Genomic DNA, 57,671 nt, shown 5'->3' on the forward strand with positions numbered 1-57,671 from the left:
GTGTTCATAGCTTAATGAAGTAACAGTAGGTTTAACGTCAGATTCTTTTTCGTCATCCTTAGTAAAATCAAACAAGCTTGCAACATTTGCCTGGTATAAGTCTGCACCTAAGGTCCAATATAATGCAGCAGAATTTCCGTGCCAATTAATGCCTTCGCCTGCACGTACCGACAATTGTTTAACAGGGAAGTTTTTAGCATTTGGCCCTGTATCAATAACCGAACCACGTTCAGCAAACGGCGTAACAAAAACCTTGAACCGTTCTGCAAAGGCTAAATGCTTTCCACTTGGCGCAACGCGATATTCAGTTGCAAACTTGCCTTGGTATAACGCTTGTTCGTGTTGACCATCTAAGTCTATTTTAAATAATTGCGTTTTCTTGCCACCACGGGTTAAGTAAATTCGGTCACTTCTCGCCCCAAAGTGCGGCGCTGAGCCTGACTCTGTAATTAATGTTGGCTTCCCACCTTTTGCCGGTACTTGATATACGCCGGTTTTTAATCCCCATTTAGGATCTAATATTCCGCCGCCTCGTACTTTTCGATAAACAACTGTTTTATTATCAGGCGAAAAGCTCGGTTCAATATACTTACCTGGTTCCTTAATCAGTGATTTCCCTTTTCCACCGCGGCTTGAGGTCACCATAACCTGACCAAGTGATTTATCATCCCACGTTGTGTAAACAATCTTTTTACCGTCGCGGGAAAAACTCGGATTTAATTCACGATAATCGCGTTGTTTTGTCAAACGTTTCGCTTTACCGCTCGCTTTGCCATCACGCATTTTTTGGGTATATAAATAGCCCATTGACTCAAATACAATTTGTTTGCCATTAGGTGACACTTCAACATCTCGGATCATTTTCGTATTAAAGGTTTCTTGATCTAAGTCTTGCTGAAAACGTAACGCGGTTTGAATTTTCTTTTGAGTGTTAACCTGAAACGGTATCACTTCCACTTGACCATTCTCAGTATTTAGCCGATTGATTTTACCACCAGACCAAAACACTAAGGTTTTGTTATCAGGCAGCCATGCCATATCAGGGTATACACCATGAATCGCCCAGGTTTCTTGCATATCACGATCAAGGTTTTCATATGCGAGTGTTTTTTCACCGCTATTTAAGTCATAAATATAAAGTTTAGATTGAAAATCATCTCGGCTGATAAAGGCTAACGAGTTACCATCAGGTGACGGTACAGGTCTAATAGCGCCACCTTTACCAGCAATAATGGTTTTAATTTTTCCTGTGGCGAGTTCAAAACGCTTAATACGATAAATACCTGACTCTGAATCTTTACTGTATTCAAAGTATTTACCCGGTGTTGAGTCTTGTGAAAAGTAGACATAACGGCCATCAGGCGAAAACGCTGGTTCACCTAAATCTTTTTGCTCATTGGGGCGTTTGGTTAGCATTACACCGCTACCGCCTGATTTATGATAAAGCCATACTTCACCAGCCCCTAATGAACGACTGCCGGTATAGTGCTTACGGCCAACCAAGTAGTTTCCGTCAGGCGACCATGCAGGGCTGTTAAGCAATCGAAACGATTCTTTTGTGACGGGTTTCGCATCACTACCGTCTGCTTTCATTATCCATAAATTATCACCACCATCTTGATCAGAAGTAAACGCGATATATTTACCGTCAGGGCTAAAAGTCGGCTGCATTTGCCATGCGATATCTGTCATTAACGCCGTTGCTTTACCGCCAGTAATCGGCATTGTATAAATATCACCTAACAAATCGAAAACAATCGTTTTTCCGTCGGGGCTTACATCAACATTCATCCAAGTTCCTTGGCTTACATTGATATTAGCCATAGTAAACTCACCTTGGGGTTCGTTGACTGACCATTTTTTATCTTTATCGGTTGAAGGCTTTTCGTCAGCAATACTGCTTGCACTGGTCATAGATAATGCAAGAGCAAGTGCCGCTGTCGACAACATGTGTAGTGGCTTTTGAGGCATTTGAATATCCTATAGGGTTATCATTATAATTTTTATCACTAAGCAGAGGCGATTTAACACACAGCTGCCCTTAGCGTTTAACAGTTATAGTAAACACTAAAGCACAGTTGTATACAAAATTTCAATATAGTTGAGATAGACGAGAATAATTTTACGGTAAACGCCTAATACAAATAGATATAAGAATTACTTATTTTTGGTAGCCCCAACGAGGCATGATGGTTTGAGGTATATTTAAATGGTCAAGTAACCTACCAACCATAAAATCAACTAAATCGTTAATTGATTGAGGGTTATGATAAAAGCCAGGGGCTGCCGGCATAATAGTAACGCCCATTTGCGAAAGCGTCAGCATATTCTGCAAGTGTATAGTCGAAAATGGTGTTTCTCTCGGTACTAAAATCAACTGACCACGCTCTTTGATCACCACATCAGCGGCTCGCTCAATTAAATTATCACTCATACCTTGGCTAATGGCGGCTAATGTGCCAGTGGAACATGGACAAACTATCATGGTTTTAGGCGCCGCAGAGCCAGAAGCAACAGGAGAAAACCATTGCTCTTTACCAAACACCGTAATTTGCTCTGCTTTTGCATCAAAATGTGACGTTAACAATGATGTGGCAGCGTCTGGTGCCGCAGGCAGTTTCAAAGAAACTTCCGTATCAAGCACCACTCGGGCAGCACTCGATACCAACAAATAAATTTGATAATTCGACGCAACAAGACATTCAATGAGCCTTAACGCATACGGTGAGCCGGAAGCGCCAGTGATCGCTAAGGTGATTTTTCCTGTAAAGTTGCTCATCATTACCTCAATTATTTAGTTGCTAATGCAGTTAACAACTGCTCATGAATGCCACCGAAACCACCATTACTCATAACCACAATGGTATCACCAGCTTGCGCATGATCAATGATTGCAGTGGTAAAACGCGGTAAGTCATTATCAACAATACACGGCTGTTGGCAATCTTGAATAAGCTTATCGACCGACCATGTTATTTTATCTCCTTGATAAACAAATGATAGATCAGCTTCTGAGAGTGATTTAGCCAAGGTATCTTTATGTACACCTGACTTCATCGTGTTCGATCTTGGCTCTAACACGGCAAGAATACGCCCTTCTCCTACATTTGCTCGAACAGCACTTAATGTTTTTTCAATCGCTGTAGGATGGTGAGCAAAGTCATCAAATACTTTTATCTGATTTATCTCACCGCGTAACTCTAACCGACGTTTTGTATTAACAAATTCCGAGAGGGCTTCTATCGCAACTTTACTTGGTACACCCGCATGGCGCGCAGCAGCGATCGCCATTAAGCCATTATCAATATTAAAGTCGCCAATTAACGACCAATTAACCGTACCTTGAATGTCGTCTTTAAAACGGACAACAAATTGACTACCGTCGGACGTGAGCTTTTCAGCATGCCAGCCTTGGTGGTGATTAACATCATCAACGCTAAATTCTGTTGGTGTCCAACACCCCATTGAAAGGGTTTCTTCAATGGCACCGTCATTTGCTGGAGCAAGTACCAAACCATTACTTGGTACCATGCGTATTAAGTGATGAAATTGTTTTTGTATATCACTTAAGTCATTAAAAATATCAGCATGATCAAACTCAAGATTGTTGATCACTAACGTTCGTGGCCGATAATGGACAAATTTAGAGCGTTTATCGAAAAAAGCCGTATCGTATTCATCAGCTTCGATAACAAAAAAAGGTGAATTGCCTAATCGAGCAGAGCAACTAAAGTTTTGCAACACACCGCCAACTAAAAAACCAGGGGTTAGTTTGGCGTATTCTAATATCCACGTAAGCATTGAGCTTGTTGTTGTTTTGCCATGCGTACCTGAAACTGCCAATACCCAACGATCTTTAAGCACGTGCTCTAACAACCATTGCGGCCCAGATATATAGGGAATATTTCGATCAAGAATGTGTTCAACCATCTCATTTCCACGAGACATGGCATTACCCACTATCACTAAATCCGGTTCGTCATTTAAATGTTCAACGTGATAACCTTGATTTAATTCAATACCTAATGCAGCCAATTGTGTACTCATTGGAGGGTAAACATTTGCATCACAACCCGTTACACGGTGACCGAGCTGCTTTGCAATTGCTGCGATACCGCCCATAAAAGTACCACAAATGCCAAGTATATGAAGATGCATACAATTCCTATCTATCGGGGAGCCCCAGTAATGGTCAGCAATATACCCGATATCACCCATAAACTCACCATTAAATGACCCTTTGTCGATATATACGAATAATTCCTTAATAATTCATTTAATTACAATTGCACTTACGCACTCTGTTTGCCAAAATCATAACAAAGAAACCTAAAGGAATTATTGTGCCTAACCTAAAAGTTCAGTCGTTACATATCTACCCAATAAAATCAGCATCGGGTATTAGTTTATCGCATGCTTGGGTTGATAGTTATGGGTTAAGCTTTGATCGTCGTTTTGTTTTAACAACATTAGAGGGTCAATTTATCACCGCTAGAACACAACCGACACTATGCTTAATTAACGTCAATATAACTCCCGAAGGGTTAGTGTTAACTGCGCCAGACATGCCAGTACTCGAAGTGATAGTCGCGAAGTTTAGTGAACAATATCATAACGTAACGGTATGGAATGACGACATCGAAGCGCTATATTGCCATCAACACTACGATAAATGGTTTAGTCAATATTTAGGCATACCCTGCCAGTTGCACTTCTTTGCTGAGCGTTCAACTCGCTTTGTTAAAAACAGAAACAATCAAGTGGCCTTTGCTGATGGTTACCCATTACTTATTTCCACACAGGCAACACTAGATGATCTCAACCAGCGCTTAACGGGGCATCAGGTCAGTATGAGCCAGTTTAGACCAAATATTGTCGTAAAAAATAGTGAGACATTTGCCGAAGACACATGGAAACATATCCGTATTGGTGAAGTTGAATTTGAAATCACTAAGCCATGTAGCCGTTGCATATTTACCACAGTTGACCCAAGTACAGGTGAAAAACACAGCAAGCAGGAACCGTTAAATACCTTAAAGCAATACCGCCAAATGGAAAATGGTGACGTTATTTTCGGCCAAAACATGGTGGCACTTAATAAAGGCGTTATTCGCCAAGGTGACAACATAACGATAATTAAACAGCAAGATGCGCCAATATACTGCAAGCCATCAAAAGCGATGAAACCTAATACTCAAAACCCCCCTGAACAAGTAGCACAAACGAAGCCCACAAAAGCAATTCCTAAAAAAGTAAATTTACGTTTTGATTCTTGGGATACCTTCCACAAAGGAAACACCCAAGAACCAATTTTAGATCAAGGAGAAGCCGCAGGGTTGATATTACCGTACTCTTGTCGCGGCGGTATGTGTGGCCGATGCAAAATCAAGCTTGAAAGTGGTGAGGTAAAGCAATTAGCTGACGATGGCTTAACCGATGAAGAAAAACAACAAGGTTATATATTAGCATGCAGCGCTATTCCACAATCAGACCTGGTTTTAAATTCACATTAATATGACACTACTTCTTAATTGCGACCTAGGTGAAAAAGTACATCACAATGATGCGTTGTTGATGCCATACATAGATCAGGCAAATATAGCCTGTGGTTTGCATGCATCTGATCCGCAAACTATCGATCACACCATAAAGCTCGCCATAAAAAACAAGGTTTATATTGGTGCTCACCCCAGTTACCCAGATAAAGAAAACTTTGGCAGGAAAACCATGGTGTTACCCAAAAATTCACTTGAAGCGGTATTGCATTATCAATTAGCCGCATTTGCGCAATTATGTAAAATTAACGATGGTCAACTACGCTATGTAAAACCACATGGCGCTTTGTACAATGATATGATGAAAGATCTCGATATTTTTACTGTGATTTGCCAAGTAATAAACAACTTGTTTACCGATGTTTCACTCATGATACAGGCGCTACCTGAGATGAGTAAATTTCAACAAGTTGCGGCAAAATACAATATCAGCTTAATAACAGAAGCTTTTGCTGACAGAAACTATCAAGATAGCGGTCTGTTAGTCCCTCGCACACAAGCTAACGCAACAATACATGATGCAACTCACATTCAGCAAAATATTGCGCAATTACTAAAAACAGGGAAGCTATTGTCAGTGTCAGGTCAAGCGTTACCGATAACTGTAGATAGTTTGTGTATTCATGGTGATAACCAACACGCGGTTACCCTCGTCAAACAAATAAGACGGCTTCTAAATGAACACTGCTGAGCAAGTTGAAATTTCGGCCATCGCTGAAGATGCGGTACTTGTTGAATGGCAAGAAGCTATTTCGCCAACCATTCAACAGGCAATTCATCAATTAAAAACGGCTTTAAACGCTTCATTGTCGTATAAAGTGATTGAGATGGTGTCAAGTTACAGTAGCTTGCTCATTTATTATCGCTTTGATTTACTCACCTACTCACAATTACTTGAGACCATCATTGAGCACACTGCCAATTCCACGCTGTCACGAGACGATACCAGCAATATGCCGGAACTTAATATTCCAGTGTATTACCACGGTGCCGATTTAAACGATGTAGCGAGTCAATTGTCGTTAAGTGTTAAAGACGTTATTGAACACCATAGTTTCAATACCTACATTGCTTACGCACATGGTTTTACACCAGGGTTTTGCTATTTAGCATCATTAGTAAAGCAACTGCAATTACCAAGGCGAGCAACACCCCGCACTAACGTACCCAAAGGTGCTGTAGCAATTGCTGGACAACAAACAGCTGTATATCCAAATACGAGCCCTGGAGGGTGGCATATCATCGGCTACACACCTATGGCAATGTATACAACTCAAAAGCAATTATTTGTGCCAACGATTAATTTAGGCCAAGTGGTTCGTTTTACCGCGATTTCGAAAGAGAAATTTACCGCTTTGGGCGGTAATCTTGATGAGGTTGATTGTCTATGATCACTGTTGCAGAATGTACGAAAAACATTTCTATACAAGATTTAGGTCGTCCATCAGCTCAGCATCTAGGTTTTAGTGCATCTGGTGCTGCAGATGAATATAGCTTTTTGCTTGCCAATTTACTGCTCGAAAATCAAGCTAACACACCAGTTTTTGAAATATTTTTAGGTAATGTTACTTTTAAATTCAATCAGCCATGCACCCTTATTTTAACAGGAGCAGATTGCCATTCACGACTAAATAATCGTAGCGTATTAAATAACCAGCTATTAAACATAGCAAAAGGTGATGTATTACAATTACGAACACCCCGTAACATGCTATATACCTACCTTAGTGTACAAGGTGGATTCGATTGCAGCAGCTGGCTAGGAAGTGCAAGTTACACACCTAACGAACGTAACATAAAAGGCCACATTCAGCCCATTTATAAAGGGCAAGTATTTACTTTATCAGCAAATAAAGCCACGGAAAGTAAACATGAAAAAGTTATCAGTAGCAAGCCAAACCAAGATAGAAACCTTTTTCATCAATCACAAGAAGATACATTAACACTTAGGTTTATTCCAAGTAATTTGTTTAATGCATGGACACAAACACATCAAAATGAATTTTTAACTCAAATATTTCAAATCTCAACGAACAGCGACAAAATGGGTTATCGGCTTACAGGTGAGCCACTTGAAGGATCCTCAAAAACAGAATTATCAAAGCCAGTGACATTAGGCACCATTCAATTACCCCCTGATGGCCAACCGATCATTTTAATGAAAGCACGACAAACAATCGGCGGTTACCCGCTACTTGGTGTGGTGATACATACCGATGTCATGCGTTTAAGTCAAAAACGTCCAGGCGAACAGGTAAATTTTAACATTACATCAATGAGTCAAGCACAAGCACAATTGCTATCATTTAGAAGACGTATGGGGTTAACGTGACACTAAGCGCGCTTGAACTATATCAAACCTACAAATGAATACCTCAGGCACAAAATAGTTAATGAATTATCAACGCTATCACTTTAGAATAGCCGCGGTTTTTCTTGCTTGTTCCGATAAGGTTTCTTTGTGATATTAATGATCGACAATTACGATTCTTTTACCTTTAATCTCGTACATTATTTTGAATCGCTCGAGCAGCGGGTATTAGTCTTTCGTCATGATGAAATCACCATTGAAGCCATTAAGCAGCTTTCACCCCAGTATATTGTAATATCACCTGGCCCCTGTGATCCCGACAAAGCTGGTATCTCACTTGACGTTGTTAAACACTTTGCAGGCAAAATTCCAATTTTAGGTGTTTGCTTGGGACATCAGTGTATTGCACAACATTTTGGTGCAAAAATAATCAAAGCACGCCACGTTATGCACGGCAAAACGAGCCAAGTGCATCATCGAGGAAATTCTCTTTTTACAACATTAAACCAACCATTGAATGTCACTAGATACCATTCACTAATCGTCGATAAGCACAGCCTACCAGCAACGCTAGTAATAACAGCATGGACAGAGAACGAGCAAGGCGAAGTTGATGAAATAATGGCACTAACGCATAAAGAACTCGCTCTTACCAGTGTACAATTTCACCCGGAATCAGTGTTAACGGAGCAAGGCCATCAATTATTAAAAAACTTTCTTTCTCAACAACCTCTATAATTGTGTTTAAACCCATAAAATTAAACGTTATGCTACTGGTGCCGATAGCAAGATGTCACGCTTAAAAATAGATACCCATGAAAATATTTGAAGATAACGAACTCCTTTCACCGATATACCAAAAAGCAATTGCACTAACTATAGGGAAGGAATATGTCGAGCGTGAGCATAATGCAACTTCGGTTATTGCCAAACAGAACAGTGAACAACAAAATCGAAGAAGAGAGTTATTAGCCGTAGAAGAACAAGCAAATAAAAATAGGCTCATTGAAGAGCACGGTAAAAGTCATTTTAAACATCAAATGATGAGCAAATTCTTTACCCGAGTGAATACGCAGGTAAACAGTGCCTTCGATCAAAAAGAAAGCCTATATACCAATTTATTACAGATAGAAGATGCGGCTCCTGCCATCATGGAAATTTTAGCCGTAAAAGCTGCATCGGTGAAACGGATATCTCCTCTTGTAACATCACTGCCTTGGCTTGCTGATGAACTTATCAAACTCGTCAATAAACCACAGTACAGAAAGCGCGCAGATGTTCAAGTGAGCGATGCTAATTTAGCCTTAACGTACATCGGTTTAGAAAACCTAAAACTAGTCATGCCCACGTTTATGTTAAAACATTGGTTACCGACAAGTACCTCCCCTTTTGGTGCAATGAAAAGAAAACTATGGAACGATTCACTCACCATCGCTCTTGCTGCACAAACACTCGCAAAGTTCCATAAGTTAGACGCTTTTACTGCCTTTTCTGCAGCCATGTTTAGTAACATAGGTTTACTTGCTGTTACGCGAAGTTATATTCAAACCTACAATGATTTACACAAAGAAGAAGTAAAAAAAGCGTTTGATAATAAAGATAAACGTTTACATGATGTATTAGTTGAATTTGATTTATCACCTGAATTAATGCATCAACAACTGACCACAAGAAGTGCGGCAGTTAGTGCTGATCTAGTGGAATTAATGCGCTTTGACCGTTTAATGATCACTGAACCTATTTTTGATCTTGCCTATACCAATGACTTACAGACAATGACACCCATCGCACAACTTATTGTTAAAGCCAAGGCCTATGTGATGTACCGAAATTTAGCAGGCGATGAAATGATCTCTACAGAACAAGCGAAAACATTACTCACTAGCGTACAGTTGACTAAAGCAGAAATAGCACTATTGAAAAAGTCAGATATTGATCATATTAAGCTGACATTTGATCACACCTAAAGGCAACTTCTTTTAACGTTACAGACCCTAATTTTCGCAGCTCATCTATAAATTCTTACTGTCCATGTTTAATACAGCAATTAACTTTACAGGTGTCATGTTTCTTTAAGGTTATCTTGCCGCTTTAAGCACACCAGAAGAGTTATACAAAATGCTATAACATTGCGGTCAAATGCGACAAAAACCTAAAAAAATGTCGACAACAGTGCGATAAAATTAGCATTTTTTTTGAGTATTTATGAAATGTAAACTTCTATTAACGTATCAAGAAATGCTCAAATACACTCAAGCTCTATCAAATTTATAGAATCCATTTATCAATTATAGTTATGCAATATAATTGAATAAAAAACATAAACCCCTTGAATTACAAGGCCTTCAAGCACATTCAAGCAAGACAACTATCTTTTTATCTGTCATAATGCCGCTGGTATGTTTACCTTTGACGTATCTATTTCGCACAATATTTACGCTCAGCATAGCAAGTATTTTCGTGTACAAAGTTTATACTGCAAAGTTAAACACACAAACGTAATTTAACGACTAAAATAGCATTAGCTGATATTAGTATTAAACCTATAAGATAGCATTCCGAATTTAAGGAGTAGACAATGAGTAATCACCAACCGGTTAGCCGTGAATTATTTGATGAAGTTATGGTACCTAATTATTCTCCATCAGCAGTAATTCCTGTACGAGGCGAAGGTTCTCGCGTTTGGGATCAACAAGGCAAAGAATATATCGATTTTGCCGGCGGCATCGCAGTTAACTGTTTAGGACATTGTCATCCAGCACTAGTAGGCGCTTTAAAAGAACAAGGTGAAAAACTTTGGCACCTTTCAAACGTAATGACCAACGAGCCTGCTCTACGCCTCGCTAAAAAACTTGTCGACAATACATTTGCTGAAAAAGTATATTTCGCAAATTCTGGCGCAGAATCTAACGAAGCAGCTTTAAAACTTGCGCGCCGTTGGGCACTTGAAGTGCATGGCGATCACAAAACACAAATTATCGCGTTTAAGCAAGGCTTTCATGGCCGAACATTTTTTACCGTAACCGTTGGCGGTCAAGCTGCATACTCAGACGGTTTTGGCCCAAAACCAGGTGATGTAGTACATGCTGAATATAACAACTTAGAAAGTGTTAAAGCACTAATTTCAGAAAAAACCTGTGCTATCGTGATGGAACCTTTGCAGGGTGAAGGCGGCATTATTTCACCAACAGACGAATTTGTGAAAGGTGTACGTGAATTATGTAATCAACACAATGCATTATTAGTGTTTGATGAAGTGCAAACCGGTGTTGGCAGAACAGGCGACTTATACGCATATATGGGCCTTGGCGTAACACCTGATATTTTAACCACAGCCAAAGCACTTGGCGGTGGCTTTCCAATTGGTGCAATGCTTACTACTACTGAAATAGCAAAGCACTTAAAAATAGGTACACACGGTAGTACATATGGCGGTAACCCGTTAGCATGTGCTGTTGCTGAAGCAGCGTTCGATACTGTGAAAGATTCAGCAGTACTTGCTGGCGTAAGTCAAAAAGCCGCTATCTATAACGAAGGCTTAAATGCCATCAATGATAAATACCATGTATTCAAAGAAATTCGCGGAAAAGGTTTGTTAATTGGTGGTGTATTGTCAGATAACTACCAAGGTAAAGCAAAGGATTTTCTTATTGCTGCGATGGAAGAAGGCGTAATGACTCTTGTCGCGGGCGCCAGTGTCGTTCGTTTCGCACCTTCATTAGTGATTCCTGATGAAGATATCCAAGAAGGCTTAGCTCGATTTGAGCGTGCTGTAGCAAAAGTCGTTAACGCATAGCTTTATGAGCCTCTTATCAGAGGCTCTATTTATCTTGAGAAGTAGATATGATCATTATTCGCCCTATTCGACATAACGACTACGATGCACTGCATAAAATTGCCGTAGAGTCAGGTCATGGTTTTACCTCATTACCTGTCAATGAAGAACTACTTTCACAGCGTATCGCGCATTCTGAAGCTTCTTTCCACCGTGAAGTGTCATCCCCTGGCAATGAAGGCTACCTTTTTGTCATGGAAGATACCGACACTGGAGAAGTTGTCGGCACAAGTGGTATTGAAGCAGCTGTTGGTCTAGATGATGCTTTTTATCATTATCATGTTGGTAAAGTGGTTCATAGCTCTAGAGAGCTGAATGTATATAACACGGTTGACACCTTATCGCTTTGTAATGACTACACGGGGGCAACTGAAATATGCACCCTATTCTTATCAGAAAGTCATCGAAAAAATAGCAATGGCCGTTTTTTGTCGCGAATGCGATTTCTGTTTATCGCAGAACACTTAGAGCGCTTTTCAGATACCGTTATCGCTGAAATGCGCGGCGTTTCTGATGATGAAGGCCGTTCCCCTTTTTGGAATTGGTTAGAAGAGCACTTCTTTTCAATGGATTTCCCAACCGCTGATTATTTAACAGGCATTGGGAAGAAAGAGTTTATTGCTGAATTAATGCCTAAATATCCTATTTATGTCAATTTACTCAGTAAAGAAGCGCAACAAGTTATCGATAAAGTACACGATAAAACAGTACCAGCATTAAGATTACTTGAAGCAGAAGGTTTTAGCCGACGTGGCTACGTTGATATTTTCGATGCCGGTCCTACCGTTGAAGCTAAAACGAGAGATATACGTTCAGTTAATGAAAGTCTGCGCTGCCAAGTTATCGTTGGTGATGTTGATAGCAATGATAACTATATTTTATGTAACAACAAAATTGCTGATTTTAGGGCTGTACAAGCACCGATATTAATGCGTGAAACCGCTCATCAAGCAGTAATTACTCCACAAGTAGCTGAAAGCTTACATGTTTCGGATGGTGACTGGATCAGAGTGATAAAAAATTAACAGCACCATTCGCATTCAACAAAATACACGCAACAGTCGTGATGAGGAAAAACAATGACGCACCCAATACAATTTATCAATGGCCAATGGCTAGAAGGACAAGGCTCAGCCTTTAACTCTGTTAACCCTGCAAACAACACTGAAATATGGCAAGGGAATGCGGCAAGTGAGCAACAAGTTGAACAAGCTATCAAAGCAGCACGCAATGCATTTACTCCATGGTCCTCTCAATCGGTAGAGTCACGTATTGCCTTAACTGAAAAATTTGCTCAGTTATTGACTGATAACAAAGAAACATTAGCAACAACTATCGCACAAGAAACAGGAAAGCCACTTTGGGAAACCAGAACCGAAGTGGGTGCAATGGTCGGTAAAATTGCCATTTCAGTTAAAGCGTATCATGACAGAACAGGGACCGTTGAAAACCCAATGCCTGGTGCAAAAGCATTTATTCGTCATAAGCCTCATGGCGTAGTTGCAGTTTTCGGTCCTTATAATTTCCCTGGTCATTTACCAAATGGCCATATCGTGCCTGCATTAATTGCTGGAAATACTATTGTATTTAAGCCTAGTGAATTAACGCCATTAACGGCAGAGGTCACGTTAAAGTTATGGCAAGAAGCCGGGCTTCCCGAAGGTGTACTTAATATGGTACAAGGTGAAGTTTCAACAGGTAAGGCACTGGCGAACCATCCACAAATTGATGGCCTATTTTTTACCGGCAGCTCAACAACAGGTAAATTATTGCATGAGCAATTTGGTGGTCTTCCTGGCAAAATTTTAGCATTAGAGATGGGCGGTAATAACCCGCTAATCATTAAAGATGTTAAAAACACTGATGCCGTAGTACATGACATTTTACAGTCTGCTTTTATTAGCGCAGGTCAACGCTGTACTTGTGCACGTCGTCTATTTATTCAATCAGGTGAACAAGGCGATACAATACTTGCCAAACTGATTGAGTCAACAAAAGCCATTAGTGTTGGTTATTATGATGATGAACAGCAACCATTTATTGGTTCAATGATTTCTGAAAAAGCCGCATTAGGATTAGTAAGCGCTCAAGATAAACTCATCAAACTTGGTGCTAAATCATTAGTTGAATTAACCCATAAAAAGGCAGGTACTGGGTTTGTAACACCAGGTATTTTAGATGTTACTGGTATAGATATTCCAGATGAAGAACATTTTGGTCCCTTATTAAAAGTGTATCGTTATACTGACTTTGACGCTGCCATTGATGAAGGAAATAACACCGCATTTGGTTTATCGGCAGGTTTACTTGCAGACAATGAAGCAGACTATCAACACTTTTTCTCACGTATAAGAGCAGGCATTGTTAACTGGAACAAGCCAATTACAGGTGCTAGTAGCGCCGCACCTTTTGGTGGCATTGGAGACAGTGGCAACCATAGAGCCAGCGCTTATTATGCAGCAGATTATTGTGCATACCCAGTGGCTTCTGTAGAAGCTAACGCCGTATCGTTACCTGAAAACTTATCGCCAGGACTTACCATAAAATAAAGACTGATCACGCTTTAATGAAGCCAGCACTGCCTTCGTTAAAGCGTATTAATCCCTAAATACTAAAAACACGTTATTTTTAGCACCCAATACAATGTAGTGAGAAATATCATGAGCGTTGAAGTAAAAAAATTATTCGATAATATTTGGCAAAATTATTTACAAGTTACTCCCTCTGCTGAGAAAATTCATCAGTTATTAGGTTCGGGCAGCGATGTGATCAACGATCATGTGGCATATCGCACCTTTAACCACGAAAAAGTAAACATTGAGAAACTTGCCCAACATTTATTAGCACTTGGCTATAAAGAAGGTGGGGAGTATCACTTTGAAGCCAAAAAATTATACGCAAAACACTTTGAGCATGAAGATGATACGTTGCCAAAAGTGTTTATTAGCGAGTTATTAGTGGAAGAGTTTTCTCCGCAAGCTCAAGCTATTATCAATAAAGTAGTTGACCATATTGATGCATCATTAGTAGCAACGCCAGAATTACTGTATTCAGGTAGAAACTGGCCGTTAAGCTATGAAGAATACCAAACCCTGCTAGCAGAAAGTGAATATGCCGCTTGGTTGTCAGCATGGGGGTATCGCGCAAACCACTTCACCGTTAGCATCAACTATTTAGAAAACTTTGATGACATCGAACAAGTTAACCAATGCTTGAAAGATGCAGGTTACGCACTGAACGCTTCAGGCGGTGAGATAAAAGGCAACGCAGAAGTGAAATTAGAACAATCATCCACCATGGCGGATAAAGCTAAGGTTGAATTTTCTGATCAAACCGTTGACATTCCCTCATGCTTTTACGAGTTTGCCAAACGGTATCCTTTAGAGAATGGTAAATTGTATACGGGATTTGTCGCTGCCTCAGCCGACAAGATATTTGAAAGTACCAACTCAAAAATTTAATAAACATAATATGAATGCTGCTCAGTTAGCGTAAACCAACTAACTGAGCTTTTTCAGCATAATTTTCAGCATATCAAAGTATTTACCCTTGTTATTTTTGTGCTTGATGTTGAGCAATATCTGTAATTGATACTTGTTGTTCACCACGTTCAATCATGTGAATCATCACTTCTGGACGTTTACCGTGCTTTTCAACGAAGGCTAAAATATTTTCACCGTTACACGCAATATTTTTAGCGACAAACTTAGCTGAATACCCTGAGGCTTTGATCTGGTTATGCATCACCGCGCGATTTCCATTTGCAGCAGCCATACATAAACTTGTTTCAATTGAGCCATCTGAAGCGGTTAACTTCTCAGCTTGCGCAGTCGCGGCAACACCTGTAATCATTAATGCACTAACTAATACTTTTTTAATAAACATAGTCACTTCCACCCTTTATTACTGACAACACAACACATGTTGTTCGTATATATAGTGGCAATAAAATCAGATAAAGTTGTTTAAACTAGCACTGAGAATGTAAGAGTTCGTGTCATAACCCTGTCTAAATGACGAATAAACCCATACCAACAAAACACATAACAAGTTGTATCTATTATTAAAAAACATAATGTATATACAACTTTTAAAAAAACACAAAAGATTACATTCATCAATGCAAAGCCTATTAATTATTCAATAACAACACAGTCATGATAACTTTCTGCTTTGTCGTACGAACGATGGTAAATTTAATCTAAAACAGTGTTGAATATTTTCATTGCTACTTTCAGTTCAAGTCATACTCAGTATGATCACAATAGCCATATAAATAACTACATCTGCTACATACTTCTTATTTAAATTGTACAAACGCATAATTATTTTTTTCGCTACAATAAAAACTTGGGATGTTTTTGTTCGTAATACGTCAATAGGTACTTTAAGGAAGAAAATGGATTATCTTCTGAAGTTTGAATGTTCTAATATCAAGAAAGTTCAGCTAAGTTATTGGCTATAAAAACTTTATTTGAATTGTTTTTTAACGTTATATTCAATTTTTATTATCCATTTTCTATTTGTTTTACTATAGTTAAATATTAAATAGTTGCTTTAGTTAGGAACAGCGACACGGCCAATTATTTAATTAGCAGTAAAGTAATGGTGTAGGAACACAATATGGATATACAGTTCTTTGAAAGTAATGCACGACGACAAGATAGCTCTTTAAGGGTTGCCGTAGATCGCATACACAATAAACTTCAACATTTACAATCTGAAAAACAATTAATTCAATTAGTGACAGAACTATTATGTGAATTATCAGAATCACGCCATGTGTTGGCGTTTAAACTTTCTTTTGATGATCAAAGAACCCCTTATTTTGAAAGAATAGCTGCCGCTGAAAGTACAGCGCTAAGTACTCAACCATTGCCCTGCACTCAACATCTCGCCATTAATACTAGAACCAAGCCGCTTTATAAAGCTTATGTTGCTAATTGCCCAACAGTACTGCATGAAGCCGAACTATTAACAGAAATTCATCCTCACGGGGAAGAAAATCAACAAGCGATGATGTTGCCTGTTCATGATGTAGAAAAGCCCATCGCAATGTTTATGTTATTTGACGCTAAATCACCTTATCATATTAATCAAATCGTCCGTTATATTCCGTTATTTAATGCACTGAACCATGTGCGACGTTTACTAAAAGCATCACCTATTAATGCACATAAACTGACCAAACTAGAACAAAGTTTCAAGCAAAATTATTCCTTATTAGAGACGCTTTCACCCAACCCAATTTTAATTCTAAAAAAAGATTTAAGCATCGCCCGAATTAACCCTTCCCTAGAGGCTTTATTAGGGTTTGACAACAGCCAATTAGTGAATGAACACATTAGTAAAATTATTCCTGAACACCATAAGCACCAGCACAAGTTAAGAATAGCACTAAGCTTTCAACATATTGGACAAGCAAATAAACAACACATCACCATCAATACCGCCGAGAGTGTTCCATTAAATTTATCCTGTAGTATTGTAAAAATAATGGAAGCAGGCGAAGTTCGCATTCTGATTTTAATGCTTGATCAACACGATGATCACTCTGTACAACAACGCTACGAGCTAGAATTGGCACGCTTCAAAGCGTTATCTGAGCTTGTACCTATTGGTATTCTTCAAACGGATGAAAATTGGCATACGCGATATGTAAACAATAAATGGCTAGAAACCCTAGGTGTTGAACGGCAGGATGTTAATAAGCTTAATTGGACTCAATTATTTAGCACCGAACAAGCCGAGTCTATTTTAGCTAACTTATATGAATCGTTAAATTGTCATCAAACCTTTGAATTTGAAGGCAGTATTTTCACGAATTATGAAAAGGAATTGTGGATCCACTTTGAAGCCCGACCGCTATTCGATATGCAAGGTAATTTGTCTGGCTTTATAGCCTCTATTGTCGACACACTTTTCATCATAATACTGAAGAACGTTTAAGGGATATAGCCGAGACTGACCATTTAACAAAATTACCCAATCGATTAGCGTTAACCAATAGGCTCGCCAATTCGCTAGAGCGTGTAGAACGCCGTGGTGCCATGGCCATGTTAAGTTTAGACCTAGACGGTTTTAAAAACGTGAACGACACCATGGGACACGATGCTGGTGATAAGTTATTAGTGCTTGTTGCCAATAGAATTTTAAAAGTGTTACGCAAAGAAGATTTTCTCGCTAGATTAGGCGGCGATGAGTTCATTGTGTTACTCGAACAATTAGCGGACTCTGAAGTGGCTTCAGCAGTTGCTAACAAAATTTTAAACGCAATGAATAAACCCTTCATTATCGAATCTGAGGAAGTATTTATCTCATCAAGTATCGGTATTTGTTTCGCCCTTGCAGGACAAAAAACTACAAGTTCTCTGCTTATGAAACAAGCAGATATTGCGATGTATCACGCAAAAGACATGGGTCGTAATACCATTCAGTACTATTCATCGAACTTAGACAAAATTTCTCGCGATCGTTTAGAGTTAGGAAATAGCTTGCATAAAGCTGTGAGTCAGAAAGAGTTTGAGCTTTTTTATCAATTACAAATTAATAACTCAGAACAAACCATTGTCGGCCTTGAAGCATTACTTAGATGGCGAAAAAATGGCGAATTACTTATTGGGCCTGAACAATTCATTCCGTTATTAGAAGAAATTGGTTTAATTATTCCCGTCGGGAGATTTGTTATTAAGCAAGCATTAACGCAACTCGCTGCTTGGATCTCAGCAGGAAAATTAACTAAAAATGTAGCGATGGCGGTTAATTTAAGCCCAAAACAATTTCGAGACTCTGATCTCATTAAATTTATATTAAAATGCATTGATGACAATAAGTTACAAGGGAACAATCTCGTACTCGAAGTAACAGAAACCACCTTGTTACAAGATAATAAAGAAGTAACTTTTATTTTAAAAGAACTTGCTAGTTGCGGCATAAAAATAGCGTTAGATGATTTTGGCACAGGTTACTCTTCTTTAAGCCACTTAAAAAATTATCCAATTGCAGAAATAAAAATTGATCGCAGTTTCATTAGCGATATTTTAACCGATGAAAGTGATCAAGAGATCACTAAAGCAGTGATTGCAATGGCACATGCATTAAATATTGATGTTGTAGCTGAAGGCATTGAAAACAAAGAAATACTTGACGAGATTATCCTAATGAAGTGTGTCATAGGTCAAGGCTATTTTTATAACAAACCCTTACCCGCAATTGATATCGAAGCCTTATTTGATAACTATAAGCCTTAGAAAGATAAATAGGATCACTAAATGGACGTTCACAACACACCATGTATCACCCCGAATTACTGTATTGGCATTGGTGCTTCTGCTGGCGGGCTAGAAGCATTAAGATCTTTTGTCAATACCATTCCTAATGACACTAACCACGCTTATATTATTATCCAGCATTTATCTCCTAACTTTAAAAGTATGATGCCTGAGTTACTCGCAAAGCATACTGATTTGCCCATCGAAAACCTTAAAGACGGAACGCTCATCGAAGCCAATCATATCTATTTAGCGCCCCCCCGTAAAAATGTCATACTCGCGGAAGGAAATACATTACTCGTAGAACAAATGGAAAAGCCAGGAGGTAACTTTCCAATCGATGCTTTTTTTCATTCTCTAGCAGAAGACCAACAGAATCAAGCAATTGCTATTATACTTTCAGGTACAGGCAGCGACGGCTCAAGAGGCATAAAATCTATCAAAGAAGTAGGTGGATTAGTCATAGTTCAAGATCCCTCCGATGCTACTTTTGATGGCATGCCTTTTAATGCCGTAAAAACAGGCTTTGCTGACATAGTTGACACTGCAGACAATATGATGACTAAAATTACTCAATATACTAACCATACCGTGATTTCTGGCGAAAAGCCTGTCGTTGAACCCGACAAAAGTATTGAACATGCGTTATCTGATATATACAGCTTGTTAAAAGCCAAAAGTGATATTGACTTCAGCCACTATAAAGGTAAAACCATCGTTAGACGTATAGAAAGGCGAATGGGAATTAATATGGTCGAGAGTGTAACTGATTACTACACTTACTTATTAAAAAACCCTAAAGAATTACAAACACTCGCAAAAGATATGCTAATAGGCGTTACCCGATTTTTCAGAGATGAAGACGCGTATGACTTTCTAAACAGTGTTATCCCAAACATAATTGAACAATCATCCCCTGACGATATTCTGCGTATTTGGAGTGCCTGCTGCTCAACCGGTGAAGAAGCATACAGTCTCGCTATTTTAATCGATGAATATCTCTCAAAAGAAAACATTGACCGGACGGTGCGCGTCTTTGCCACTGATGTTGATGCAGATGCCATTGCTGAAGCTGGTTTAGGCCGATTTGCGCGAAATATCGAAGATGACGTTAGCTCCGAACGGTTAGAAAAATACTTTGATATACAAGATGACTACTATGTTATCAAACCTAATATTCGTAAAATGGTCATTTTTGCTACACATAATCTACTTACTGACCCCCCCTTCTCTAATTGTCAGTTAGCCGTGTGCCGAAATGCATTGATATATTTTCAGCCCAAAGCACAAAAACGTATCCTTACTTTGTTGCACTTCTCACTAAACAAAGATGGATATTTATTCTTAGGCTCTTCAGAATCATTAGGTGAAATGAAACAGCATTTTCATGTTGAGAATGAACGTAAGCGTATTTACCGAAAAATAGACAACTCAAAAATGATGATTGAGTCAGTACCACCACTAGATCAACAAAATGCGAAGACCAATAAAAGTCCTTCAATTAGTCAGCTGTTGTCAAGCTACCAGCAATCATCCAAAAGCCCAAATTATTCACCCGTATTAGAAAAAATCATAGAAGAATATTCACCGCCAGCTATTATTTTATCTGAAGAGCAAAGCGTGGTTCACGTTTTTGGTGATGTAAGTCCATACACTAGAAAAATAAGTGCAGGGCAATTTAGCTCGCTACTTTCAGACTATATTATTGAAAGTTTAAGCGTCGCTGTTTCTACAGCGTTATATCGAGCGCAGTCACTCAATTCAAACGTGCATTACGAAAAGATACATTATCAAGACGATAATAGTGACAGACAATGTGTCAACCTACGGGTTCTTTATTTAGATTCTCCTAGATTAACCAGTCATTATTTTGTCGTACTTTTTGAACAAGAAAAAATAGCTCCTAAACTTAATCATGAAAACATGATCATTGATGACAATAATAATCAGGATCATAACAAGCAGCTAATTTCTGATTTAGAAGACGCGTTGAGAACCAAACAGGAACATCTACAGGTTACCGTTGAAGAATTGCAAACAACCAATGAAGAACTGCAAAGTTCTAATGAAGAGTTAATGGCCGCTAATGAAGAATTGCAAAGCACAAATGAAGAGTTACAGTCTGTTAATGAAGAGTTATATACTGTAAATAGTGAATACCAAGAAAAAATGGAGCTCACCCTTCAAAGCAAACTTGATACTGATAACGTAATCAGATCAGCCGATATTGGCTTTATTTTTCTTGATGAAGCACTACTGATCCGTAAATTTTCTCCTTCAATTGTTAATGATGTAAATTTATTGGATAGTGATATAGGGCGTCCTTTCCATCATATTTCTCATGCGCTTGACTACGATGATTTACTTCATGATATAGCGGAAGTATTAAAGACAAATAATGACATTAGTGTGCAAGTTAATCGACTTGATAATCAAGGCCAACGATTAGTTAAAATATCGCCATACCGAGACCAATATGGCGTAGCATTAGGTTGCGTAATCAATATTACTGACATCACTGAAATTGTTACCTTAAAAAGCCAACTTCATGACTCATGGCAGCGACTAAAGCAAACTCAAGGCGCATCACTATTCTTAGAAAATAAAGACGTAATAAACCTATTAATTGTTGATGACGATGAAGTGGACTTACATGCTATACGAAGGAATATAGACATTGAACGAGAAGATCATTATACCTTTAATATATCAACCGCTAATAATGCTACTGATGCATTAACAATGCTCACCGAAAAAGAATTTGATGTTTGCATTATTGATTATCTTTTAGCTGGCGATGATGGTTTAGTTCTGATTGAAAAGGTACAACAACTCAACTCAAATAGTGCTTTTATTCTGTTGTCAGGCATGTTGACACAAGCGCTAAGAGAAAAAGCTTTTGCTTTGGAGGTTTATGATGTTTTGGCGAAAGACGAGATCACACCGGCACTGATTCAAAGGAGTATTAGTTACACTTTGATTCATAAAAAAACCAACCAATTTTTGCAGTCCTGTAGCTAGTTAAATGATGTATAAAACATGTGCTTTGACTGTATGAAAGGATAAAAATGTTTAATATCAATCATATTGTATTAAGTCGTTACCTCGGTGCTTGCGTTTCGCTGCTAGCCATAATCGTAATTTATGGTTGGTTTTCTCGTACACCTTTATTAGTACAAATACATTACTCTTTTGTGGCAATGCAGTTTAATACTGCTCTATGTTTTTTACTCTGCGGAATAGGCGTTTTTGCTCATTCATTGCAACAAAAAAAACTTTCAACAAGCTATGCATCTTTGGTGGTGTTAATAAGCACAACAACATTTATCGAATATGTTGCTCAAGTTGATTTATACATCGATCAATTATTTATTGAACATTATATTACCACCAATACAACTCATCCTGGTCGTATGGCGATTAGTACGGCGCTTTGTTTTATGCTAACAGGCACAACAATTATCGCTCATAACATTCATCCACGCTTACATATACATAAAATTATTGGCCCTGCCGTAAGTGGAATGGGAGCCGTTGCCTTTATTGGTTATATTTTCAGTATTGAAACTGCTTACGGGTTAGGGAATCTGTCAGCCATGGCAGTTCATACCGCTATTGGTTTTATTATAATTGGCATTGCTTTGACATTGATGTCAACATTATCATCTGATTCTTCAATACTCTTTGGACAATACTGGAAAGAAAGCACCTTAACAGTTGCCTTAATTGTCTTTACTTTTGCTTTGTCGCAGGCAGTTGAAAGTTGGCAACACCAGCAACTCCAAGAGAAATTAAACGCCCACACAAAAAACGTAACACAAGCGTTAAAAGCCTTAATCGATACTCGTGTTGATGCCTTAAATAGGTTAGCTCATCGCTGGTACGTGCATGATTCATTAACTAAAAAACAGTGGGAGAACGATAGCCTACAATATGTGAATGACTTCCCAGACATAAAAGCAATTGAGTGGGTTAACAGCAATATGTTGGTCAAATGGGTCGTACCAATAGCAGGAAACGAAAAAGCGATTAATTTTGATCTTTCATCTGAGAGTAAAAGACATACAACTTTACTGCGCTCTCAAAAAATGATGCGCGCTTCTATTTCACCTTCAATTAACTTAGTTCAGGGACCTCCTGGCTTTTTAATCACAGTGCCTTTAAAAAACGAACAAGCTAAAAATGGTTATTTCGTCGCTGTCATTACCTACGACGAGCTACTCGAGGTATTAGCGAATAACTTCCACCTTAATAATTTTACGTTATCTATCGCCGAAAATAACCAAAAAATAGCACAGTATCACCAAGAAAAAGAAAGCGATAAACAATACACTTCCACACAGGCTTTATCATTTTATGGTATTAACTGGCAAGTTACACTCAACTTCAGCGAAAACTATGCAATATCGTTACGTTCACGTTTGCCTAACGTAATATTAATATCAGGAATGCTCGCTATTTTTATTAGTTTACTCTTTATGAAGCTATGGCGTGATGCAGCCCGACACTCAAAAAAATTGCAGGATGAAATAACACTTCATGAAAAGACAAAAGCCTTACTGAGCTATGAAGAAAACAGGTTAAGAACAACATTACAAACCATGGTTGACGCTGTAGTACTTGCCGACCATCAGGGGAAAATTTTAAGTGTTAATAAAGCAACTTCCTCTCTATTTGGTTACTCTTCGCATGAAATGATAGGGCAAAACGTAAGAATGTTAATGCCAGAGCCAGATCATTCACAACATGATAACTATATAGCAAACTATTTAAGCGGTAAAAAACCGAAAATAATCGGCATTGGCCGTGAGGTCACAGCAAAGAAAAAAGACCAATCAATCTTCACAATTCACCTGTCTATTGCCCACATGATAATAAATGATGAGCAATTTTTTTCAGCAATTATTCGAGATATTAGTCAACAGAAGGCTACTGAATTAGCACTCGCTAAATACACAAAAGAACTTGAACGTAGTAATAAGGAGTTATCTGAATTTGCCTATATTGCTTCTCACGATCTTAAAGCCCCCTTAAGAGGGATCATGCAATTATCCAACTGGATTGACGAAGAGCTACATGAAAATAAAAATTCACAGATAACTGAATACTTAAGGCTCATGCAAAGCAGAACCTCTCGACTAGAAAAGCTACTTGATGACTTGCTTTCATACGCAACATTAACCGAAAAAGTAGAAAAACTTACTACGATTAATGTGGACTTATTAATAGTTGACACCTTTCAACTTTTAAACCCACCGGCGAGTATTCATCTAGAAATAAACAGCGACGTTGTATCATTCAATACCGTTGCTGTGCCACTTGAACAAGTGTTAAGAAATTTAATTAACAATGCAATTAAACATCACGATAAAGAAACGGGTCACATCACTGTCTCAATTAAACCAATTGAGCAGGGATATCAATTTTCTGTTTGTGATGATGGCCCTGGCATTGATCCACAATATCACCAACAAATTTTTGGTATTTTTAAAACCTTGAAGCCACGTGATGAGTTAGAAGGCAGCGGTATGGGTTTAGCAATTGTTAAAAAGATCCTTGATACTTATGATTGTAACATTACCATAGACTCTAATGGAGATGCTGGTACGTGCTTTGTTTTTACTTGGCCAGATGAAGCAACATTAAAGAGGTTAATTGATGACTAAACATAACCAAAACAATAAAACGGCTATATTACTTGTTGAAGATGACGACCTTGATGCAGTGAGTGTAAAACGCGCGTTAACAAAGTTAAATACAAACAACCCCATTTACCGTGCTAAAGACGGCTTACAAGGGTTAGAATTAATGCGTAGTGAATTAAGCGGACGCCCTTTTGTGATCTTACTTGATTTAAATATGCCAAAAATGAACGGGTTAGCGATGCTTAAAGCATTGCGCGAAGATCCAAAACTTTCACATAACATCGTTTATGTACTCACTACATCGAATAGAGAACAAGATAAAACAAGTGCTTATCAACACCATATTGCTGGGTATTTTTTAAAATCTACACTAAACCATGACTATTCAGAATTGGGGTCAATGCTCAATCAGTACCTACAGATAAATGAACCTCCGGTACAACATGCTAATTAACATTTTTAATACCAATTCGCATAAAGATTAAGTCAGTTCAGAGCGATGTCAGAGGTGGTAGAATAAGCGAAACGTGTGCAGGTATAGTTGTTCTACATCAAACACGTTTTGCGCAATTATCGCGCCTCTAACACGCTCCCAAAGGGCGAATTTAAACGCTTCATAGCCTGTGTTGTTGATTTTAACAAGGACGCTACAAGGATGTAGCTTATTATACCAACTCTATTATATATTTAGCCAACTTAGCACTTCATTAGCGCGCTTAGAACAAGCTAAATAATTTAAGCATAGTCGCTCTATGGTTCGATTATTTAGGGAAGCTATCAGGGCGCTAATGAGTTCCCAAGGGCGAGTTTAAAAGGGTTATAGACTGTGTTATTGATTTTAACAATGGAATAACCATTCTTTGCAATCAATGCCTTGCCTCTAAAGCGTTTAATTCTCGCTGAATGACCGAATATTTATGCGAATTGGTATAAGAGCCCTATCATGACTGGATTATTGTTGAAAATATACATTTAGCTAAAGGTATATCTAATGCCCCTTTACCTTTAACTTTCCCTGATAGTAATGGTTTATGGCTCATTTCCAACAGCAATGGCGCTGAAGGTAGAATATTATCAATAATAAAAGCGACTTTATCAGCCATAATTATCAACTCTCCCTCACCGGCTGCAACTGAATATCGCCTCCGGTTAATAACCTTTACATGCGAATAATCATTAATGTATTGTCCTACGTCATATTGTAGTACCCATTGTTTTTCTTCTAATGTGCCAGAAAGACTATCAATAGCAATCACGTCTTGCGTTTGAAACGTCTTAGGATGTTTAAAACAAAAAACCTCTTTAGGACAGGTAAGCTGCCAATCAACTAATGTAAATGAATGGCATTGTGAACTTAAGCCTTCTTTCGCTTGTAACATTAACGACATCAGACCTGATAGCAATACGACAAGTAACTGCCCTCGTTTCAATAACAGCACCGTTTTTAGTACCGACGACTCAAAGGTTGATAGGTTACCTTCACGTTGTGTTGATACAATAATGCAATAACAAGCAACAAAAACAGCACCAATGTAGCCGGCTCTGAAACTTTAGTTAGCTCACGTACTATCAATACTGGGTTAATATCAATCCAATAGGTATTATCAATGTTTTGCACTAGCGGGCTTCGACGAATTTGTGCCACTTCAGCCTCAGTGAGTAGCGTTCTATTATTGAGACTAGGATTCATGAGGAATCCGCCATTTAAATGAGGTAAGCCTAAGTTGTGTCCAAGCTCATGGGCTAATAACTCGCTACCATATCCACTATCAGCAAACCTTGATTCCACAACAAAATCATTACCAAAATATTCACCACATCCCACAATATTAGTGCCAGTAGAGCTGCCACAGGCACTAATGGTATCGATAAAATAAAAATTAACGATATTAAAACCACCTGAATGCATATTAAATAATTGGCGCACTTCTTCTCTTGAGGTGATATCTAATAAATTAGGGGCTAAAATTTCAGAGGGCTGGCCGATACGAATATCAATGGGCAAATCACCGAACGAATCCTGTGAATATATCCTATCTAGTTCTTCTTCATTTATGGTGATATAAGCTGCTTGGCTTGAAGCCGAAACAAACAACATCATAATAATAACTGCGATTGATTTTTCCAGTGTCATGTCCGTTCACCTACTATGCGTTAAGGGGAAGTCACCAGCAAAACTCAACGGTTTTTTATTATTGTAATGATCAAGTTACACACTAATGCACTTTGATTACAAACGTTGAAACTCTATTCATTTTACATGTCTTTGCTGATGCTACAGATGGAATAAATTAAACAGAGTAAAAACGATTATTAATTAACTTTAGAACTGATGCTGAAATTTGCCAGTTTTTTAAACGTTAAACTTCAGCGTTAAAGCAGAGTTTATCGTTTAATCACTTCTTCACGCATAGGAGCTAAACGTGCCAGTAAACGATTTTGAACAGGATAAGAAATTCCCGTATGCTCCATAGCACGTATGAGTAATTCAACAACTCGATTAAAGTCACCTTCTGTGATGTGCATGCCCGTATGGATATCTATCATAGAATCACCTTTATATTCGCAAGGGCCTTGGCTTATTGCACACATATGATTAATAAAGCCCTCTCGGAAGTGGCTAACACTCGATTTCGCAAAATAGGGGAATATTTCTTTGTCTTTCACAATTTCAATAATGAACTGGTCAACAAGTGTCGTTAGCCCTTCTCGTTCACCCAATGCTTGATACAAATTATTCTGCTGTAGCGACTGTTGTGTAGAACATGACACAACACTGAGACTAAGTAAAACTAACCATACTGCGTGCTTTAAAGAAAACATTAAAATTGCCCCGACATTGAAACATACCAACCATGCTGATTATCAATATTTGCAATAGTCCCTAAATCTAAATAAGCCACAGTCATATTGAAGTGTTTATTCGGAAACCACGCTAAAAATACATCATGCCAATTACTTTCTTTTACCGCTAGATTTTCAGACTTAACCCGATACTCAGTGCCAAGCGCAAGATGGTTATTTAACATAATAGCTGCTGAAATTTCTGGGTGTAGCGCACCATTACCTTCAACGCCTCCATAGCCTAAAAGCCCCATTTCATTAGCTGATGAATAGCGTAACGTAGCATTCCAGAGAAAATTATAACCGGCAATAGCGCCTAAATGTAATTTACTCGCTGCGAGATACACATCAGTGCCTTTATCTTCTTTGGCGCCTAAAGCAAAGGCAATGTCTGGTGTTTCTAACATTTTATGTTGTACGCCTAATGATATCTGCGGCCAATCGCTATACACCAAATCACCGTATAAGCGCACTTTCATGCCAATAACCTCTTGCGAAAGCGTGAGTGAAAGTGGCTCAACATCAAAATCCTGTTTGGCATAAGACACTTCAACACGATCATAAAAATTAACTTGTGCGCCACAGCTATCTAAGCGGAAGTCTTGTACTTGTGCTTTTGAGCAAAATACCGATGCTGCTATTTCATCTTCAGTAGCGTACCCCGCTAATTGTGCCCAAGGAACAATACCGCCACCGCCAGCGCCTTCAACCTGTGAAACCCCTGGGGTTGCTAAAATTTTTCCATTGGCAAAGCATACGCAAGGCATGCAGAATAACAATGTACTAAGTTGTCGTTTCATAGCATTCATACCATTCAATTAACTTCTCCGCCGATAGCGGCTTTGATAAATAATACCCTTGTGCATAATCGCATTTGTATTCATCGAGTAACGCTAAGCTTTCTGCCGTTTCAACACCTTCTGCAACGACTTGTAGCCCAAGACGGTGGCCTAGCAATACGGTAGACATAACAATATCTTGATCTTGTTTATTTTTATCTAAATTTAAAATAAAACACTTATCAATTTTTAATTCATCCACCGGTAAATGTTTAAGTTTTGCCAGCGACGACTGTCCAATACCATAATCATCTACCGATATTTGAAAACCTAATGATTTAAGATAAGAAAGCCTAGAAGCGACTAAGCTCTCATTTTCAGCTAAATCCCGCTCGGTTAACTCTAGGGTTATTTGTTGCGGTTCTACTTGTTTTGCTGCGACGGTATCTAATAGATATTCAACAAACGTATCATGTTGAATATCTTGCGCGGATAAGTTAATAGACACTTTAAACGTATAGCCTTGCAGATTCCAATGCTCTATCTGTTCAACCACATGAAGTATTACCCAGCGCGTTAGGGTAACTATCAATCCTGCTTTTTCTGCTAAGCCAACAAATAACTCTGGATTAACAAAATCACCTTCTTTATTTATCCAACGAATTAACGCTTCAAGTTTATCTACTCGTCCAGTAGCCATGTTTAACTTAGGTTGGTAATTCATAAATAAGGGACTATCTTCGGCTTCCAAAGCTGACTTTAACTCATCAATAAGTGAGAGCTTATACATATAAGCTTCATCTTCACCTTGCTGATAATAGCGCACTGACACTTGTTCATTAATTGCCGCCGAAACGGCCATTGAAGCTCTACGAATCATATGTTCGGCATCAATGCTGATGTGCTCATCAAACTGAGCAATACCAAAGTACAGCGAAAGGTTGATTTTAATATCACTCACCCAATAAGGACGATCTAATTCTGATTGTAAATGCGTTAAAAATTTAGCAATATAATCTGTAGATATTGTATCTATAGCGACAAGAAACTCATCAGCGCCCGTTCGAGCAACCCCTATCACGTTAACATCTCCGGCTGATAAAGGCCCTAGGTAATGAAATGTTCGATGTGCAAGCTCTTGAAGAATTTTATCACCATTAGAAATACCAATGGTGTCATTTAACGTTTTAAAATCTTTGATGTTAAAAGCAACTAAGGTGCTCTGTTTGCTATACGTGGTTGTTTCTTCCAACGATTGCAACATTTTTTGCCTATTATATAGCCCCGTAAGTAAGTCACGCTCTGCTTGATATTTTATCGCTTTTTCACGATTTTCAATTTCTGCGCCCATCACAGAAAAACTTTGATATAGCTCAGTAAATTCACGAGGCAAATCCCCTGATAATTTTGGAATGACTAAATCACCCCGTCCAACTCGTTGGGTTAAATTCATCAAAATATTAAGGGGTTTAGACAAACCATTTGATAATAATCGAGATAACGCTATTGCGATCACAATAACAAACAATGCAATAAACAAAATAGATGAGATTAGTTGATTAAAATCATGATGAATTCGAACCAAAGAGGCAGATAAAAGCACGGATAGAGTTTTAGAATTGCCTAAGGGCCTAACTTGGTGATAGTAATCAGCACTAGATAGTAAAATATTTGACGGAGGCGTTATCGCCTCTTGCATAATTTGTTCAGGTGAATACTGACTTTTCATTGTCGTTGCCAATATTTTTTCACGTTGAACAATAGAGATATCAAGCGAAATCATGTCCTTTAACTCAACCAACGACGTCTGGCCAAACTCAAAGCCAATAACCGTATAAGCAATCACTCTTGGTGCTTTTACCGGTAACACAATCACTTGGTAAACCTCATTATCAATCCGTAAGAATTGCGCATGAACATTACGAAAGGGCAGCGATTGAATACCTTCTGTTACCGCTTGTAATGATAACGTTTTAGATGCACTCGTGGTGATTAAATTACCGGTTAAATCAAGTAACATCATTAAGTCCGCATTTATACGTTCACCATGATTAAGTAACACGCTGTCAATGGTATTTTTATCTTGCGAAGCTACCGCCTGTTTAAAACCAAAATCAGCCGCTAAGACACTGGCAGCAGTGATCAACATTTTTTCTTGAGTGATCAAGTTTTGATTTAATACATTTTCAGCGAAGTTAAACTGTTGTTTAATTTGTTGTTCGGCGTAATCAGCAATACGAAACCAATAACTTGCCGTTAAAGAAAGAACGGTTAGCAATATCAACCCCGTTGATAGCCATGTTATTTGGGTTTTAAAGCGATATTTAGTGAGCATGACCAAATACATCTTCAAAGCTATCTGTCTTAGCCGGTTCTGTGGTGTTTATCGCCAAGGTGATGCGTTGCTTTTTCACTTCAAATGTTTCAAATGATTGACGATGATCAACACCTTGCTGCGCGTTAGCATGCCAAACGGTTACACCGATGATTTGCTCAGCAGGTATATCAATCTGCACCTCTCCACGTTCATTAGTGATAAAGGTATTTTTATTATCAGTAACATAAATATAGCCAACCATCCCATCATGAATGTTACACCCTAATACAACTAAACCTTGTTTTTCAAAAGGAATGGGCGCTTTAGGTTTACCTGCATATAATTTTAATTCAAATGGTTTGGTCGGTGAAAATGAATACACATGATGACGAATATCATCGCTGTTGGGAAAACTAACGTTACTGCTTTTAGGTACAATTAATACTTCAGGAGAGAATCGCTTATTGACTTGATCCATGATAAAAGTCTTATCGTTAGCAGTCCAAGGGGCTGATGCCTTTTTTGTATTTACCTCTATAATTGCCGATTTTAAAGGCTCTTTAGCTTGGTTTTCAACATGTAGTACAGTTTGCGCCTTGATAGACATTGAAAGCAGTACAGTTACTAAAACAACCATACCTGTAATGTTTAAACCATGCATAAGTAAACCCATTAAATAACAGCATTATAAGTCAGCATAACCTTGCTATGCGCCAGTGTCTATTTTTGACGAAAATGAATGCAGTATAAGTAATGCCAAATCAACGCATTATACCAATTCGTTGTACTCAACAATATATTCCTATATAGTTTGATACGTTTATAAATCATAAGCTTACCGCCAAAATATTTAACTATATTTTCATGACGTCTAATTGGAGTATTCGGTCAGATGAAAAAATATAATATCGCCATTGTGCTATCTTTGGTAATTGCAATACTACCTAACTTTGTAGATGCATCTACAAGACCTACCAATCAGGATGTGTTAAATCAAACCGACGAATCAGGAAAAATTGCCATAACAGGTAAGCGCTGTAAAAGACATGGTTCATCTTGTAATGGTGTAACAGTTAAAAACCTTGAAACGGGCGATATTATTTTCCAAGAAAATAAGGTGTCTTATAAGCTTGATTATAATCAAAACCCTTACAGTCCTATTGGAGGTCGGTATTATAATTTTACCATGGCACCAAATGGTGAACGCTTCGGTTTTTGGTTTGAACGCTGGAACAGTAGCGAAGACTATTTTTATATCTATCAGACCAACCCGGTAAAACTCATTCAAAAAATAAAAGGTGGAGACTGGGATGACAGAGCAGAGTTTTCCGCTTCAGGTAAACGATTAGTGCTTGAAAACCACAATCGTTTAGCCGTATTTGACGTTGATTCAGGCAAACGTCTACCGTTAGAAAATGCTAAATTCGACAATAGTCGGGAAGTGTTATCAATCGCTATTACGCCAGATGATACTAAATTAATTTCGACTGTCGAATACGGTATTGTCGCTTGGGATTTAGCAACTGGTAAGCAACTTTATAATCATAATACTCGTAAGCGATCTGGCTTCGTGGTTTCCGGCACTAATTATGGTAGTGGGCAATTACGCTTTTCCAAAGATAACAAAACTGCATTATCGGTAAGTGGGAGCATTTTTGTACTTGATGTTAATACAGGCCAATTAATTAAACGCTTTAAAACAAAAAAACTATCGGCTCAAGATACGCATTATGCAAAAGTAGATTTTATTGACCAAGGTAATTTACCTTTGGTTACCGTATTTTCGCCACTAGAATTCCTAAAAAGTGATAAGTACGAAGTATTTATCGCCGACTGGCAACAAGAAAAACGATTAATGAAGATAGGGGAAACAGGCGATAATTATCATCAATTACGTAAACATGCCCTCGAGCTTACCTCTAGCAAATACACAGAGCAACTGCTTGAAGAAACTGAAAAAGCAAAGCATTTAACAGGGATAGCGCAACTAACCAAACTAGCCGCGTTATATCAGCAAAATGATGTACCACTAAGTCGCTATTTTCCAGAGAGAAGGCAATGGATTGAGCAATTAAAAACAGACTGGTACACACTTGCCAAGCAGCACATTAACCAAGCGAAAAACAATGGCGATGTACAACTATTGCAAACACTTATTAACAGTGATTTGCTTGGTAACAAAGAAAATCGAGTACTCGCCTATCAATCGTTGCATAGCGTTTTAAAAAATAACGATGATTATAAAAGATTAATTGCACTTGCCGAATCTGCCTATATTCCTGCTCAAATAAAAAGAGACAGTTTACTTGATGCCATAGCACGTTACCCAGATACAACAAAGTTAACTGACTATTTAGCCTTGGCTGATAAATTCAATGACGATGCAAGTGTCACAAACGCTGTATTTAACAAAGTTTATCAACGCGTGAAAGAAGCTGATAACATCGCGTCGTATCAGTGGTATATTAAGCATGTGCCGCAAAGTGAACACACCCAAGAGGCATTACTTACCTTATATAAGCGCGCATTTGAGCTCGCAGACGACAGAGGCACTATCGCCAGTTATAACGACTTTATCATTGCTTATCCATTTGCCCCACAAGTGAATCAAGCAACCGATAATGCGAGAGAATTAGAAGAAGATGAATACTCAAGTTACTTTAGTAGCGATGAAGAGCTTTCGCGTCGTTTGTTAGTGCGTTCAAAGCAAATATCGCGTATTGCTAACCAATACCGTTACGACAATACCGGTTACTTACTGGTCATTGATCGGATGAATACTCTGTTGCAAGACATGTACCCAGGCCAAGATGCAACATTACGTCATTTAGAGTCTGAAGAATTTAAAGATTTTCATCGTGACTTTAGTCGAGCAATGCGCTCATTATCGACTAAGTTAGATAATATCAACGATAACGTTAAAGACTTAAAACGACATGTCGCTAAACAATCAGACATGATCGAACAACATTTTGAAAAAGCAGCCCAAGACCGAGAAACTGCAAGTGAGCTAACTCGCCAACACCGCATGTGGGAGCGTTATTTACAAGGTAAAAGTTAACAAAAGCGCAGCGAGATACAATTTATTTGGGCTAACATGATCAGTAAGTTTTATACACTGAACGGGTTAGCCCACGGCATTACATCTCATCTAACTCGTAACACCTGAACGATTATGCGCCGTTTGATAATCAATATCAGGTCCTACTGGCACAATTTGAGTAGGGTTAATCATGTCATGACTGAAATAATAATGGCGCTTAATATGTTCAAAATTTACGGTATCAGCAACATGTGGCACTTGAAATAACTCACGAACATAATTCGCAAGATTTGGGTATTGCTCAATCATGCGTTTATTACATTTAAAATGGCCAAAATAAACCGCATCAAAGCGAATTAACGTAGTGAATAATCGCCAGTCTGCTTCAGTAATTTGATCACCCACAAGGTAGCGTTTAGTGGCTAATATTTTTTCTATGTCATCTAAGGCGCTAAACAAGTTTTCGTAAGCTTCTTCATACGCAGACTGCGTGGTAGCAAACCCCGTTTTATACACACCATTATTAATATTGTCATAGACAACAGTGTTTATTTCATCAATATCATGTTGCAATTCGGATGGATAAAAATCGACGGTGTTTCCAGTAATATCATCAAAAGCACTGTTAAACATACGAATGATCTCAGCAGATTCATTGCTCACTATTCGCTGTTGTTTTTTATCCCAAAGCATTGGTACGGTAACGCGTCCAGTGTATTTTTCATTATTGCGAAGGTACAGTTGATATAAGTATTCTGAATCATATAAATCATCACCAACACCAGCTTTTGTTTTATCGAAGCTCCAGCCCTTATCCAGCATATCGGGGCTAACAATCGACACACCAATGTGTGGCTGTAAACCTTTTAATGCCCTAAAAATTAAGGTTCGGTGCGCCCACGGACAGGCTAAACAGACATATAAATGATAACGGCCTGATTCTGCTTTAAACCCTGAATCTCCTGTTGGTCCCGCGCTGCCATCTTGCGTTATCCAATGACGAAGTTGTGATTTTTCGCGTTTAAATTTACCTTCATTTTCTTCTGTGTCATACCAGGTGTCATGCCAAACACCGTCTACTAATAACCCCATATAAACCTCTTATAAATAAAATACTGAAAGTTAAAACCTATTAATGTTTCATCAACTACGGCAATTCAAACACTAGTGCAGTTACACTGTTATCGCCACGGTTTTCCAGTTTAAGTATTGTTTCGTTAGTCACTTTTGCTCCATCTCCTGGTGCTAGCTCAGTACCATTAATGCTGAGTACGCCAGCAATTAAATGCACATAAACTTTACGTGCTAACGGCACTTGATAAGCTTCTTCCGTATTTTCTGCCAGTATAAGTTGTGATAAACGCGCATCTTGTTTTATCTTCAATGTACCCGCTTCACCTGTGGGTGTAACAATCGTTGTTAAACCTTGAGCGTTACCAAAAGCTTTTTGTTGATAACTAGGTCGTTCACCAAATATGTTGGGTTCGATCCAAATTTGCAAAAAACGTGAAGCCTTATTAGTAGACGCATTGTATTCACTATGAAAAATTCCTTTACCTGCAGACATTAACTGAAACTCACCCGTAGGTAACCTTTCTACATTACCTACACTATCTTTGTGCTCGAGCGCCCCTTCAATCACAAAACTAATAATTTCCATATCACGATGACCATGGGTATCAAAGCCCATACCCGCTTGCACGATATCGTCGTTAATGACACGTAATGCGGAAAAACCCATGTGCTTTGGATCGTAATATTGGCCAAAAGAAAAACTGTGCTTACTGTCTAACCAACCAAAGTTTGCCCTGCCTCGATCGTTTGCTTTTCTCAGTTCGATCATTATTTTACTCCTTTTGGTATTAATTCTTCGCCAACGCTTTATTTAACAGGTTATCTAACGCCAACTTACCTGCCCCTGAAAAAGCGAGTGATACACTTGCTGCTAACAACGCTAAACCGAATTCATAACCATTGTTTGACATAAACAACCCGTTCTCGAAATGAACAGCAAAAATAGCGACCACCATGGTTACCGATAACGCAACTGCTGCAGGACGCGTTAACAAGCCAAACAATATAAATAACCCTCCGAAGAATTCGCCGCTACCGGCTAACAACGCCATTAAATACCCTGGCGATAAACCGATAGATTCCATCCAACCACCAGTTCCTTCTAAGCCATAACCACCAAACCAGCCAAATAATTTTTGTGCACCATGCGCGATAAAAATAATGCCAATAGGAATGCGTAACGCTAATGTGGAATACCCTGCTTTTGTTGCAATAATGGCTTTCAATAATGTTTTCATGTTTTTTCCTCAATAATTTTTAATTAACAATATCGTTGATAACCGCGAATCAACTGTTGAAATCAAGTATACAACTGCTAATGTATGTAAAATATCGGAAGATTTTGAAATATTACTTCAAAATATTTGAATAAATAAAAATTATGCACCCAGCAATTACATTAGAGGCATTACGCGCGCTTGATGCGATAAATAAAACTGGCAGCTTTGCGGCGGCTGCGCAATCGTTATACAAAGTACCCTCAGCCTTAACTTACACCATTAAAAAGCTCGAAGAAGACATTGGTGCAACATTGTTTGATCGCTCAAAACAGCGTGCTGTATTAACGCCTGCAGGCAAATTAGTACTTGAACACGGAAGAGAAATTCTACACGCCACGTCAAAAATGGTTGATGCGGTCACACAATTAGAGTCTGGTTGGGAAAAACAATTGCGCATTGCCCGCGATACTATCATTCCTAACACCATCTTGTTTGATATACTCGGTGAGTTTACTCAACTAAAACAAAACGTTGACGTAGCATTAAGCGTAGAAGCTTTAGGGGGTGGTTGGGATGCTCTACACAGCCAAAGAGCTGATATCGTTATTGGTGCATCAGGGGAACTACCAAAAGGTATGTTCCACACGTTTAAAATAGCCCAATTAACCTTTATTTTCGCAGTACCACCTGAGCATGCGTTAGCTAAAATTAACGTGCCTATCGAGACCGAACATTTACGCGAATACCCTTCTGTTGTTGTTGCCGATAGCTCACAATATTTACCTGCACGTAACAGTGGTTTATTTAATAGTAAGCAAGTGATCACAGTAAACAATATGAATGCTAAAGTTGAAGCACAACGTCGTGGTATTGGGGTTGGCTTTTTACCCCTTCATTATGCACAGCCTTACCTTGAATCAGGAGAACTTATTCAAAAACCTTGCACACTGCCAAGGCCAAACCAAGACGTATTTATCGCTTGGCATAAAGGCCACGAAGGAAAAGCCTTTGACTGGTTTATTGATAAACTCTGTAAAGCTGATTGGCGGTTATAATTTTTCAAGGTGATTTCTATCGCTTTATCAAAAAGTTAAACACGATTACTCATATAACAAGTGTTGTAAGGGTGTTTTCTTTATCAAAGGGTTTATTAATAGCGTTTGCATGTTTTCATTACTTAATGCGGCATGTATCGGTAAAGTTGCTACGCCTTTATGTGCAATTTGGTGTACGTTTGGCGTTTTAATAAATCTGACAACATCCCGCTCACCGTATTGAGCGATTGACGGTATATAAGGACGCAAATGGGTGATTAATTTGTCAAGCACCTTATCTTCGATGTCACCACCAATGATAATCGTTTGGCAATTAAGTATTGATTCCAGTGTATGTATCGCAATACGCATGGGTTCAGCAGCCTCTTCAATCCAACGATCAACACTGTTTCGGTTTTCAACACAATATTGCGCTAATTGAGCATTGGTTAACAGCGGCTGTTCAATATATTGTTTTAAACTGCTCAGCGATGCAAAATCATTTAAACGGCCCAACTCTCCCGTTACTTGATCTGTTTCAGGCGTCACAAAAATATCACCTAATGCACCCGTCAACCCATTTTGGCCCAACATAATTTTACGATCAAAAACCACCGCTGACTCAACAACATCACCAATATGCACATAAACAAAACTGTTAAGTTTTTTCGCTTCTCCGTATAACATTTGATAAGCCGCACAAGCAGAGGCCGTTGTTTCTAATGCAACCGGGAGTTTAAGTTCACTAGCGATATCTTGCTGTAATCTTTTTGTTGCTTGATAATCATGTAAATTCTGTTGGTTCACTTGGCCAACACTAAGACCTACAGACAGAATATTTTCTATCGTTAATTCACTCTCCGCCATTAACTTTTCAAAGCAATGCACAACACTGTTCAAGGTGTTTTTATCGCTAATAGGTTGTTGAACATAATACTGCCGCTCGCCTGACAGGTTAAAGAATCCTGCTTCTACCTCGCCAGGAAGTACGCGAAAAGCTAAAGAGTATGCACAATCAGCTTTTAAACAAAGCATTTTAGAAGGCTTCCCAACCGCCCCTTCTTTTTTTATGCCTACTTCTTCTATCAATGCAACATGTAAAAGCTCTTCAACTAAATTAGTGATAGTTTGTTTCGTTAAGTGTGTACGTCGAGAGATTTCAACACGAGAAATTGGCCCTTGTGTGACGATTTCTGATAAAACCAGTCGTAAATTTAGCGCTTTATTCTGTTTTGAATTAGAGCCTTTCACTATTTAATATTCCTCATACACTCACATAAACCAACATTTATCTACATATAGCAACATTTTTACTACTTTTAACAACTCAATATGCAACATAGCACGATAACAAAATAATAAGTCAAAATGTTTGACATATTATTTTTCAACCCTAATATGTTAACCAATTAATAATAAATGACCAGCTTTTGAATGGTTTTAAGGAGAATGCGCTGTGAAAATAGCGAAGTGGTATCATTATTCCCGTATGTCATCAATTACGATTAAGGCACTTGTGATCATAAGCACGACAATTGCTTTACCTGGATATAGCAACAATATTCAAGTACTTGAACATACACAACCATCTAAAAATGTCACCATGACTTCAGCGCAAATAACGGCGTTAAAAAACAAGTCACTGACTGCAGCTTTGGTTTGGCACGGCTCTAGCCCTTGGGTAAACGCTGTGACAGCTGGCGCAAAAAAAACCTTTGAACAACTTGGTATTAAAGTGCTCGCCGTAACGGATGCACAGCTTGATCCTGCTAAACAAGTCGCAGACATTGAAAATGTTAGCGCGCTTGAACCTGACATTGTGCTATCGCTAGCAATAGATGGCGTGAGTGCAAAAACCAGTTATCAGAAACTTGTTGCTGGGAAAGCTAAATTAGTACTCTTAAGTAATCCTGTTCCTGATTTTGTGTTAGGTGAAGATTACGTTGGTATTGTTACCGATGATATGGTTGGTATGGGTAAAGCTGCTGCTGAGTTAATGGCCACTGCAACACAGAGTCATGGTGAAATAGCAATGATCTATCATGATGCAAACTATTTTATTACTAACAACCGTGATCGTGCGTTTAAGCAAGAGTTGGCTAATTTTCCAAACTTAAAAATAATTGCTGAAAAAGGATTCGTCAGCGAACACGAAACATCTAATATCGCAGCAGCACTTTTGCTTCAACATCCTAACTTAAAAGCTATTTATGTTTCATGGGATACACCCGCAGAAGGCGTAATTGAAGCGCTACGGGCACAAGGTCGTCGTGATGTAAAAGTGGTCAGTCATGATTTAGGAGTTAGCAACCTTGTTGACATGGCAATGTCAGGCAATATGCACGGTGTAGTTTCTGATCGACCGTTTACAATCGGTGCCACTATGGCAAAACTTGGCGCACTCGCTCATTTGGGGCAAAAAGCTGCACCATACACGCTTGTACCGTTTGATAAAGTGACAAAAGCAAATATCGCTGACATTTGGCAACGTGCTTTTAGTCAACCATTACCTAATACATTAACGCGTGCATTAGCACAATAATAAGGAATGCATCGTGATTATTACACAATCTCAACGACTCAACTTTAAGCAACTGGCATTAAAGCGCGAAGCCTTTATCTATTATATCTTCTTCGCTGTTTTATTAATCTTTGCCATTGCCCTACATGACACTGCATTTTTAAGCGTCAATAACTTCATGAACATCATTCGGCAAACCGCACCAGTAACGATTATGGCAATCGGTTTAACTTTTGCGCTTGCCGTTGGCCATATTGATTTATCTATTGGCTCTGTTGTTGCACTTTCCGCGTTAGTGGGTGCGCTGTTACTTCAACACACCGGCATTCCTTTGGCGATAACTGGAGCATTATTAGTCGGCATAACAATTGGCTTAATTAATGGCTTGTTAATAGAACGTTTACAGGTATCTTCACTGCTGATCACACTCGGTACAATGGGTGTCGTTACCGGGCTTGCTCGACAATTAACCAATTTAGAATCAGTGCCAATCATTAACCAAGATTTTACTTTCTTTTTTGGTGCTGGCGAAGTGTGGGGCATCCCAGTATTACTAATATGGACCCTAGCAATTGCATTAGTTGCCTTTGTGGTTTTAAACAAATTAGCCTTTGGTCGTCACTTATTGGCTGCTGGAGGAAGTCCAAAAGCGGCACGAGCCATGGGAATAAACGTTGTTAGGGTGAGACTTACAGCGTTAGTGATCTCTTCAAGTGCAGCAGCGTTAGCTGGTTTGCTTTATGCAGGAAGATTACACGGCGCAAGATATACGCTCGGCGAAGCAGATTTACTGACAGTTATTGCTGCGGTTGCTATTGGAGGCACCAGTTTATTCGGTGGTAGAGCCAGTATTATTGGTGCCATTTTAGGATCATTACTGATGGGTATGATCAATAATGGACTGATCTTATCGGGTTTTTCCACCAACGAACAAATGATCGCTCGGGGCATCATCTTAATTATTGCCGTTGCTATTGGTATTAAGGAGCTTAAAAATGGTTAGAACAGCACTCGATCAAGTTGCATTAGAAGTTAACAACATCAGTAAAAGCTTCGGCGGCGTACAAGCACTTAAAAACGTTTCTTTCACCATCAACAAAGGAGAAGTTGTTGGATTACTTGGTGATAACGGTGCAGGTAAATCAACGTTAGTACGATGTATCTCTGGCATACATCAACCTGATTCAGGTGAAATATTAGTCAATGAACAACCTGTCTCGATAACGTCTCCTTTAGATGCACGCGCATGCGGTATCGAGACTGTATTTCAAGATCTAGCCATGGTGCCAGAATTTAATATCACAGAAAACCTCTTTTTAAACCGAGAAATTCGCCATAAAAACCCCATACTTGCCTGGCTAGGGTGGCTTGATACCAAGGCGATGGAACAAAAAGGTCGTAAGGCACTTAACCGATTAAACAGTCGTATACCTAGTTACACCGAAAAAATTCACAACCTATCAGGCGGGCAACGGCAAGCTGTGGCCATCGCACGAGCGGTCAATTGGGGAGCAGATATTGTCATAATGGACGAACCGACAGCGGCATTAGGTGTAGAACAAAGTGCGCAAGTTAATGAATTAATTAACATCATCAGTGGTCAAGGGGTTGCGGTGTTATTAATCAGTCATAATATGCAACATGTTAGTGAAACTTGTGATCGCGCCGTTGTTTTATATCAAGGTACTTCGACAGCCGATGTCTCTGTAAAAGAAGTCAGTAAAGAGCAGTTAGTGAGTTTAATCACTGGCGCAAGCGTTAGCGCCGCTTAAACACTTTAAAAAAGCCCTTAAAAATTATGCTCGTGTTCATCGAGTCGGGAAAGTCATGTTTTTATTCAAGGAAAAGTGATGGATTTCACACATAAAGTTAATACCTTAATTGCAAGCTTATCGTTACCAGAAAAGGTTGGTCAATTATTTGTGCTTGCTTTCGCTGGGAAAGATATTGATTATGCCAAAAGTCTTGTCCGTGATTATCATATTGGTGGTTTTTATATTACCGATGACAATGCTAAAACTAGCCAAGCTGCATCAACACTCGCACAAACACTGCAAACACAGGCAAGCCTTCGCGCATGTGACGCCCCCTTGATTCTCGCAGTAGATCAGGAAGGCGCTTGGGGCATATTGACTAACGAAACGGATTTAGGCCCTGGCAATTTAGCGTTAGGCATCGTAAACGATACACAATTAACACAAAATATGTATCAAGTATTTGCAGAGCAAATGCAAACCATTGGTTATAATACGTTGCTCTCTCCTTGTGCAGACGTCAATGCAAATCCTGATAACCCTATCATTGGTCAGCGTGCCTTTGGCGAACAAGCAGAGCACGTAGCTTTACATGTAAAAGCAGCTGTTGAAGGGGTACAAAAATCATGTAATGTTGCTTGTGCAAAACACTTTCCAGGGCATGGCGACACAAAAACAGATAGCCATAGATCGTTACCTACAGTTGACAAATCACTTGCCGAACTCACACAACAAGATTTATTACCTTTTTCGCATGCAATCAATGCAGGCGTTGCTATGATCATGACCAGTCATATCTGTTACCCACAACTTGATGCTGAAAATCCTGCAACATTGTCCTACCCGATTTTAACAACGTTATTAAAAGAGCAAATGGGCTTCGATGGTTTAATTATTACCGATAGCATGAATATGTGGGCAATGCGTAAAAATTATCAACCGGAGCACGCAGCAGTGCAAGCACTGAACGCAGGGGCTCATTTGATCATGTTAAGTGAAGAACATTACGAAAACCAAGAAACCCCCTACAAAGAAATACAACAACAAACTATTCAGGGGGTTATTGATGCCGTACAACAACAAAAACTCCCACTATCTGTCATTGATAACGCGTTAGCAAAAGTATTATGTATGCGCTACCAAAAACTACAGCAGCCAGTAAGTCACACTCAATTTTCCAAACAGCGGTGTCAAGAGATCGCCCAGCAATCATGCAGCCAAAGCATTAAATTATTAAGAAACCATGCTAACTGGTTGCCGTTAAATGGTCGGCATTTCTACCTAACATTTGCCGCGAATGAACAGTGTTATGAATCTTTAGTAAACTCAAGAGGTATAGGGCCAAATGATCCCATACCTGCCCGTCAAGCGTTGATAAGCGAACTAACAACACTTGGCGCTAATTACACCCTAGTACCACTTGAACAGCTCAACGAAGATCATCCAGCATTCACCAGTGAGGATCCTATTATTATCACCACTGAAGATTATCCACTCCCCGGTGAAAGCTTTGATACAGATGAGCAACAACAAAAAGTAATAGGCTTACTCAATCTATTTCAGCAGCGACTTATCGTGATAGCTTGTCGTTCCGATTATGAACTGAAGCATTTTCCAAGCTTACAAACTTATTTATGTAGTTATTCAAGTAGAGTCCTTAGTGCTCGCGCACTCGCGCAATACCTTATTAAAAAAGTGTAAAAAATAATCAAATTAATGATTGACATTTAGTCAAATTGATTGATTAATAATTAGTATAATTATTTTACTAATTATTAAAATTAAAACGAATACATAACTAAAACAAATAGCTAAAAGGAAAATAACAAGATGAAAACACCAGTCGCCAGTTACCTTGCATTAGCAATCACTGCTGCCTTATCCGGCTACAGCGTAAATGCTTATGCAGAACAATCTACCTCAGAAAAAGTAGAAGTAATCGAAGTAAAAGGTATTCGAGGAAGTCTTTCTCAGGCATTAAACAATAAACGCTTTACTGATGCGGTAATAGATTCAATTTCTGCTGAAGATATTGGTAAATTTCCAGACAAAAATATCGGTGACGCATTACAACGCATTCCTGGTGTAACTGTCTCGCGTGACTTTTCAGAAGTTGATGGCGTAACAGTACGAGGCACAGCTCCCCAACACAGTATGGTGTTATTAAATGGTCAAAATGTCGCTTCGGTTGGCTGGTTTGACTTAGCGCCTTTTAATCGTAGCTTTAATTTTGAGTTGTTATCCGCAGAACAAATAGGCGGCTTAGATGTTTATAAATCAGTTGAAGCTGATATTAATGAAGGCGCGCTTGGTGGCACCATTAATTTAAAAACACGTCGTCCACTTAGTGTTGAAAGTAATACTTTTTTTGCTTCGACAGAAGGTGCGTATAGTAAATCAGCTGGCGACTGGACAGCTAACGGTTCAGGGCTTTACAGTTGGAAAAATGACAATGAAAGCTTAGGCTTTTTAGTAGCACATTCTGTTGAAAATCAAAGTGTATACCGCGAAACCTTGCGCTCTTTTGGTGAGCCATTAGCGAAACCCGCCGACTCTCTTGGAAATATTCCTGTCGCTCCAGGCGCAATGGCATCCATATTATTTGACGAAGAACGTAAACGTGAAAGTTCACAGGTTACTTTGCAATACCAGGCAACAGAACAATTACAATTAATTGCAGATTATAACAAATTTACCCTTGAGAATGATCACGTCAATACGGCCATGTTCGCCATTCCGGCATTGTTTTCACAATACGATGGCACAACAGCCGTTGTAAATGATAAAGGCGTAACAACACGCGTGACAACGGTTCCTTTCGGCGGTGCTCAGCCGTTAGTACCACTGTTTAATAATGCCGTATTACGTAAACCCAAAATGGAAATGGATGTGCTCAATTTAACCGCTGAATACCAAACTGATAGTTGGTCATTAAACGCGGTAATTGGTCAATCAACCGCCAAGTCCAGAGGACTTCAATCAAGTACATGGTGGGGCAATATTGCCGAGAGTGAAAAAACAGGGTTTACGTTTGATACTTCTGGACCATTAGAGCTTGAGTTAACTCACCCAGATTATGCCTTAGATCATGAGCAAATGATGATCCATAGTGAGTTTAGCTACTTAAATAATATCCGTGATAATGAAATCAATTACTATCAAATTGATGTTGTTCATGAATTAGACTTTGGTATTTTTACATCTATTAAATCGGGCATTAAATATCAAGATCAGGAGTTTTCAGCCCGCATTGACCGTTACGATGACGGTATACTTGCTAGCGCCATGAACGACGGTTTAACCTTAGCTGATTACAATGGTGGCACTGTCTCTGGTTTACACAGCAAAGAAGGCAGAGATGGAACGCTATCGTCATTCGCCGTGATCAATAGAGACATTTGGCAATATGCGAAAGATAATCAAGGTGCCTTGCGCGTAACCGAAGCTTTTTTAATCGATGAAAGTATCACTTCAGCATATGCAAAAGCTAACTTTAGCGGTGACGGTTTTCGCGGTAATATCGGTGTGAGAATTGTAGAGACTGATGTGAACTCAACAGGCGAAATAGACGGAAAGCCATCAACAGGAAAGAAATCTTACACCAATATTCTACCGAGTATAAATGTCGTTGCTGACGTAACAGAAGATTTATTAGTACGATTTGCAGCCGGCTCTAGTGTTGCTCGACCAGATTACGACCAAATGAAGATGTCAGCGAGTTTAGTGCCTACCATGGGTACCGCAACAATCGGTAATCCTGATATAGAGCCTTATAAGTCAGATCAATATGATTTAGGCATTGAATGGTATTTTGATCCTTCATCATTATTAGGAGCAACACTGTTTAAGAAAAATATTAGTGATTATATCTACACAACTGCCGCACAGGAATCCTTAGCCGGATGCTCAGAAACTTGTTTAGTGACTCGTTCACGTAATGTCGGCACGGCTGACGTTTCAGGCGTTGAATTTCAATACCAACAAGATTTTGGTAATGGCTTCGGTGTACAGTTTAATTATACTTATACCGACAGTTCTTTAATCAACCCAGCCGGTCAAAAGGAACGGTTAGATCGAGTTTCTCAAAATTCATTTAATTTATCAGGCTACTACGAAAACGAAGACGTTAGCGCTCGTATTGCCTACAACGCACGTGATGAGTGGCAAAGCTTTGAAAGTAGCGCACTTGCAACAAACAAACCTTATTATCAACTTGATGCTTCGTTTGTTTGGCACGTAACAGATAATGTTGATATTTCTATAGAGGGTGTGAATATTTTAAATGAAGCACGTGTAACTACCTTACCTGAATATAACGTTTACCACAGTGTTGATGAATATGGTGCTCGTTACTTTGTTGGCGCTAGCGTGAAGTTTTAACGCTGGTAACAAGTTAACCAAAGGTTTAGATCCCTTACCCTAAGCCTTTGGTTATTTTTGTTAACACGACAAATCTATCATTTCAGTTAGCTATCATTGCGTTATGTGCTCTCAACTATCAATTTAGGTAGTTGCCAACGTGTCACTAGCACCTCACCTTGCCACGTTTAGATCGTTAACCACACTTTGTGGCGGTAGTTAAGGCTTCAGGCGCAAACGCATGTACTACTTGTTCGTGTTCACTACCATGCCATATATCGTGTTTATCTTGTTTTACGTTGCGCCAGCAAACGGCAGCAAAACAATGTAAGATAATTATATCCCCATGGTACATGAGGGTGTCCACTTCCCCATTAATGACACAGTTCTAAATTAGAATTTTCCAGTTTTTCTCGGTAAGCTGCCGGCGGCAGGTTACCCAGACTCTCATGTGTTCTTTCTTCGTTATAATCCAATCGCCAGAACCAAGCCATATCTCGCACTTGGCTGAGATTCTCAAACAAGTAGGCATCAAGAAACTCTCTGCGGAATGAACCGTTAAAGCGTTCAACAAAGCCATTTTGCTGTGGCTTACCTAGCTGGATATATACCAGTTCAATATTATGGCTCTCACACCAATCTGTTAGTGTCGCAGAGAGAAGTTCTGGGCCATTGTCTACACGCAACTGTTTGGGCAACCCACGCTCATCTTTTAACTGCTCTAACACGCGAACTACACGGCCAGCGGGCAACGAGGTGTCCACTTCTATAGCGAGGCACTCTCGCGTTCCTTCGTCCACCACATTCAACGTTCTGAATCGTTTACCGCAATACAATGTGTCATGCATAAAATCGAGCGCCCATTGGTGGTTGGCTTGCTCCTGCACTTCTAAAGGCTGAGCAATTCGCTTGGGTAGCACACGTTTAGTTCTTCGTTTTAGATTCAACCCCATCTGGCAATACACGCGATAAACGCGCTTATGGTTGAACGGAAAGCCTTTGAAGCGCATTCGGCCAAAACACTTCCAGAAGCCTGCTCGTGGCGACTTTTCAAGCACGGCATTGATAGCATCAATGACAGCAGCATCTGCTTTACGCCAGTCTCGTTCAGGGCGATAAAAGGTCGAACGGCCAATGCCAACAAACAGACAAGCCCTTACGATACTTAGCCCCGCACCAACCATTACGCTGACGCATTCTCGTTTATCCGCTGTCACCAGCCCTTTTTTGCGAAAAGCTCCTTAATCGCATGATTTTCTAGACTGACATCCGCAAACATCTTTTTAAGCTTGGCGTTTTCTTCTTCCAGCTCCTTCAACCGTTTGACGTCAGAGGCTTCCATCCCACCGTATTTGGACTTCCAGTTGTAATAGGTTGCACTACTGATACCGTGTTGACGGCACACTTCCTCGACTTTTCTACCAGCATCAACTTCTTTTTAATACTGCGATGATCTGAGATTCTGTATAGCGTGATTTTTTCATAGTCGTCTCCTGCATTAATCATTACAGAAAACTCTAATTATGTCTGTCTCAGTTTAAGGGAAGTGGACAAGTGCGTTTCATCGGGGGGTTAATTTATGAAAAATATTGCAAACAGCGTTGGAACAGTAGTTGCGTATCAATGGGTTTGCCAAGGTGGTAAGCAAACCCTTGCGCTAAATACTGCTTAATATCTTCTTCCATTACATTTGCTGTTAACGCGATAACGGGTATGCTCGGGTATAATTCATGGATAATTTTTTGTGCTTGTAAGCCATCCATCACTGGCATTTGTATATCCATAAAAATTAAATCAACCTGCTTATTTGCAAGCAGTTCTACCGCTTCTTGCCCATTATTGGCAATAACCAACTCGACCTTTGTTGGCTTCATCATTGACGAAAATATTGTCTGATTAATACGGTTATCTTCGGCCAATAAAAAGGTCTTACCGCGTAAGTCAGGTGCTGAAAGCTTTTTCGTGCTCAGCGCTTGTTGTGTAACATCAGCTTGAGTAATAGGTAATACCACTTCAAAGGTTGTACCTTGTTGCGGCTTACTTTCTACCTCAATGGAGCCATTCATCATATCGATTAATGATTTACAAATAGACATACCAAGACCAGTACCGCCATATTTTCGCGTAGTGGTATTATCGGCTTGTTCAAAACGGTTATATAAACGATCTATGGCCTCCTGTTTCATACCAATACCACTATCTTGTACGCGAATAAATAATGCACCTTGCTTATCAGTATCTACCAATACGTTTACTTCGCCAACATTCGTGAACTTGACCGCATTTGAGCTCAAATTTAATAGAATTTGTTTAATTCGTACACTGTCACCTAACCACCCTTGCTGATAGTTTTTTCCTTTAATAATAGAAAATTTTACATGCTTTTCTTCAGCGATAGGCGTTAAAGAGATAGAGAGCACTTCAAGTAACATATCTAAATTGAACGGCTTAGTTTCTAACGTTAACTTATGAGCGTTTATTTTTGAGAAATCTAAAATGTCGTTAATAATAGTGAGTAACATCTCTGAAGAATAACTCGCTTTTTCTAATAAATCTTTTGCTTCATCAGATTGCGGCATCTCTTGTAGTAATTGAATAGTGCCTAAAACACCGTTCATCGGCGTTCGTATTTCATGGCTCATATTTGCTAAAAACAGTGATTTTGCGTTATTCGCTGCTTCTTCTTTTTGCTTTGCAACTTCAATACGTCGCTTTTGTTCAGACAATAGCTCAACATGTTGATGTAATTGTTTATTATTACTTTCAAGTGTTTTAGTTTGTTCATTCACAATGCGCTTTAAGCGTTTATTAAAACGCATTTGCACAAAGAGATACGCAACAAACAACAACGCACAAGACAACGTAATGTAAAATATACGCGAGTTTATTTCAAAAGGCTTCGGCTCATAATCACGTAACAATAATCCGGTTAAGCTACCATCTTCCGGTGCCATGTTTAAGTTTTGATACACCTGCGCAGCACGTGAAAATCGTGCAGGAAAGACACTACCAATAGGCACTATATTAGGTTTAATAAGAACTTCCGTTGCCTTAGCTTCTTTTAAAATATTAGTTAGTGTATTTTCTGCACGATACTTATCTTTAATAAGCAGAGCAATTTCTTGTTGATGTTTCAACGCATATAGCCAACCTTTATGGGTTGCTGACACAAAACGCTTAATTGAAGATAAGTCGCGCTTCACACGCTGTTCAGTGGTAAATAGCAGATCTCCGTAGAAATCAATACCGTAACTTGAAGGGTCTATAATATTGTAATCGATCCCTTTAGCATCATAAATAAAAGGCTGATTTGAACGATAAGCTGACATAACATCTGCTGTACCATTAACTAACGCATTATTATTAAAAGTATGAGCCACAAATTCATAATTATTCACATTAAACATTTCAAGCAATGCATTTAACGACGCATCATCTAAATTACGCTGAAACATAATTTTTTTACCGGTAAAATCATACGGACTAGCAATGCCAGATGACTTCAACGACATAAAAATTAATGGGCTAGATTGGAATATTGTTGTCGCAACAACCAGTGGTTGTCCTTTTAACTTGGCAGCAACAATTGATGAGTCACCAACAGCAAAATCCGCTTTGCCGGATAATACATTTTCGATAACGCTGGTATTAATATCCCTTTCTCTTATTTCTACGTCAAAACCTGCGTCTTGATAATACCCTTTTTCTAAGGCCGCATAATAACCAGCAAATTGAAATTGATGAAACCATTTTAGCTGTAAAACAACCTTTTCTTGACCCCATGCAAAAGGAACGACTAACAGCAATAAAATAAAGAACTTCTTCATCACACAACTTATCAAGAACATGTCACTTTACTATAGTACAAACAAGTGAGAGATAAAGATTTTTATGTCTTATTATAGAGGTATCACCTCGAATCACTGAGGTATTCTCCGAACCCCTATATGAAACGGCATACTACTTGCTGTGATTACTGCTCTAGTGTCAATTTTTTGAGTTTTCTATGATTAACAATATTAATAACTATAGCCATTTTTTTAGCGGTAACACGACAAACTCATCGTCTACAGAAGTTGATGAAATAATTGCCTCACATAAATCACCTCAAGAAACGGCTACAAGTACTGTTGAAAATAGCCAATCCCATTTATTTCTCAGTAGTAAAGCACAAAAAATTAATGCCATATCAAATGAGTTTTTCACCGGAAATGATATGAGTTTCGATGATATTGACGCCTTAAAGACACGCGCCTATCAATTGGGGCTCATTAATAAAGAAGAGTATGGGCAGTTATCGAATACCGAATATTCTGCCGAAGAAATACAAGCATCAAAAGATTTATCAACAACAGGAATTGCTCATTACATCACCGACTTTTTGCAGCGTTTAGATGACAGTGATGCAGGTAAAACAGAAAACGCCACCGCAAATGACCAAGAAGACAATACTGAGGAAAGTGATGCATTAGTTGCGTTAAAATCAGCGTTAACAAACGCTAAGAAGATTATTGAAGACGTAGAAAGTGAAAAAGCAAACCCTGAATTTAAAGCCACATTAATTGATACCATTTCTGTTTTAAAAGACACCATTAACGCCAGTGCTTTTGAAAAAATGCCCTTAGATGACAATGTCGGCTTAACTAAAGTGTATCAAACGTTAGAAATCGTAGATAAAATTTCTCCTCAACGACTAACGAATGAAAAATTAAATCGCTATATGTCGGTGTCATTAGGATAATATCCTAATTATTGGCTTACTCAATAGCAAATGATCGGCTAATAACAACTGTTGTACCCTTGAGTGGTTAACGCCTCGTTGTAACAATATTAAGTAAAAGCCCAACTCCTCACGGAAGTGGGCGTTTACTTACATGCTTACCCTTCGTTATTTTTTCCTTTATATACCAACTTATACAACGCTGGTAACACAAGCAGGGTTAATAATGTTGAACTCACAATGCCACCTATAACCACTGTCGCTAAAGGCCGTTGTACTTCGGCACCTGTGCCAACATTAAACGCCATTGGTATAAAACCTAAACTGGCCACAAGTGCTGTCATCAGTACCGGCCTTAATCGCTGGCTAGCCCCTTGTTTAATTGCTTGCAGCAACAATAATCCTTCTTCTCTTAATTGACGAATAAAAGATAACATTACAACGCCATTTAATACTGCCACCCCTGAAAGTGCGATAAAACCCACAGCAGCAGAGATTGAAAAAGGCATGCCACGTAAGCTTAATGCAATGACACCGCCGGTAAGCGCTAAAGGCACACCGCTAAACACAATTAATGCATCACGAAGTGAGCCGAAAGCACTATACAACAACCCTAAAATCAACAATAAAGTTAATGGCACAACTAAGGACAAACGACGACTGGCAGATTGCAGTTGTTCAAACGTTCCGCCATAATCCAACCAATAACCTGCAGGTAAACCAAGTTGAGCACGCATTACCGTTTCAGTTTGGTTGATAAAACTGGCTAAGTCTCGCCCTTGCACATTAGCGGTGACTACCACATTACGTTTGCCGCTTTCACGGTTTATTTGGTTTGGCCCCTCTGCAATATTAATATCAGCAACTTCCCCTAAAGGAACATAGGCTAACTCAGCATTTTCTGACTGAGGAACAGCAACAGGAATTTGCGCCAAACGTTGAGGATCGTTTGACCATGATGTATTCATTCTAACCATCAACTTAAATCGACGGTCTCCCTCATAAATCAACCCAGCTTTTATCCCACCAACTGCAGTATTCACCGCTTGTTGAATGTCCATCACAGTTAGCCCTAATAACGCCATATGATCACGCTGCGGTGTAACCACTAGCGTTGGCAAACCTGATAACTGCTCTAAACGCACATCAGTAGCTCCTTGAATGCCTGACAGCAAACCCGTTGCTTTTTCACCATAGGTTTTCAATATGGCGAGGTCATCACCGTAAATTCGAATAGCAACATCAGCTCTTACGCCAGCAATAAGCTCATTAAAGCGCATTTCAATTGGCTGAGTAAATTCATAATTATTACCAGGTACATCTTCCACCCGATGCCTAATCTTTTCAATTAGCGCAGCTTTGGTGAGTGAAGATTCAGGCCATTCATTACGTGGTTTAAGCATAATAAAGGTATCTGCCACATTCGGCGGCATAGGGTCATTAGCAATATCTGGAGTACCTATTTTAGAAAACACCCGCTCAACTTCATCAAGTTCTGCGAGTGCATTCTCTAATTGACGTTGCATAGTGACTGACTGCTCTAAACCTGTGCCCGGAATACGCAAGGCATGCATGGCTATATCACCTTCATCGAGTTTAGGCAAAAACTCTGCGCCCATTTTATTGGCATGCCAGCTTACAGATATCAGCAAAACAATCGCACAAAAAAGCACTAAAGCAGATTGACGCAACGAAAACGATAATAATGGCTGATAAAGCTTTCTCGCCCAAGTCATTAAACGGTTTTCCTGCTCAACCACTTTGCCGCGTAGAAAAATAGCTAATGCAGCTGGAACAAAGGTAACAGCAAACAGTAATGCACCGAGCAACGCTGCAACAACAGTAAATGCCATCGGGTGAAACATTTTCCCTTCAACACCAGATAAGGCAAATATTGGTAAATAAACCAGCATAATGATTAACACCCCAAACACCGCAGGGTTAAACACCTCTTTAGTGCTGAGAAACACTTCATGAAGCCGCTCTTGAAGCGTTAATAATCGCCCGACTTTACGTTGTGCCATACCTAATCGACGTAATGCATTTTCAACCACAATGACCGCACCATCGACGATTATGCCAAAGTCAATCGCCCCTAAACTCATTAAATTACCGGATACACGATTAGCTGCCATTCCAGTAACCGCAAATAGCATGCTTAGCGGAATAACTAATGCGGTGATCAAAGCGGCGGTTACATTACCTAGTAAAAAAAGTAACACCGCAATAACCAAAACAGCACCTTCAAACAGGTTCTTTTGCACCGTTTCAATCGTTTTATCAACGAGCGAGGTACGATCATAAACCGGTTCAAGCAGCACGCCTGCTGGCATACTTTGTTGAATTTTTTCCAGTTGTTTAGCAACATTCTTTGCCACAATACGACTGTTTTCACCCAGCAACATCATTGCTGTCCCCATTACTGCCTCATCACCTCCGTAGGTTGCAGCCCCAGTACGGAGCTCTTTACCGAGAAACACATTGGCAACATCTTTGATCCTAACCGGTGCATCATCACGCTTAGCGACAACCAATTGCTTGATCTCATCTAAACTTTTTAACTGGCCTGGCGTTCGCACCAAATATTGTTCGCCATTTCGTTCAATATAGCCTGCACCTTGATTGATATTATTACGTTCAAGAGCCTCTACAACATCACCAATGCTTAATTTATAGGCGAGTAATTTTCCTGAGATCGGCGCTATCTGATATTCACGCTCAAAACCGCCAATACTATTAATTTCAGTAACTCCTGGTACTTTTAGTAACTGAGGTTTCACCACCCAATCTTGTAATGTACGTAAATCTTCAGCGCTATACGCTTCATCTGTGTCTTTAAGTGCTCCAGTTTCGGTATGAATAATGTAGGTGAATATTTCCCCTAAGCCACTAGCTATAGGGCCTAACGTCGGCTCAATTTGATTGGGTAACTCACCACGAATCGCTTGTAAACGTTCTCCTATTTGTTGTCGTGCCCAATATATATCAGTACCTTCATTAAAAATTACTGTCACTTGAGACAAGCCATACCGTGATAATGAGCGGGTATAGTCAAGTTTTGGTATACCAGCCATCGCATTTTCAATGGGAAAAGTTATCCGTTGCTCTACTTCTAGTGGAGTAAACCCTTGAGCCCCCGTGTTGATTTGTACTTGAATATTAGTGATGTCTGGCACAGCATCTATGGGTAGGCGCAGTAAATTATAGACACCTACGGCTGCAATGAATAAGGTCACCGCCATCATCAGCCAACGACGCTTTATCGCAAAAGAAATAATATGATCTATCATGCTAACCTCAATGTGCGTGGCTTGCGCCAGCTTTTAAAACATCTGCTTTAAGAACATAGCTATTGGTGGTCACGTATTCCGTATCGTTTGTTAGGCCTGATAATACTTCAACCCATTGCTCGTCAGCTTCTCCCAATATTAATGGTCGCGCTTCAAAGGTGTTGCCAAAGCGTGCAAATACCACAGGTTTATCCATCAGTTGCTGTATCGCTTGTTTCTCAACACGCATCGCTACCGGCTTATTACCGGTAACGATATCCGCTTTGACATGCATTCCAGGACGCCAATGGCCATCGGGGTTATCAATTAATACTCGCGCTCTAGCAATGTGACCTCCGGTCATTTTCGGTGCTAAATAAAACACTTTCCCCATAGCTTCTAAATGATGGTGTAAATCATATATCTTGGCTTGTTGGCCAATCGCCATATTTTCAATATTCTCAGGAAATGCCGATAATTCTACCCATACTTTGGAAAAATCTGTGATTTCTAATAACGCTTGTTGATCCGCACGTTCTCCCTGGCTAACTCCCTGTGCAGTCACCATACCTGCCGCAGGACTATAAAGAGTAAATGACTGTAACGTTTTATTATTTTTTATTTTCAGTACGGCTTGGCCTTTTTTAACGCTATCTCCAATCGTCACTAAAATCGACTCAACTAAACCCGCATAAGGCGACATAATGCTATATTGTCTATCTACCGTAGGGGCAATAACGCCGAATAACGTTTCTTTAAATTCAAGCGTACCAGCTTGCGCTAATTGAGTTTGAATATTGCTTGCTTCAATGGCTCGTTGAGATAGGTTAGTTCTTCCTTCGTGTTTTTCGAACTGCCATTGAAATTGCTCCGCTGCAATGGTCGCTTTTACGGTTACATCAAATGAGTGCGGCTGAGCGATGCTTTGTGTGCTGACTAAATAGTTTTGTTCTACCGTGAAATCAAGACGCTCTTGTTTGCCGTCTAGTCTTGACAATTCAACCTCTAGCGTAACATCATTTGGCGAAATAGGCTGGCCACCTTGGTATGCATACACGCGCATTTCAGGTGCAACACCGATTTCATAAAAGCTTACTTCTAACGCGGTATGCCCAGTTGTTAATAATCGGCCACCATGTTCCCCTGTTTGAGTAGATTCTTCTTGATGTCCGTGTTCGCCAGAAGCTTGTACCGTAAATACACCGGCAATCATAAGGGTCAGAGTAATACTGACAAATAAAATAAATTGTTTAATATTCATAGGTAATGTCTCTTATTCGTTCGCCGCATCAGCGACCAATGATTTACCGGTTAATCGTTGCATGGTTAATAGCGTGTGATATTGTGCCAAACGTACTACCAATAATTGTTTTTGTGCGTCAAAAAGCGATTCTTGCGCTTCAAGCAGCTGTAACACAGAAATTTGGCCGTTTTGGTAACTCGATTCACTATGGCGCAACAACTGCTCAGCCTGAGGTAATAAATGCTGTTGTAAGGTTTGTTCGATGGTTTCGTTTGCTTGCATGTGCGCATAAAGGCTTGCTAGCTGGTTACGTAACGATTGACGCAAAAGCGCCTGTTCTTCACTTAATTGACCGACTTTTTCTTGTGCCATCGCGATGTTGCCACGATTCGGTTTTTGCCACGTTAATGGCATTGAAAAACCTAATACCACACCACTATCATTATTTCCCGCGTTGTGTTTCACACCGCCTTCTAGTGTGATGTTTGCCACATTATTCGCTTGTTCAACAGCTAACCGGGCTTGCTGTATTTTTACTTGTTGCTCTAGTAGCACAAAGTCAGGTGCGCGATTAACGGCTTGATACCAAACTGTGTCTGATGGAATAGTCGGTAGCTTGCTTGTATCTCCTAGTACTCGTTCAAAGTCAGGTTCAGATAACCACATCTGACTGAGCGAAAACCTCGCCGCCTTTAATTCGCTTTGCAAATGTATTTTACGCAGTTTTAGCTCTGCCAGCCGATATGAAACCCGAGAAATATCAGCTTTTAACACTGCACCGGCTTTCGCTCTGGTCTTTACCACGTTGAACAATCGCTGAATGTCAGATTCACGTTTTTGATGCCAAGTAAGCAACTGCTGTTGATACAACACCTGATAAAATTTACGCGCAGTATCGGTTAATATTGATAACCTATCTGATTGATATTTCGACGTGCTTTGTTGTTGTTTCTTCTGTTGTAGCGCCATACGTAATGAGCGCTTATCACCAAGCTCAATCACTTGGCTCAATGACAAGGTAAGGTCCGCTGATTTTACCCCTTGACTTTCACCTGTTCCGAGAACATTTTCCAGCTTCACGCCTAACCTCGGCGTAGGCCGTATACTTGCTTGTAGTAAACGAGCGTCTAACATTCGTGCTTCGTACGGATACCTTTTCAACGTTGGATGATAGGTAATACTCTTTTGTAACGCATCCGTTAACGTTAATGATTCATTTGCCAAAGCTTTACTGCACAGTAACAGTACAAACAGATGACATAGTGTTGCCCTACCTAATAGGGCAGTAATAATATGCATAATGTGTATTCTCTTAAAAATTTATGACAAGGCCGTAGCCTGTTTAACTAAAATAGAGAGAATACGCATTCGGGGGTGGTAAAGGAGGACTGTAATACAAGCTAGTATAAGCGGGTATAGACTGCGTTAGTGTCGTTGCTACACAGCCAGTAAAATTAACACCAGTACCGTAACCACTAAGACAGCTTAAATGAACATGTATTTCATGTTCCTTGTCTTGCTCTGATGTAACTTTATGATGTAAATCAAGCCCTTCTACATGTTGCACATGAGAATAGCTGGCATGCTCTTGATCAGGAGGATAAAAAGGCGCGCTATCACAGCTAAAAAAGCTATGTACCAACAGCAATATTGCGTAAGTAAGTTGTTTCGCCTTCATTTCAAATATCATTCTTATGGCAAAAAAGTATTGCCCTAGTAGTGTAATAAATTGCCGAGACACTATAACATTATTGGCTAGCATGTCACTTAATAGTGATGATCATGAGCGCGTGAAACCCTTTGATGTTTATTTTATAAGGTAACACGTATCTCTTTACATCAAGTTGTCGTAGTATAAAGCTTCCAGTTACAGGAAGGTCAATATGAAGATTAGTCAATTAGCAGAACAAACACATGTTCCAACAAAAACTATTCGTTATTATGAAGATATTGGGCTTTTAAAACCTGCAAAACGTGCAGAAAACGGCTACCGATATTACCAAGTTGAAGATGTTCAATTACTTATTTTTATTCGTCGTTGCCGAGAGTTAAATATGTCACTCGACGAGATTAAAACGTTAGTGCAAGTACAGCGTCAGCCAAATATTTCTTGTGATACGGTCGATTCAATGATTGCTCAACAACTCGATAACGTTCGAAAAGCCCAAAAAGAACTACAAAAATTGGAACGCTCATTAGCGAAACTAGCAAAGTGCTGCACCAGCAATAAAATAGAAGATTGCAAAATACTTAATACGCTCAATGCTTCGCATTAGGCACATAAAACAATCTTCGCGTTAAAATGCTTCACACTAAAGATAACTAACTATTAATTATTGCCATCTTTTCCTAGTTATTCGTTGTCTTCCTGTAAATGTTCAATAAAGAAACGCCAGCGTTTTTCAACAAAATAAGGGTGTTCATCTAATACATGTCCCATTTTTGGCATGATCAACAGATCAAAATCTTTATTCGCGTCGATCAGTTTATCAACTAAACGCATGGTCGCAGAAGGGTGAACATTGTTGTCTAGTTCACCGTGGGCAAGTAGTAACTTCCCCTTTAGTCTTTCCACGTTCGTGTAATTCGATTGTTGTTGCCATGCCTCACTCATTGGCCAACTCATCCATATTTCATTCCAACCTGCTTTATCAACACGGAAGTCATGGTTACCCGATGCACTGACGCCAGCGCTAAAAAAGCTATTATGCCTTAACATCGCTTGCACAGTATCATAGCCTCCAGCACTGAACCCATAAATACCAACACGATTAATGTCCATATATTGTCGATCTTTAGCTAATTGTTTTATTGCCCAAACATGATCATCGGTTCCTGCTGCTAAGTTTTTGTAACTCACACGGTGAAATTCACACC

The 57,671-nt window shown here is 39.2% G+C and carries 45 protein-coding genes and 1 pseudogene (2 of these 46 cut by a window edge); 24 read left to right on the forward strand and 22 right to left on the reverse strand.

Annotated elements, in window-relative coordinates:
- From QUE72_RS16115 to mpl, 3 genes are all read right to left on the reverse strand, one after another.
- On the reverse strand, positions 1-1,971 hold the 5' portion of the coding sequence (locus QUE72_RS16115; protein WP_286270116.1) for an amidohydrolase family protein. 1,254 nt of this gene lie to the left of the window's left edge; only the first 1,971 of its 3,225 coding nucleotides appear in the window; it begins with the start codon at positions 1,969-1,971; its stop codon lies off the left edge, out of view.
- Positions 1,972-2,161: 190 nt separating this feature from the next.
- Positions 2,162-2,779: a flavin prenyltransferase UbiX gene (locus QUE72_RS16120; protein WP_407704980.1), complete on the reverse strand. Its 618-nt coding sequence runs from the start codon at positions 2,777-2,779 to the stop codon at positions 2,162-2,164.
- Between the two features lie 11 nt (positions 2,780-2,790).
- Complete coding sequence (gene mpl / locus QUE72_RS16125; RefSeq protein WP_286270117.1) at positions 2,791-4,158, reverse strand: UDP-N-acetylmuramate:L-alanyl-gamma-D-glutamyl-meso-diaminopimelate ligase; 1,368 nt, start codon at positions 4,156-4,158, stop codon at positions 2,791-2,793.
- Positions 4,159-4,343: 185 nt separating this feature from the next.
- On the opposite strand from mpl, the gene QUE72_RS16130 reads away from it, so the two are divergent.
- The 10 genes from QUE72_RS16130 (at position 4,344) to QUE72_RS16175 (ending at position 15,162) form a co-directional block, all read left to right on the forward strand.
- Positions 4,344-5,513: a YcbX family protein gene (locus QUE72_RS16130; RefSeq protein WP_286270118.1), complete on the forward strand. Its 1,170-nt coding sequence runs from the start codon at positions 4,344-4,346 to the stop codon at positions 5,511-5,513.
- Position 5,514: 1 nt separating this feature from the next.
- The gene (locus QUE72_RS16135) at positions 5,515-6,246 is read left to right on the forward strand and encodes a 5-oxoprolinase subunit PxpA (protein ID WP_286270119.1); all 732 of its coding nucleotides are present in this window, start codon (positions 5,515-5,517) and stop codon (positions 6,244-6,246) included.
- Positions 6,233-6,946, forward strand: a complete 714-nt coding sequence (gene pxpB / locus QUE72_RS16140; protein WP_286270121.1) for a 5-oxoprolinase subunit PxpB — start codon at positions 6,233-6,235, stop codon at positions 6,944-6,946. The genes QUE72_RS16135 and pxpB overlap by 14 nt, the downstream gene beginning before the upstream one ends.
- Positions 6,943-7,887, forward strand: coding sequence for a 5-oxoprolinase subunit C family protein (locus QUE72_RS16145; protein WP_286270123.1), 945 nt, complete (start codon positions 6,943-6,945; stop codon positions 7,885-7,887). Before pxpB ends, QUE72_RS16145 begins: the two co-directional genes overlap by 4 nt.
- Positions 7,888-8,016: 129 nt before the next feature.
- Positions 8,017-8,604 carry an anthranilate synthase component II gene (locus QUE72_RS16150; RefSeq protein WP_286270125.1) on the forward strand — a complete coding sequence of 196 codons (588 nt, stop codon included), beginning with the start codon at positions 8,017-8,019 and terminating at the stop codon, positions 8,602-8,604.
- 77 nt (positions 8,605-8,681) lie between these two features.
- Entirely contained in the window at positions 8,682-9,833 is a 1,152-nt protein-coding gene (locus tag QUE72_RS16155; protein WP_286270126.1) for an HDOD domain-containing protein, read from the forward strand.
- A 611-nt stretch (positions 9,834-10,444) separates the two neighbouring features.
- A complete protein-coding gene (locus QUE72_RS16160) occupies positions 10,445-11,662 on the forward strand; it encodes an aspartate aminotransferase family protein (RefSeq protein ID WP_074496506.1) in 1,218 nt (405 codons plus the stop codon).
- Between the two features lie 47 nt (positions 11,663-11,709).
- On the forward strand, positions 11,710-12,726 hold the full coding sequence (gene astA, locus QUE72_RS16165; RefSeq protein WP_286270131.1) for an arginine N-succinyltransferase: 1,017 nt from the start codon (positions 11,710-11,712) through the stop codon (positions 12,724-12,726).
- A gap of 54 nt (positions 12,727-12,780) precedes the next feature.
- Positions 12,781-14,250 (forward strand): succinylglutamate-semialdehyde dehydrogenase, encoded by a 1,470-nt coding sequence (gene astD, locus QUE72_RS16170; RefSeq protein WP_286270132.1) that lies wholly within the window; start codon positions 12,781-12,783, stop codon positions 14,248-14,250.
- Positions 14,251-14,361: 111 nt separating this feature from the next.
- Positions 14,362-15,162: a DUF1338 domain-containing protein gene (locus QUE72_RS16175; RefSeq protein WP_286270133.1), complete on the forward strand. Its 801-nt coding sequence runs from the start codon at positions 14,362-14,364 to the stop codon at positions 15,160-15,162.
- Positions 15,163-15,253: 91 nt separating this feature from the next.
- Here the strand turns inward: QUE72_RS16175 and QUE72_RS16180 are convergent, their stop codons facing one another.
- The gene (locus QUE72_RS16180) at positions 15,254-15,586 is read right to left on the reverse strand and encodes a DUF3718 domain-containing protein (RefSeq protein ID WP_074496502.1); all 333 of its coding nucleotides are present in this window, start codon (positions 15,584-15,586) and stop codon (positions 15,254-15,256) included.
- 738 nt (positions 15,587-16,324) lie between these two features.
- On the opposite strand from QUE72_RS16180, the gene QUE72_RS16185 reads away from it, so the two are divergent.
- The 5 genes from QUE72_RS16185 to QUE72_RS16205 are packed head-to-tail and all read left to right on the forward strand — an operon-like array spanning position 16,325 to position 25,071.
- The gene (locus QUE72_RS16185) at positions 16,325-17,650 is read left to right on the forward strand and encodes a PAS domain-containing protein (RefSeq protein ID WP_286270136.1); all 1,326 of its coding nucleotides are present in this window, start codon (positions 16,325-16,327) and stop codon (positions 17,648-17,650) included.
- 5 nt (positions 17,651-17,655) lie between these two features.
- Entirely contained in the window at positions 17,656-18,951 is a 1,296-nt protein-coding gene (locus tag QUE72_RS16190) for a putative bifunctional diguanylate cyclase/phosphodiesterase (protein ID WP_286272995.1), read from the forward strand.
- Between the two features lie 21 nt (positions 18,952-18,972).
- Positions 18,973-21,993, forward strand: coding sequence for a chemotaxis protein CheB (locus QUE72_RS16195; RefSeq protein ID WP_286270138.1), 3,021 nt, complete (start codon positions 18,973-18,975; stop codon positions 21,991-21,993).
- Positions 21,994-22,040: 47 nt separating this feature from the next.
- The gene (locus QUE72_RS16200) at positions 22,041-24,638 is read left to right on the forward strand and encodes a PAS domain S-box protein (RefSeq protein ID WP_286270139.1); all 2,598 of its coding nucleotides are present in this window, start codon (positions 22,041-22,043) and stop codon (positions 24,636-24,638) included.
- Positions 24,631-25,071 carry a response regulator gene (locus QUE72_RS16205; RefSeq protein ID WP_286270140.1) on the forward strand — a complete coding sequence of 147 codons (441 nt, stop codon included), beginning with the start codon at positions 24,631-24,633 and terminating at the stop codon, positions 25,069-25,071. Before QUE72_RS16200 ends, QUE72_RS16205 begins: the two co-directional genes overlap by 8 nt.
- 487 nt (positions 25,072-25,558) lie before the next feature.
- On the opposite strand, the gene QUE72_RS16210 is transcribed toward QUE72_RS16205, so the two are convergent.
- From QUE72_RS16210 to QUE72_RS16235, 6 genes are all read right to left on the reverse strand, one after another.
- Complete coding sequence (locus tag QUE72_RS16210; RefSeq protein ID WP_286270141.1) at positions 25,559-26,047, reverse strand: hypothetical protein; 489 nt, start codon at positions 26,045-26,047, stop codon at positions 25,559-25,561.
- Between the two features lie 14 nt (positions 26,048-26,061).
- Positions 26,062-26,751 (reverse strand): zinc metalloprotease, encoded by a 690-nt coding sequence (locus QUE72_RS16215; RefSeq protein ID WP_074496496.1) that lies wholly within the window; start codon positions 26,749-26,751, stop codon positions 26,062-26,064.
- A 251-nt stretch (positions 26,752-27,002) separates the two neighbouring features.
- Positions 27,003-27,440, reverse strand: a complete 438-nt coding sequence (locus QUE72_RS16220) for a group I truncated hemoglobin (protein WP_286270143.1) — start codon at positions 27,438-27,440, stop codon at positions 27,003-27,005.
- Complete coding sequence (locus tag QUE72_RS16225; protein WP_286270144.1) at positions 27,440-28,261, reverse strand: DUF3034 family protein; 822 nt, start codon at positions 28,259-28,261, stop codon at positions 27,440-27,442. The genes QUE72_RS16220 and QUE72_RS16225 overlap by 1 nt, the downstream gene beginning before the upstream one ends.
- Positions 28,245-30,575, reverse strand: coding sequence for a GGDEF domain-containing phosphodiesterase (locus QUE72_RS16230; protein ID WP_286270146.1), 2,331 nt, complete (start codon positions 30,573-30,575; stop codon positions 28,245-28,247). The genes QUE72_RS16225 and QUE72_RS16230 overlap by 17 nt, the downstream gene beginning before the upstream one ends.
- A complete protein-coding gene (locus QUE72_RS16235) occupies positions 30,565-31,218 on the reverse strand; it encodes a methylamine utilization protein (RefSeq protein WP_286270148.1) in 654 nt (217 codons plus the stop codon). The genes QUE72_RS16230 and QUE72_RS16235 overlap by 11 nt, the downstream gene beginning before the upstream one ends.
- Before the next feature lie 231 nt (positions 31,219-31,449).
- On the opposite strand from QUE72_RS16235, the gene QUE72_RS16240 reads away from it, so the two are divergent.
- A complete protein-coding gene (locus QUE72_RS16240; RefSeq protein WP_286270149.1) occupies positions 31,450-33,618 on the forward strand; it encodes a WD40 repeat domain-containing protein in 2,169 nt (722 codons plus the stop codon).
- A gap of 90 nt (positions 33,619-33,708) precedes the next feature.
- On the opposite strand, the gene QUE72_RS16245 is transcribed toward QUE72_RS16240, so the two are convergent.
- Genes QUE72_RS16245 through QUE72_RS16255 form a run of 3 tightly spaced genes read right to left on the reverse strand, consistent with a single transcriptional unit; the run spans position 33,709 to position 35,912 of the window.
- Positions 33,709-34,692, reverse strand: coding sequence for a glutathione S-transferase family protein (locus QUE72_RS16245; protein WP_286270150.1), 984 nt, complete (start codon positions 34,690-34,692; stop codon positions 33,709-33,711).
- A gap of 55 nt (positions 34,693-34,747) precedes the next feature.
- Positions 34,748-35,443, reverse strand: a complete 696-nt coding sequence (locus QUE72_RS16250) for a pirin family protein (protein ID WP_286270151.1) — start codon at positions 35,441-35,443, stop codon at positions 34,748-34,750.
- 19 nt (positions 35,444-35,462) lie between these two features.
- Complete coding sequence (locus QUE72_RS16255; RefSeq protein WP_286270152.1) at positions 35,463-35,912, reverse strand: DoxX family protein; 450 nt, start codon at positions 35,910-35,912, stop codon at positions 35,463-35,465.
- 143 nt (positions 35,913-36,055) lie between these two features.
- Here QUE72_RS16255 and QUE72_RS16260 point away from each other — a divergent pair, with 143 nt between their 5' ends.
- Complete coding sequence (locus QUE72_RS16260; RefSeq protein WP_286270154.1) at positions 36,056-36,949, forward strand: LysR substrate-binding domain-containing protein; 894 nt, start codon at positions 36,056-36,058, stop codon at positions 36,947-36,949.
- Between the two features lie 45 nt (positions 36,950-36,994).
- On the opposite strand, the gene QUE72_RS16265 is transcribed toward QUE72_RS16260, so the two are convergent.
- A complete protein-coding gene (locus tag QUE72_RS16265; protein ID WP_074496488.1) occupies positions 36,995-38,179 on the reverse strand; it encodes an ROK family transcriptional regulator in 1,185 nt (394 codons plus the stop codon).
- A 205-nt stretch (positions 38,180-38,384) separates the two neighbouring features.
- Between QUE72_RS16265 and QUE72_RS16270 the strand changes: the two genes are divergently transcribed.
- The 5 genes from QUE72_RS16270 to QUE72_RS16290 all read left to right on the forward strand — a co-directional run bounded on the left by QUE72_RS16270 (position 38,385) and on the right by QUE72_RS16290 (position 45,583).
- Positions 38,385-39,470 (forward strand): substrate-binding domain-containing protein, encoded by a 1,086-nt coding sequence (locus QUE72_RS16270; protein WP_286270155.1) that lies wholly within the window; start codon positions 38,385-38,387, stop codon positions 39,468-39,470.
- 13 nt (positions 39,471-39,483) lie between these two features.
- A complete protein-coding gene (locus tag QUE72_RS16275) occupies positions 39,484-40,452 on the forward strand; it encodes an ABC transporter permease (protein WP_286270156.1) in 969 nt (322 codons plus the stop codon).
- Positions 40,445-41,221, forward strand: coding sequence for an ATP-binding cassette domain-containing protein (locus tag QUE72_RS16280; protein ID WP_074496486.1), 777 nt, complete (start codon positions 40,445-40,447; stop codon positions 41,219-41,221). The genes QUE72_RS16275 and QUE72_RS16280 overlap by 8 nt, the downstream gene beginning before the upstream one ends.
- Before the next feature lie 78 nt (positions 41,222-41,299).
- Complete coding sequence (locus QUE72_RS16285) at positions 41,300-42,904, forward strand: glycoside hydrolase family 3 protein (RefSeq protein WP_286270157.1); 1,605 nt, start codon at positions 41,300-41,302, stop codon at positions 42,902-42,904.
- Positions 42,905-43,033: 129 nt separating this feature from the next.
- Positions 43,034-45,583: a TonB-dependent receptor gene (locus tag QUE72_RS16290; protein WP_286270158.1), complete on the forward strand. Its 2,550-nt coding sequence runs from the start codon at positions 43,034-43,036 to the stop codon at positions 45,581-45,583.
- Between the two features lie 175 nt (positions 45,584-45,758).
- On the opposite strand, the gene QUE72_RS16295 is transcribed toward QUE72_RS16290, so the two are convergent.
- The 3 genes and pseudogenes from QUE72_RS16295 to QUE72_RS16305 form a co-directional block, all read right to left on the reverse strand.
- Positions 45,759-45,917, reverse strand: coding sequence for a hypothetical protein (locus tag QUE72_RS16295; protein WP_286270159.1), 159 nt, complete (start codon positions 45,915-45,917; stop codon positions 45,759-45,761).
- A gap of 19 nt (positions 45,918-45,936) precedes the next feature.
- Positions 45,937-47,046 (reverse strand): annotated as a pseudogene (locus QUE72_RS16300) (IS3 family transposase).
- A 93-nt stretch (positions 47,047-47,139) separates the two neighbouring features.
- Complete coding sequence (locus tag QUE72_RS16305; RefSeq protein ID WP_286270160.1) at positions 47,140-49,389, reverse strand: ABC transporter substrate-binding protein; 2,250 nt, start codon at positions 49,387-49,389, stop codon at positions 47,140-47,142.
- Between the two features lie 179 nt (positions 49,390-49,568).
- Between QUE72_RS16305 and QUE72_RS16310 the strand changes: the two genes are divergently transcribed.
- Positions 49,569-50,303: a hypothetical protein gene (locus tag QUE72_RS16310; RefSeq protein ID WP_286270161.1), complete on the forward strand. Its 735-nt coding sequence runs from the start codon at positions 49,569-49,571 to the stop codon at positions 50,301-50,303.
- 137 nt (positions 50,304-50,440) lie between these two features.
- On the opposite strand, the gene QUE72_RS16315 is transcribed toward QUE72_RS16310, so the two are convergent.
- From QUE72_RS16315 to QUE72_RS16330, 4 genes are read right to left on the reverse strand one after another with little or no spacing between them, the layout of a single operon-like run.
- Positions 50,441-53,572 carry an efflux RND transporter permease subunit gene (locus QUE72_RS16315; RefSeq protein ID WP_286270163.1) on the reverse strand — a complete coding sequence of 1,044 codons (3,132 nt, stop codon included), beginning with the start codon at positions 53,570-53,572 and terminating at the stop codon, positions 50,441-50,443.
- A 7-nt stretch (positions 53,573-53,579) separates the two neighbouring features.
- Positions 53,580-54,812 carry an efflux RND transporter periplasmic adaptor subunit gene (locus tag QUE72_RS16320; protein WP_286270165.1) on the reverse strand — a complete coding sequence of 411 codons (1,233 nt, stop codon included), beginning with the start codon at positions 54,810-54,812 and terminating at the stop codon, positions 53,580-53,582.
- Positions 54,813-54,824: 12 nt separating this feature from the next.
- Positions 54,825-56,093: a TolC family protein gene (locus QUE72_RS16325; RefSeq protein ID WP_286270167.1), complete on the reverse strand. Its 1,269-nt coding sequence runs from the start codon at positions 56,091-56,093 to the stop codon at positions 54,825-54,827.
- A gap of 43 nt (positions 56,094-56,136) precedes the next feature.
- Positions 56,137-56,472: a hypothetical protein gene (locus QUE72_RS16330; RefSeq protein ID WP_286270168.1), complete on the reverse strand. Its 336-nt coding sequence runs from the start codon at positions 56,470-56,472 to the stop codon at positions 56,137-56,139.
- Positions 56,473-56,677: 205 nt separating this feature from the next.
- Between QUE72_RS16330 and QUE72_RS16335 the strand changes: the two genes are divergently transcribed.
- Positions 56,678-57,070 (forward strand): Cd(II)/Pb(II)-responsive transcriptional regulator, encoded by a 393-nt coding sequence (locus QUE72_RS16335; RefSeq protein ID WP_074496478.1) that lies wholly within the window; start codon positions 56,678-56,680, stop codon positions 57,068-57,070.
- A gap of 77 nt (positions 57,071-57,147) precedes the next feature.
- On the opposite strand, the gene QUE72_RS16340 is transcribed toward QUE72_RS16335, so the two are convergent.
- Positions 57,148-57,671 carry the end of a S9 family peptidase gene (locus QUE72_RS16340; RefSeq protein WP_286270171.1) on the reverse strand. It continues 1,735 nt past the right edge of the window, so 524 of the gene's 2,259 nt are visible here — the last part of the coding sequence; its start codon lies off the right edge, out of view; the stop codon is at positions 57,148-57,150.

This window comes from Thalassotalea hakodatensis, assembly GCF_030295995.1.
In the GTDB taxonomy this organism is placed as follows: Bacteria; Pseudomonadota; Gammaproteobacteria; order Enterobacterales; family Alteromonadaceae; genus Thalassotalea_C; species Thalassotalea_C hakodatensis.

Bases quoted from the DNA above. Each gene is read 5' to 3' on its own strand.
- QUE72_RS16335 (WP_074496478.1), top strand. From the start codon at position 56,678: ATGAAGATTAGTCAATTAGCAGAACAAACACATGTTCCAACAAAAACT.
- QUE72_RS16160 (WP_074496506.1), top strand. From the start codon at position 10,445: ATGAGTAATCACCAACCGGTTAGCCGTGAATTATTTGATGAAGTTATG.
- QUE72_RS16175 (WP_286270133.1), top strand. From the start codon at position 14,362: ATGAGCGTTGAAGTAAAAAAATTATTCGATAATATTTGGCAAAATTAT.
- QUE72_RS16235 (WP_286270148.1), bottom strand. From the start codon at position 31,218: ATGCATGGTTTAAACATTACAGGTATGGTTGTTTTAGTAACTGTACTG.
- QUE72_RS16135 (WP_286270119.1), top strand. From the start codon at position 5,515: ATGACACTACTTCTTAATTGCGACCTAGGTGAAAAAGTACATCACAAT.
- QUE72_RS16230 (WP_286270146.1), bottom strand. From the start codon at position 30,575: ATGCTCACTAAATATCGCTTTAAAACCCAAATAACATGGCTATCAACG.
- QUE72_RS16310 (WP_286270161.1), top strand. From the start codon at position 49,569: ATGATTAACAATATTAATAACTATAGCCATTTTTTTAGCGGTAACACG.
- pxpB (WP_286270121.1), top strand. From the start codon at position 6,233: ATGAACACTGCTGAGCAAGTTGAAATTTCGGCCATCGCTGAAGATGCG.
- QUE72_RS16290 (WP_286270158.1), top strand. From the start codon at position 43,034: ATGAAAACACCAGTCGCCAGTTACCTTGCATTAGCAATCACTGCTGCC.
- QUE72_RS16260 (WP_286270154.1), top strand. From the start codon at position 36,056: ATGCACCCAGCAATTACATTAGAGGCATTACGCGCGCTTGATGCGATA.
- QUE72_RS16120 (WP_407704980.1), bottom strand. From the start codon at position 2,779: ATGAGCAACTTTACAGGAAAAATCACCTTAGCGATCACTGGCGCTTCC.
- QUE72_RS16205 (WP_286270140.1), top strand. From the start codon at position 24,631: ATGACTAAACATAACCAAAACAATAAAACGGCTATATTACTTGTTGAA.
- QUE72_RS16245 (WP_286270150.1), bottom strand. From the start codon at position 34,692: ATGGGGTTATTAGTAGACGGTGTTTGGCATGACACCTGGTATGACACA.
- QUE72_RS16215 (WP_074496496.1), bottom strand. From the start codon at position 26,751: ATGACACTGGAAAAATCAATCGCAGTTATTATTATGATGTTGTTTGTT.
- QUE72_RS16180 (WP_074496502.1), bottom strand. From the start codon at position 15,586: ATGTTTATTAAAAAAGTATTAGTTAGTGCATTAATGATTACAGGTGTT.
- QUE72_RS16280 (WP_074496486.1), top strand. From the start codon at position 40,445: ATGGTTAGAACAGCACTCGATCAAGTTGCATTAGAAGTTAACAACATC.
- QUE72_RS16200 (WP_286270139.1), top strand. From the start codon at position 22,041: ATGTTTAATATCAATCATATTGTATTAAGTCGTTACCTCGGTGCTTGC.
- QUE72_RS16220 (WP_286270143.1), bottom strand. From the start codon at position 27,440: ATGTTTTCTTTAAAGCACGCAGTATGGTTAGTTTTACTTAGTCTCAGT.
- astA (WP_286270131.1), top strand. From the start codon at position 11,710: ATGATCATTATTCGCCCTATTCGACATAACGACTACGATGCACTGCAT.
- QUE72_RS16330 (WP_286270168.1), bottom strand. From the start codon at position 56,472: ATGAAGGCGAAACAACTTACTTACGCAATATTGCTGTTGGTACATAGC.
- QUE72_RS16285 (WP_286270157.1), top strand. From the start codon at position 41,300: ATGGATTTCACACATAAAGTTAATACCTTAATTGCAAGCTTATCGTTA.
- QUE72_RS16225 (WP_286270144.1), bottom strand. From the start codon at position 28,261: ATGAAACGACAACTTAGTACATTGTTATTCTGCATGCCTTGCGTATGC.
- QUE72_RS16315 (WP_286270163.1), bottom strand. From the start codon at position 53,572: ATGATAGATCATATTATTTCTTTTGCGATAAAGCGTCGTTGGCTGATG.
- QUE72_RS16320 (WP_286270165.1), bottom strand. From the start codon at position 54,812: ATGAATATTAAACAATTTATTTTATTTGTCAGTATTACTCTGACCCTT.
- QUE72_RS16240 (WP_286270149.1), top strand. From the start codon at position 31,450: ATGAAAAAATATAATATCGCCATTGTGCTATCTTTGGTAATTGCAATA.
- mpl (WP_286270117.1), bottom strand. From the start codon at position 4,158: ATGCATCTTCATATACTTGGCATTTGTGGTACTTTTATGGGCGGTATC.
- QUE72_RS16325 (WP_286270167.1), bottom strand. From the start codon at position 56,093: ATGCATATTATTACTGCCCTATTAGGTAGGGCAACACTATGTCATCTG.
- QUE72_RS16185 (WP_286270136.1), top strand. From the start codon at position 16,325: ATGGATATACAGTTCTTTGAAAGTAATGCACGACGACAAGATAGCTCT.
- QUE72_RS16250 (WP_286270151.1), bottom strand. From the start codon at position 35,443: ATGATCGAACTGAGAAAAGCAAACGATCGAGGCAGGGCAAACTTTGGT.
- QUE72_RS16195 (WP_286270138.1), top strand. From the start codon at position 18,973: ATGGACGTTCACAACACACCATGTATCACCCCGAATTACTGTATTGGC.
- QUE72_RS16255 (WP_286270152.1), bottom strand. From the start codon at position 35,912: ATGAAAACATTATTGAAAGCCATTATTGCAACAAAAGCAGGGTATTCC.
- QUE72_RS16295 (WP_286270159.1), bottom strand. From the start codon at position 45,917: ATGTACCATGGGGATATAATTATCTTACATTGTTTTGCTGCCGTTTGC.
- QUE72_RS16155 (WP_286270126.1), top strand. From the start codon at position 8,682: ATGAAAATATTTGAAGATAACGAACTCCTTTCACCGATATACCAAAAA.
- astD (WP_286270132.1), top strand. From the start codon at position 12,781: ATGACGCACCCAATACAATTTATCAATGGCCAATGGCTAGAAGGACAA.
- QUE72_RS16305 (WP_286270160.1), bottom strand. From the start codon at position 49,389: ATGAAGAAGTTCTTTATTTTATTGCTGTTAGTCGTTCCTTTTGCATGG.
- QUE72_RS16145 (WP_286270123.1), top strand. From the start codon at position 6,943: ATGATCACTGTTGCAGAATGTACGAAAAACATTTCTATACAAGATTTA.